At 39.4% G+C, this 57,671-nt stretch carries 48 protein-coding genes (2 of these 48 cut by a window edge); 30 read left to right on the top strand and 18 right to left on the bottom strand.

The features are described from left to right. The 4 genes from IV514_RS14440 to IV514_RS14425 form a co-directional block, all read left to right on the top strand. Positions 1 to 198: the final stretch of an EAL domain-containing protein gene (locus tag IV514_RS14440; protein WP_206485992.1), read on the top strand. The gene continues 2,382 nt to the left of window position 1, outside the view; the window shows 198 of its 2,580 coding nt (coding positions 2,383-2,580); its start codon lies beyond the left edge, outside the window; its stop codon occupies positions 196 to 198. Positions 199 to 265: 67 nt separating this feature from the next. Continuing rightward, positions 266 to 1,543, top strand: coding sequence for a c-type cytochrome biogenesis protein CcmI (gene ccmI / locus IV514_RS14435; RefSeq protein WP_206485991.1), 1,278 nt, complete (start codon positions 266 to 268; stop codon positions 1,541 to 1,543). A 431-nt stretch (positions 1,544 to 1,974) separates the two neighbouring features. Further along, positions 1,975 to 2,199, top strand: coding sequence for a TIGR02922 family protein (locus tag IV514_RS14430; RefSeq protein ID WP_206485990.1), 225 nt, complete (start codon positions 1,975 to 1,977; stop codon positions 2,197 to 2,199). Between the two features lie 359 nt (positions 2,200 to 2,558). Continuing rightward, positions 2,559 to 3,449 (top strand): CHASE domain-containing protein, encoded by an 891-nt coding sequence (locus IV514_RS14425; protein ID WP_206485989.1) that lies wholly within the window; start codon positions 2,559 to 2,561, stop codon positions 3,447 to 3,449. Positions 3,450 to 3,597: 148 nt separating this feature from the next. On the opposite strand, the gene IV514_RS14420 is transcribed toward IV514_RS14425, so the two are convergent. Further along, on the bottom strand, positions 3,598 to 4,527 hold the full coding sequence (locus tag IV514_RS14420) for a hypothetical protein (protein WP_206485988.1): 930 nt from the start codon (positions 4,525 to 4,527) through the stop codon (positions 3,598 to 3,600). A 507-nt stretch (positions 4,528 to 5,034) separates the two neighbouring features. Between IV514_RS14420 and IV514_RS14415 the strand changes: the two genes are divergently transcribed. Further along, positions 5,035 to 6,270, top strand: a complete 1,236-nt coding sequence (locus tag IV514_RS14415; RefSeq protein ID WP_206485987.1) for a hypothetical protein — start codon at positions 5,035 to 5,037, stop codon at positions 6,268 to 6,270. A 265-nt stretch (positions 6,271 to 6,535) separates the two neighbouring features. Beyond that, complete coding sequence (locus tag IV514_RS14410; protein ID WP_206485986.1) at positions 6,536 to 7,609, top strand: DUF1566 domain-containing protein; 1,074 nt, start codon at positions 6,536 to 6,538, stop codon at positions 7,607 to 7,609. Here IV514_RS14410 and IV514_RS14405 read toward each other — a convergent pair. The 4 genes from IV514_RS14405 to IV514_RS14390 form a co-directional block, all read right to left on the bottom strand. Continuing rightward, positions 7,606 to 8,148: a hypothetical protein gene (locus tag IV514_RS14405; RefSeq protein ID WP_206485985.1), complete on the bottom strand. Its 543-nt coding sequence runs from the start codon at positions 8,146 to 8,148 to the stop codon at positions 7,606 to 7,608. The genes IV514_RS14410 and IV514_RS14405 overlap by 4 nt on opposite strands. Before the next feature lie 16 nt (positions 8,149 to 8,164). Further along, complete coding sequence (locus IV514_RS14400) at positions 8,165 to 8,941, bottom strand: cytochrome c3 family protein (RefSeq protein ID WP_206486309.1); 777 nt, start codon at positions 8,939 to 8,941, stop codon at positions 8,165 to 8,167. After that, complete coding sequence (locus IV514_RS14395; RefSeq protein WP_206485984.1) at positions 8,938 to 9,516, bottom strand: hypothetical protein; 579 nt, start codon at positions 9,514 to 9,516, stop codon at positions 8,938 to 8,940. Before IV514_RS14395 ends, IV514_RS14400 begins: the two co-directional genes overlap by 4 nt. Before the next feature lie 121 nt (positions 9,517 to 9,637). Further along, positions 9,638 to 10,777: a hypothetical protein gene (locus IV514_RS14390; RefSeq protein ID WP_206485983.1), complete on the bottom strand. Its 1,140-nt coding sequence runs from the start codon at positions 10,775 to 10,777 to the stop codon at positions 9,638 to 9,640. 258 nt (positions 10,778 to 11,035) lie between these two features. On the opposite strand from IV514_RS14390, the gene IV514_RS14385 reads away from it, so the two are divergent. The 17 genes from IV514_RS14385 to IV514_RS14305 all read left to right on the top strand — a co-directional run bounded on the left by IV514_RS14385 (position 11,036) and on the right by IV514_RS14305 (position 30,004). Further along, positions 11,036 to 12,310, top strand: coding sequence for a c-type cytochrome (locus tag IV514_RS14385; RefSeq protein ID WP_206485982.1), 1,275 nt, complete (start codon positions 11,036 to 11,038; stop codon positions 12,308 to 12,310). Positions 12,311 to 12,312: 2 nt separating this feature from the next. Then, the gene (locus IV514_RS14380; protein WP_206485981.1) at positions 12,313 to 13,281 is read left to right on the top strand and encodes a cytochrome c; all 969 of its coding nucleotides are present in this window, start codon (positions 12,313 to 12,315) and stop codon (positions 13,279 to 13,281) included. 19 nt (positions 13,282 to 13,300) lie between these two features. Next, entirely contained in the window at positions 13,301 to 13,783 is a 483-nt protein-coding gene (locus IV514_RS17645) for a TlpA disulfide reductase family protein (RefSeq protein WP_206485980.1), read from the top strand. Between the two features lie 4 nt (positions 13,784 to 13,787). Further along, entirely contained in the window at positions 13,788 to 15,284 is a 1,497-nt protein-coding gene (locus IV514_RS14370) for a HAMP domain-containing sensor histidine kinase (RefSeq protein WP_206485979.1), read from the top strand. Next, the gene (locus tag IV514_RS14365; protein WP_206485978.1) at positions 15,274 to 16,518 is read left to right on the top strand and encodes an ATP-binding protein; all 1,245 of its coding nucleotides are present in this window, start codon (positions 15,274 to 15,276) and stop codon (positions 16,516 to 16,518) included. The genes IV514_RS14370 and IV514_RS14365 overlap by 11 nt, the downstream gene beginning before the upstream one ends. After that, positions 16,515 to 17,852, top strand: coding sequence for a sigma-54 dependent transcriptional regulator (locus IV514_RS14360; protein ID WP_206485977.1), 1,338 nt, complete (start codon positions 16,515 to 16,517; stop codon positions 17,850 to 17,852). Before IV514_RS14365 ends, IV514_RS14360 begins: the two co-directional genes overlap by 4 nt. Before the next feature lie 61 nt (positions 17,853 to 17,913). Continuing rightward, positions 17,914 to 18,588 carry an SEL1-like repeat protein gene (locus IV514_RS14355; RefSeq protein WP_206485976.1) on the top strand — a complete coding sequence of 225 codons (675 nt, stop codon included), beginning with the start codon at positions 17,914 to 17,916 and terminating at the stop codon, positions 18,586 to 18,588. Between the two features lie 19 nt (positions 18,589 to 18,607). Then, positions 18,608 to 18,919 carry a cytochrome c gene (locus tag IV514_RS14350; protein WP_206485975.1) on the top strand — a complete coding sequence of 104 codons (312 nt, stop codon included), beginning with the start codon at positions 18,608 to 18,610 and terminating at the stop codon, positions 18,917 to 18,919. Then, complete coding sequence (locus tag IV514_RS14345) at positions 18,919 to 20,001, top strand: two-component regulator propeller domain-containing protein (protein WP_206485974.1); 1,083 nt, start codon at positions 18,919 to 18,921, stop codon at positions 19,999 to 20,001. The genes IV514_RS14350 and IV514_RS14345 overlap by 1 nt, the downstream gene beginning before the upstream one ends. Before the next feature lie 8 nt (positions 20,002 to 20,009). Beyond that, positions 20,010 to 21,218, top strand: coding sequence for a two-component regulator propeller domain-containing protein (locus IV514_RS14340; protein WP_206485973.1), 1,209 nt, complete (start codon positions 20,010 to 20,012; stop codon positions 21,216 to 21,218). 404 nt (positions 21,219 to 21,622) lie between these two features. Next, positions 21,623 to 22,453, top strand: a complete 831-nt coding sequence (locus IV514_RS14335; protein WP_206485972.1) for a cytochrome c3 family protein — start codon at positions 21,623 to 21,625, stop codon at positions 22,451 to 22,453. Between the two features lie 134 nt (positions 22,454 to 22,587). Next, positions 22,588 to 23,580 carry a peptidylprolyl isomerase gene (locus IV514_RS14330; RefSeq protein WP_206485971.1) on the top strand — a complete coding sequence of 331 codons (993 nt, stop codon included), beginning with the start codon at positions 22,588 to 22,590 and terminating at the stop codon, positions 23,578 to 23,580. 31 nt (positions 23,581 to 23,611) lie between these two features. Then, entirely contained in the window at positions 23,612 to 25,402 is a 1,791-nt protein-coding gene (locus tag IV514_RS14325) for a hypothetical protein (protein ID WP_206485970.1), read from the top strand. Positions 25,403 to 25,493: 91 nt separating this feature from the next. Next, entirely contained in the window at positions 25,494 to 25,853 is a 360-nt protein-coding gene (locus IV514_RS14320; protein ID WP_206485969.1) for a c(7)-type cytochrome triheme domain-containing protein, read from the top strand. A 9-nt stretch (positions 25,854 to 25,862) separates the two neighbouring features. Beyond that, the gene (locus IV514_RS14315) at positions 25,863 to 26,837 is read left to right on the top strand and encodes a c(7)-type cytochrome triheme domain-containing protein (RefSeq protein WP_206485968.1); all 975 of its coding nucleotides are present in this window, start codon (positions 25,863 to 25,865) and stop codon (positions 26,835 to 26,837) included. Between the two features lie 335 nt (positions 26,838 to 27,172). Continuing rightward, positions 27,173 to 28,090 carry a hypothetical protein gene (locus IV514_RS14310; protein WP_206485967.1) on the top strand — a complete coding sequence of 306 codons (918 nt, stop codon included), beginning with the start codon at positions 27,173 to 27,175 and terminating at the stop codon, positions 28,088 to 28,090. 141 nt (positions 28,091 to 28,231) lie between these two features. After that, the gene (locus IV514_RS14305; RefSeq protein ID WP_206485966.1) at positions 28,232 to 30,004 is read left to right on the top strand and encodes a PAS domain S-box protein; all 1,773 of its coding nucleotides are present in this window, start codon (positions 28,232 to 28,234) and stop codon (positions 30,002 to 30,004) included. A gap of 73 nt (positions 30,005 to 30,077) precedes the next feature. On the opposite strand, the gene IV514_RS14300 is transcribed toward IV514_RS14305, so the two are convergent. Next, positions 30,078 to 30,962 carry a LysR family transcriptional regulator gene (locus IV514_RS14300; RefSeq protein WP_206485965.1) on the bottom strand — a complete coding sequence of 295 codons (885 nt, stop codon included), beginning with the start codon at positions 30,960 to 30,962 and terminating at the stop codon, positions 30,078 to 30,080. Between the two features lie 115 nt (positions 30,963 to 31,077). On the opposite strand from IV514_RS14300, the gene metE reads away from it, so the two are divergent. Next, on the top strand, positions 31,078 to 33,354 hold the full coding sequence (gene metE, locus IV514_RS14295; protein WP_206485964.1) for a 5-methyltetrahydropteroyltriglutamate--homocysteine S-methyltransferase: 2,277 nt from the start codon (positions 31,078 to 31,080) through the stop codon (positions 33,352 to 33,354). 226 nt (positions 33,355 to 33,580) lie between these two features. Here metE and IV514_RS14290 read toward each other — a convergent pair whose 3' ends face one another. The 10 genes from IV514_RS14290 to IV514_RS14245 form a co-directional block, all read right to left on the bottom strand. After that, the gene (locus tag IV514_RS14290; protein ID WP_206485963.1) at positions 33,581 to 34,099 is read right to left on the bottom strand and encodes a hypothetical protein; all 519 of its coding nucleotides are present in this window, start codon (positions 34,097 to 34,099) and stop codon (positions 33,581 to 33,583) included. Between the two features lie 147 nt (positions 34,100 to 34,246). Beyond that, a complete protein-coding gene (locus tag IV514_RS14285) occupies positions 34,247 to 34,579 on the bottom strand; it encodes a TM2 domain-containing protein (protein WP_206485962.1) in 333 nt (110 codons plus the stop codon). 146 nt (positions 34,580 to 34,725) lie between these two features. Further along, positions 34,726 to 35,037, bottom strand: coding sequence for a hypothetical protein (locus tag IV514_RS14280; RefSeq protein ID WP_206485961.1), 312 nt, complete (start codon positions 35,035 to 35,037; stop codon positions 34,726 to 34,728). Positions 35,038 to 35,205: 168 nt separating this feature from the next. Then, complete coding sequence (locus tag IV514_RS14275; RefSeq protein WP_241242390.1) at positions 35,206 to 38,313, bottom strand: TonB-dependent receptor; 3,108 nt, start codon at positions 38,311 to 38,313, stop codon at positions 35,206 to 35,208. An 83-nt stretch (positions 38,314 to 38,396) separates the two neighbouring features. Continuing rightward, on the bottom strand, positions 38,397 to 41,603 hold the full coding sequence (locus IV514_RS14270; RefSeq protein WP_206485960.1) for a glycosyl hydrolase: 3,207 nt from the start codon (positions 41,601 to 41,603) through the stop codon (positions 38,397 to 38,399). 271 nt (positions 41,604 to 41,874) lie between these two features. Continuing rightward, the gene (gene pgi / locus IV514_RS14265) at positions 41,875 to 43,500 is read right to left on the bottom strand and encodes a glucose-6-phosphate isomerase (RefSeq protein WP_206485959.1); all 1,626 of its coding nucleotides are present in this window, start codon (positions 43,498 to 43,500) and stop codon (positions 41,875 to 41,877) included. A 5-nt stretch (positions 43,501 to 43,505) separates the two neighbouring features. Further along, the gene (locus IV514_RS14260) at positions 43,506 to 46,205 is read right to left on the bottom strand and encodes a hypothetical protein (protein WP_206485958.1); all 2,700 of its coding nucleotides are present in this window, start codon (positions 46,203 to 46,205) and stop codon (positions 43,506 to 43,508) included. Next, positions 46,196 to 47,416 (bottom strand): AGE family epimerase/isomerase, encoded by a 1,221-nt coding sequence (locus IV514_RS14255; protein WP_206485957.1) that lies wholly within the window; start codon positions 47,414 to 47,416, stop codon positions 46,196 to 46,198. The genes IV514_RS14260 and IV514_RS14255 overlap by 10 nt, the downstream gene beginning before the upstream one ends. A 23-nt stretch (positions 47,417 to 47,439) precedes the next feature. Continuing rightward, positions 47,440 to 48,606 carry a glycosidase gene (locus IV514_RS14250; protein WP_206485956.1) on the bottom strand — a complete coding sequence of 389 codons (1,167 nt, stop codon included), beginning with the start codon at positions 48,604 to 48,606 and terminating at the stop codon, positions 47,440 to 47,442. Positions 48,607 to 48,644: 38 nt separating this feature from the next. Beyond that, a complete protein-coding gene (locus tag IV514_RS14245) occupies positions 48,645 to 50,063 on the bottom strand; it encodes an MFS transporter (RefSeq protein ID WP_206485955.1) in 1,419 nt (472 codons plus the stop codon). Positions 50,064 to 50,275: 212 nt separating this feature from the next. On the opposite strand from IV514_RS14245, the gene IV514_RS14240 reads away from it, so the two are divergent. The 5 genes from IV514_RS14240 to IV514_RS14220 all read left to right on the top strand — a co-directional run bounded on the left by IV514_RS14240 (position 50,276) and on the right by IV514_RS14220 (position 55,635). Further along, entirely contained in the window at positions 50,276 to 51,271 is a 996-nt protein-coding gene (locus IV514_RS14240; protein WP_206485954.1) for a LacI family DNA-binding transcriptional regulator, read from the top strand. A gap of 88 nt (positions 51,272 to 51,359) precedes the next feature. Next, positions 51,360 to 52,511: an AGE family epimerase/isomerase gene (locus tag IV514_RS14235; RefSeq protein WP_206485953.1), complete on the top strand. Its 1,152-nt coding sequence runs from the start codon at positions 51,360 to 51,362 to the stop codon at positions 52,509 to 52,511. Positions 52,512 to 52,690: 179 nt separating this feature from the next. Next, entirely contained in the window at positions 52,691 to 54,046 is a 1,356-nt protein-coding gene (locus IV514_RS14230; protein ID WP_206485952.1) for a phosphomannomutase, read from the top strand. Between the two features lie 22 nt (positions 54,047 to 54,068). Next, entirely contained in the window at positions 54,069 to 54,584 is a 516-nt protein-coding gene (locus IV514_RS14225) for an NUDIX domain-containing protein (RefSeq protein ID WP_206485951.1), read from the top strand. Continuing rightward, positions 54,571 to 55,635, top strand: a complete 1,065-nt coding sequence (locus tag IV514_RS14220; protein ID WP_206485950.1) for an ABC transporter substrate-binding protein — start codon at positions 54,571 to 54,573, stop codon at positions 55,633 to 55,635. Before IV514_RS14225 ends, IV514_RS14220 begins: the two co-directional genes overlap by 14 nt. A gap of 118 nt (positions 55,636 to 55,753) precedes the next feature. Here the strand turns inward: IV514_RS14220 and IV514_RS14215 are convergent, their stop codons facing one another. Further along, complete coding sequence (locus IV514_RS14215; RefSeq protein WP_206485949.1) at positions 55,754 to 56,422, bottom strand: glutathione S-transferase; 669 nt, start codon at positions 56,420 to 56,422, stop codon at positions 55,754 to 55,756. A gap of 131 nt (positions 56,423 to 56,553) precedes the next feature. Between IV514_RS14215 and IV514_RS14210 the strand changes: the two genes are divergently transcribed. After that, on the top strand, positions 56,554 to 57,387 hold the full coding sequence (locus IV514_RS14210; protein WP_206485948.1) for an AraC family transcriptional regulator: 834 nt from the start codon (positions 56,554 to 56,556) through the stop codon (positions 57,385 to 57,387). Positions 57,388 to 57,535: 148 nt separating this feature from the next. Here IV514_RS14210 and glmS read toward each other — a convergent pair whose 3' ends face one another. Beyond that, positions 57,536 to 57,671, bottom strand: partial view of a glutamine--fructose-6-phosphate transaminase (isomerizing) gene (gene glmS, locus IV514_RS14205; protein WP_206485947.1) — the 3' portion only. 1,697 nt of this gene lie beyond the right edge of the window; the window shows 136 of its 1,833 coding nt (coding positions 1,698-1,833); its start codon lies off the right edge, out of view; it ends in the stop codon at positions 57,536 to 57,538.

Below are 57,671 nucleotides of genomic sequence, written 5' to 3'. Positions count from 1 at the left end.
CCCGAAAGTCACACGATAGTTCGGGCGATTATTGCAATGGCAAAAGGATTGAATTTGAAGGTGGTCGCAGAAGGCGTCGAAACCTTGCTACACAAAGAAATTTTGGCTGATTTAGGCTGTGATGTATTTCAGGGGTACTTTTTTTCAAGACCCGTACCCGCTGAAAAGTTAACCATGTTTTTAACTGAGTCATGTTAACTGCTTTATGAAACAATGACTCAATTGATTAATTTTATTAGATTTACTTACGGAATTTTATAACAGTATGACTAATTTTTGGATCCTAGCGCCGCTCTTAATAGTAGGGGCTTTTAGCATTGTATTTTATGGCTATTTTATTGGAGCCAAAGGTATAAAAAATGTCAAACAAGACGTTCGCCAAGACACAAACATCGAACTCTATCATGAACACCTACAAGAATTAGAGAAGGATTTGAATGGCGGGGAAATAGATCAACAAACTTTTGTCGAGTTAAAAACCGAGCTAGATAAGACGTTATTACACGACGTCAACACCTCTGAGCCTCAGAAACATTCAGGGCAAGTAGGTTATCTGTCCGTCTTATGGCCCGTTAGTATCAGCATGTTTATTGGCGCTGCGAGTTTCTACTTTTATTTACAACTGGGCGCATATGACTTACTGCAACAACCAGCAGTTGTAAGTGCTGAGGATCCTCATGCAAATCTGGATATGAATCAAATGGCTTTGCTTAAAGTTCAACAGTTGCAACAAAAGGTTGCTAATGAACCAACCAACTCGCAAGCTTGGTTCAGTTTAGGTCATGCATTTATCGGCATAGGGCAGTATGACAATGCTGTTGACGCTTTTGATCAGGTAATGACTCTTGTCGGCGAGCATGCTGAATTGATAGGGCCTAAAGCGCAGGCTTTGTATTACAAAAATGGCGAACATATCAATGAGCAAGTTCAGGCGTTAATCGATAAAGCGCTTTCTTTAGATCCTATTGACGCCTCAACCAACATCTTGCTTGGCATGAATAGTTACGCCCAAAACAAATTTTCACTTGCCATCAGTTACTGGGAAAAAGTGCTTAACAGTGGTAGACCTGGGATCAATACCCGAGCGTTAGTTGGGGCAATTACTGAGGCCAAAAATCAACTCTCTACTCGAGGTGAAATCTTAGGTGATGTAGACACTAATCAAGCAAAACAGGATGTTAATCAACCTCGCTTGACCATTGACCTCTCATTTTCGCCGGACATATTAGCACGTTTGCAGCAAGGGGAAGATAAGATCGTCTTTGTTTATGCTGTCCCCACAACTGCCGACTCTCGTATGCCACTAGCAGCAGTAAAAGTTTACGCCAGCGATCTACCAACAACGATAGTGCTTGATAATTCTTTAGCAATGTCCGCGACCATGAATTTGAATAGTGTGGATAAGGTCAACCTCTATGCTTTAGTGTCAATGCAAGGCGTTCCTTCTATTAATCCTGGCGACTTTATCAGTGAGCGATTGGCTGTAGACGTGAACCATAAAGACATTATCAGTATGTCCGTTGATCACATTGTTCCTAACTAGCTCTGTTATCTTAGCAAGATATCAATTGTCATTTTTAAGATTATATTCCCAAAGATGAGAAAAAACGACAGAGCATGAACGCCTTATTGATAAGAGAACACTAAGCTTAGCTTAAATACTCAGCTCGATGTGAACTAGCTGTTGAAATTGTAGTTATAGAACAGCTTTCTCCTATCACTGCCATCGTAACTAACGTATTTTTCTTCTGAAAAAAGATTCAGCCACCTTGATGGAGAAATTCAGCACGATGTAAAGAAAATAGCGACACTTTTCGATGAAACTCTCATTGTTTTACTAGCAAGAAAAACACTTGTAGCAGTTAAGTTTAAAGCAGATCAATAAAACCGAATTTAACACGTTATCAACTGATGCTTGGTGTGCTTTTTGCTGTATTAAAACTGTTATTAGATCATTTTAAAAGTGAGAAGTTTATGAATTTACAGTATAAATCTCAAACAGTGACAGTTATTTTTTATGATGATACATCACTGGAATTAATGCACGAAACTCATTCGTTTATTAAAAGTGAGCGGGGACGAGTGATCATTCCTGATACCTTTAAACGAGGCAAGTCAATTATTGCTGTCTGTGACGGCGAAATAAATATAATTAATAAAGTAGGCGATCGTATTCTGCCCTTGCATCATGTGGCATAAACTGAATCATTATGTTGCAATACCGCTCTCGATAGCATCAGTGCAAATGTGACATTTATCACAAAAACATGTTATTTGGCATGTGATGAGATGCATACAAAGTAATGGGTACTATGGTAAGTCTGACTCAATAGCCCACCGCTGTATACGATATGACTGTTTATAGGTCATTGCGCCGCTAAAAACGCTATAGTGGCGAGACAGAGGCGAGAATGAATGCTTGTCATTAACTAGGTTAAATTAGCTTATTGTGATCTAAATCAATCCCTATTTTTCTATTTGAAATAAACCTACCTCCATTAGTTAGAAATTTGTTAATATAGTTAAGCGCTTATATCTATATTAACGGGTATACACTAATGATAATGTCACAAGCCAAAATCAAATTATACGCCCTTCTTCTGTTTATTATTGCCTTGGTTGTTAGTGTCTTTATCCTCAACGGTATCAATAAAAAATGGCAGCAGCTCAGGCAACACGATATCGAAAACCTGATACACACTCATGCTTTATCAATGGAAGAGTCGGTGAACCGTGCACTAGCGACAGCCAGAGTCCTAGCTGCCTGGCTCAAATCCAACGGTGGAAATACAGAACATTTTGATCTGTTTGCTCAAGAGCTGATTGAGGCAACCGGAGGAATAACAAATCTACAGTTAGCCCCTAAAGGCATTGTTCAATACATCTATCCTCTTGCTGGCCATGAAAAGGCCATGGGTCATAACATTCTGCAAGATGATAACCGACGAAACGAAGCTAAATTAGCCATCTTATCTAACAAGCTAACCTTGGCTGGCCCTTTCGAGCTTAAACAAGGTGGTGTCGCTATCATCGGCAGACAACCAATATTTGTCGATAAAATAGCAGGTAAAGATAGCAAGCAAAATAAGCACTATTTTTGGGGCTTTGCGTCAACACTTATCAGCTTAGAAACACTAATTATGACATCTAGCTTAAATGAACTCGATAATCGAGGAGATTTTTTTCAGCTATGGAGAAACCATCCTGACACTGGTGAAAAAGATATTTTTTATTCCAATGTAGATGGCGAAGTCTCCGAACAGTTTCATGAAACAATTGAGTTACCCAATGCTATCTGGCACTTGAATATAGAAGAAAATCACCAATTTTTTCACAACCCTGAATTGTGGTCATTATCGATTATTTTGTTTCTGCTAGACGTTTTTCTTAGTTATTCTTTTTATCACTATCTAAAAGAACGTTCGTCAAGGAAGGGAACTGACACTTAATTGGTGTTATCTTTGAACAATTGCACGCCTAAATACAATGATAAGACGATATTTCCTCTCAATATCAAGACTAACAATATGTCAAAAAAAAGGTGAATTAAGAACAGATTACTCCCCTAATCCACCAATCAGTTCATTTGAAGGGATTTCAGATAACCGTTATGCCATCAACAAAGATAATCTCTTTAAATACTCGGTCGAGTGAACGACTTTGAAAGTTATGCATGGCTGAGCCATCAGTCCAGCTTATTTTATCTTGTTCTTTAACTGGGTGCTCCGGTGCGGCTAGCCAGAGAGTTTTGCTATTTGAGTTAACCTCGATATATGTGTAGCCTGCTGACGTGATCACTTGCGTCACTAGGCCCGTAGTAGGCATTTGTGGTTGCTGGGAGTTTACGCCTTTATTAAAGCCAGCAACAAAATATATTTCATCAAAGGTTTTGTCCAAAGTACTGCTGGTGAAGTTGAACATTTTTGAACCGCCACTCCAGCTTACCTGTTCTCCTTTTTTTACATCGACCACTGGCCCTGCGGCCCAAACATCTTGCCCATTTATGTTGACCAGCACATATGTGTAACCACCTCCTGTTAAGACATTTTCGACAATACCTCCCATACCTGATGGTGCTTGTGTTTGATGGTTAATGCCAGTACGTGGTGAGCTTGCCACTGTCTCAGCTTTTGTTGGGTCGACAAACTGACTAACAAAATGAATTTCCTTAAAGGTTCGGTTCAATGACTTGCTATTAAAGTTTCTCATTAATGTACTGTTATACCAGCCAACTAATTGGCCATTTTCTACTTGGGTTTGTGGTCCGGCGGCCCACATTTCAACACCATTGGTTTCTACACGTACATAGCTATAGCCTCCACCACTGAGTACTTCTTTAATAACACCACCCGCTAAGTTACCTAGTGCATTTGCCTGCGTAGCCTGATTGATGGCTGGGTGGTTAGCTGGCAAGCTTGCAGTACTATTATGAGAGTTCTGTTCCGCATTAGACTCTTTCACTTGTTCACAAGCGCTTAGAGAAACAAGTAGTAAGGCTGGTAACAGTATTTTAGATGTTCTAAACATGACATTTTCCAATTGTGAGGTGTAGAGGCTGACAACCTATTGATTAAGCCCTTGAAGATTATTGTGAATAAAATTCAACGGGGGGCACTAATCTCTAGGGCTTAATCGATAAGTCACCAGACTATTTACTGAATATGACGATATCTCACTTTGAGCAATAACTATGCCAGAGAAAGTTTAATCAAATGATAAAGTGGTAGCTAAATTGCTAGCTATCACCATTAATATTAGGGCGTGCTGATCTTTCAAGTTTGTTTTTCCAACAAACGCTGCCAGAAAGGTTCGGTTAAAAGCGTTTTACTCTTTGTGGTGAGAAGATTTGCTTAGATGGCTAAGCGTCATTCCTCACGCCGCGTTTAAAACGCTTTTATCTTGAACAAAAATCAAACAGCAAAGATCAGCACGCCCTGGTCGGTAAAAATAGCAGTGATTTTTTAAAGCTGCTTTTTATCGGTTCAACAATCAGTATAATCCTCATATTCTGACAAATAGGCAGTACGATAATTAATGGTAAGCACTCTGAGTAACACAGGCATTAAGTCTACTGAAACCTGGCTAGCATCCGCTTTATTATCGCTTTTATTAGCCAATGTTTTAGCTATTTTACTTATCTTGTTGAAAATCCCTTTTTTCCCTTTTGGCTCAGCGCATACGTTATTTAAGGGGGTTTTGGCATATCATGTAAATCTGGCCATGGTATTTTGGGTACCTATGGCTGCCTGCTGGTACTGGCGAAAGCTGTTTCAGCTTAATAACTTCAAAGGAAAATTGGCCCTCTGTTTATCTGGTTTGGCTTTTATTTTTTTAGCCTTATCATTAATGGATATTCAAAATGACATCTCTTTGAGCAACTACTATCCAATATTACATAGCGATATTTTTATTCTTTCTCTGATTTTACAGGTTGTCTCCGTATCTATTCTTGCCCTGGAAGTGATCTGCTGCAGTGACAACAAGCAGGCAAAACTGTTTTTGGCAAAGTCTGCGGCATTTGTGTGGTTAATATTAGTTTTTTCAATTATTGGCAACTTACTGGTTGTTGATGTTAACTATTCCTCAGACGGTAGCTTTGAAAAACTACTGTGGGCGCCAGGACATATTCAGCAAACCATGAATAGCCTGTTGATTGCAGCGATGTGGTCTTACTTTCTTAATTGTGAGAAAGTTTTGCCAATATTGAGATTATCATCCTGGGTTGCCGGAGGCACTTGTATCATCGCACTATGCATTCAATATTTTAGTGCAGACGAGTTAATCAAACGCCAAGTGTTCACTTGGCAAATGACTTTATTTAGCTGGTGGCCTATGGCTGCAGTGGCATGGCAAGTGTTAAAAGAAAAGCTCAGCAACTTATACCTAGGTTTTTCTTTGTCTGTTGCTGCAATGGGGATGTTAGTGGGTATGATTATTGTGCCTGGTACCTTAAGCATTCCTGGCCATTATCATGGCATGACAGGCGCCTTCAACTTAGCCTTTTTTGCTATCTTGCTCAAAAATAAGCTTAATGCCTACTCCGAGAAACTTACCCTGTTGTATGCGGGTGGCATTATCCTACTGATCATCGGCTTATCATGGGCTGGCAGCCTGGGCATAGGCAGAAAACTGGTGGCTGAACAACAAGGCATACTAACCGTTTGGCAAGGGAGTGCTATCGCCCTCATCGTGCTAGGGGCAGTGATAGCCATCGCCACCTCAATATTAATAGTGAAATCCTTCTTCCCTCGTACCGTACGAAGAATGTAGCACTGTATAAAAACCGTTAAATTTTTCGCGCATCTGTTCATGCATGGTCGGGCATGATAACTTTTTTAATACTGTGCTGATTGCAAACATTATGTACCGATAGCCTTATTTGGTTTAATTATTGCTATTTAGAGTTTATATATTGCTGTCAATAAGTTACCCCACTGACATTAAATACAGTATGCTTACATTTGTGTGGTGTGTTTGGGTGATGGCTTGTTTCATACAGCGTACTTCTAACAAGTTTCATTGAGCGTAATGGCATATGTTTTATCGATACCCAACAGTAGTTGCATTTTTATTATCAATATTTTCATTTTCAGGAGCTACTGAGCAGGTTTGCAATGAAGATGGCGCGAGAACAATGCCATTAGAGCGTTACGTTATCTTTGATAATAATTATTATGTCCGGGACAGAGTAACTGGGCTGGAGTGGACGCGATGCGCCATAGGGCAATCTTGGGATGAAACTAACAAGCAATGTCAGGAAATCACTAAAAAGCAGGTAAAGTCCTGGTTCACTTACCAAGGCGCAATAAAAGAAGTAGCTCGGTTTCGTCAGCTAACCAAAGATAACGAATGGCGACTACCAACAATTAATGAATTGCTGACTATTGTCGAGCATAGATGCCAATCTCCTGCGATAAACACAGCAGTATTTCCCAATACACCTAGTTGGCGTTTTTGGTCAATTAGCCCTATGACAGCCAATGATCAATATGCATGGGTGACTGATTTTGAAGACGGTAGTTCAAAAACAATTTTAAAATCGGTGTCATCACATTATATTCGCTTAGTGCGCGGCAATTCTGTCTTGTTAAATAAACCGAAAACAACGGAGGAGAAACGACAAGAAGATTTGCAACGATGGAATGACGGTGTGCACGCACTAACCAACCCGGATGTAACCAAATTACAGACCTATGAAGACACATTAAGTTTTCTACCAAAAGACAGCTCTGGTCACCCTGACTGGGCCAAAGCTCTCAACCAGCAGCTCATAGAACCCCGAAGCCATAAGTATGCCGATCAAGCAGAGCAAATGATCATCTGGCAACAAGATATTATCTATAAAGATACGGCAACCATGCCATGGGTCGTTTTTCCGCATAAAACCCATACTCAGTGGCTGTCTTGTAAAAATTGCCATGAAAAACTATTTAGCAGCAGCCAAAACAAGGCAAATATTTCAATGGCATCTATCTATATGGGGAATCACTGCGGTGCCTGCCATGGACGAGTAGCATTTAATGTAAATACCTGTGAACGATGTCATTCAATAGCACATGATGGTATGGGTGAAAATGGGCGAAAAATGCTGGAAAAACCACAAAATTAATGCCCTTTAGTAAAGGTTAATTGCTGTTGGAGTTTATCAATCAAGCAGGTAAGAGACTGTTGATCAATTTCTTCTGCTTTGTCAGGTAACTGCTTCACAGTATCGCGAATGGTCTGGGCGCGTACTACTTCATGAGCTTGCCATTGCTTAATTTGAATAGAAAGGTCGTGATTTGGCACATTATCAGCAGGAGTAAAACTGAAGTTTAATTGACCAATATTACGCATAGTATCCGTTAAGTGTTTAATAATTAAGTTTATATGTTTTAGCCAAATGACGTGTGCAATAAACAGTGCAGCAATATTAATCAGACTCATGATAGCCACAACCTTGATCATTTCAACGAGAAACAAACGATAGAATGGCTCGTTAACATCTTTATGTATTTGATAAATTTGTGCGTCATAAATACTGTTAAAGCTAAAATACAGGTAGGCCATAGCAGCAATGATCATGATAACTTCTAAGCCGATGAGCAAAGCCATCAAATAGCCCTGTAAATTTTTATCGATATATTTAATTTTTCTTCTGTTATGCATGTGCACGCTCTATGGGTTAAATATCATGACAACTATTACAAAGCTTGTATTGTGAAGCCCCTGCAAACACACCTTCGCCATGTACCTTTGCGTAGGCTTTATGGCAGGAAATACAACTCACCTTTCCTTCCGGCAAATTAATCCGTTTGTCTATTGATTTTATTGGCCGATAGCCACCATATTTGGCTGCTTCATTATAATCTCGGCCAATGGGGTGACTGACTCTACCATTTGAATGACTGATGCTGTTGTTATTTGTCAACGTTATGGCCAAGTTTCCAGACTCATTACTGTGGCACTCAATACATTTTGCGGAAAACGAGTCTATTTTTTCGCCAAAAGGTTCGTTTTGCGCAACCGTATGCCCTGAAATAAACAGGGAAGTACCTAAGTCTTTCATATTGTCGAAAAAACTTGCTTGGTGACAGTCATGACAAAAGGCTTTTCCCTTTCGATTAGTAACCATTAAGCCCTGTTTATCGCTATGTATATCATGACAAGTGCTACAGGTAAGCTTGTTTTCCCAATTTAGCTGATAAATATCAGGTAATTCTCTGTTTGGAGAAAAGCCTGAAGGATGGCTCGCCTTGATGGCATTTGGATGACAACTTGCACATAAGACCTCTTGCGAGTTAAGCAGCATGTAGGCATTTTTTGGGGTTATTTCATTAGAGGCCAAGTGACAACTTTGACAGTTACTTACCAATAAATGTGGCGACTGACGGCCTATCACTAGGGAGATACCAAAGGCAATAATAGCGATTAGCCCTAACAAGAGCACCATCATCTTCATAAAGTTAATCTGGCCTCCAGCGCTTTGATTTTATTGATGCTGTCTATCATTTTTTTCTTATCTGATGATGCTTGACTGTTTAATTTGGCAAGCCGATCGACTTCAGTCAGTAGCACCTGATAGTGCTCTAACAAGGCATTAATGCTTGTTTCCATCAACACACACTCTTCCTGAAAGTAGTCATAACTACGAATTTTGATAAACGGGAGAGGTGTTTTATGTTGATGTCCAAACTCCAAATTTCTGGCAAATCTAAATAACGGCCCCGCTACGCGAAAACTGCTATATAAGGTGATCACATAGGTAGTTGCTGCGGTGGCACCAATTAACCAAATACCAACGCCCAACAGAATAACTGAAAGATTATTTTGTGAGTTTGTCAAAGACTGCAAGATTGACAAATAATCACCGTCAGGCACATCCATACTAACAATCAAGATGGCCAAGGATAAACACGCTATAACACTTACCCAGAGTGCGACTGTTGCAACACGTTTAAATAAACTCAAGTTCATAGCATGATGAGTAAATCGCTGCTTATGGGTTGATATATATGGGTTGTTAGTAATATTCATCTTGTGTCCGACGGTCTTTTTGACAGCAGGGTTTCATTCAATGAAGCCCTGCTGAACGTTTTAACAACTTTAAACCTAAGCTGGTAACACGCTACAGTTTGAATGTACGTTAATGTCGTTATCAGTTTTTCTTAGCCTTGATTGCTTGGTATTCTTTATCCGTTGGTGGCGACAATACACCTAAGTAGCCTTGGGTTTTATCAAGAGCTGCCGGCCTAAAGATATCAACTTTACGATGAAATTGATCCGCCATTAATATTCTTCCATCTTCATCGACAGCAATACCAGAATTGAGCATGTAATGACCTGGGTATAATTTATCGCTTCGCTCACCGATGAATAATAGTAACTGACCTTGTTTATTAAATATTTGAAAATTACCAAAGGCAGCATCGGAGACATAAATATTCTTATCATTATCGATAGATATTCCTCTGGGACGACTGAAATGACCGGCCTGACGCCCAATAGAACCAAATTTCAACACCAGTTTTTCCGTTGCTAAATCAATAACTTGAACTCGAAAATTACCACTATCAACGACATATAAGAGGTTATTATCAAGAGCGATATCTTTTGGAAGGTTAAATTCAACATCTTTGCTGCCTCGTGTCCCTATAGTGCGCAAAACTTCTCCTGTCGAAGCATCCATTTCTAAAATATGATGTTTTTGTGTTGACACACCACCAGTATCAGATATGTATACACGATTACCATCAGGTGTCACGGCAAGTCCAGTCGGCATAGAGAACAAGCTTTTTTCGCCAATTTTTCTTAAGTACTCTCCGTCTCTATCATAGATTTTGATATCACCTGAGCTCTGGTCCATAACATATAGGTTTCCTTTCTCATCGACATCAATGCCAAAAGGTTTTACCAATACTGAATCGGTAGGAGCTTTTACTTGGCCATAAAAATATTCTTGAGGGTCAAAGATATGCACAGTGCGTTTCGGGGGATCGCTGACAAAAATTCTGCCTTTATGAACCGAAATATCAAAAGGCTTGAGCATGCCTTTACCAACACGATTGGTCCCTGTTAGGTATCTTGATATTTTGCTGTCTTCTGTCTCAAATTCAACATCTAAATTTGATAATAACGTTTTCTCAAAATAGAAGCGGACTTGTTCTGGAGGCTCAGGATAAGGGATCTCTTTGACTTCATTGGTCTGAGGCTCAATATTTGACGAGCACCCTGATATTAATACCATGCCTATGGTAAGGCTAAAAGCAAATGACTTAAATAATTCACGTGTTGGCATCTTGTATTCCTATTAAACGCTGCAATGATTGTAACGTTACTTCTCTTGAAACATGCAAAGTTACTTGGCTTGATAATTGCAGCGGTCAACGCAGAGGTTAATACGGCAGTTATCGAAAGTTGATTAACACAAAGCAAATATTAAGCCGATATTTTTTAAAAAAGCTCTGAAGCTATTTTCGCCAGAGAATAAAATTCAATGCAAAATAGAGAATAAAGATCATCCTAGATCTCAAGAGTAGATAGATTTGAGTGTTTTATGAACATAATTGGAAAAGTTGTTTTTTTTACCCTTTACGCAGTTTCATGCTATTGCGCATACTCAACAGCAGCAACAACAGAAGGGGCACAAATTTGGCGAAATAACTGTGCTACTTGCCATGGTGCAGATGGACGGGGCTCTCCTCAGATAAAAGAGCAGCTCGAAGGTGAAATAGTTGACTTTACTTCTCTCGCATTTGCCGAAACCAATGACAGAAAAAAAATGTTATTAGCCGTACGAGATGGCGTTAGCAACTCAATTATGCCTGGCTTTAGAGATAAATTAAGCTACCAGCAGATGCTGGATGTTGTCGATTATGCCACTGAAAATTTTATGCTTTCACTTGCCATGGGGGAAAACTATCAAGAAGGTAAAAAGATATTCGCAGATAATTGCTCTGTCTGTCATGGTGACCAAGGACAAGGGGCTATTTGGACAGCAGCGGGGCTATTTCCTAAGCCCGCCAACTTTACCAGTCCGGAAAAAATAGCTGAACTGACACGCGTTCGCATGATTTTCTCCGTCACTAATGGGCGTCCTGAAACAGCAATGGTTTCATGGAAAACTCGACTATCAGAGCAGCAAGTCACTGCAGTAGTCGATTACATTAGAGCAGCAATTATGAAGGTATCGGATGATGATACCGCCTTTGGCTCTGTTATGGGCAAATCTCAAGATACACAAGATCCCTTTTTAAGTGCTCAAAGCTATAATGAACAAGATATTGAAACTATCACGCCATCAAATACTGTCACTGATTTGCAAGAAATAGACAAACTCGCTCAATCAGGCAATGATCCCTTTTTAGAAAGTTCAGCTTATCAGGAGAATGAGGATCCCAATATTGGCCAAGACGATATTTATGCTGGAAAAGCCCATGATCATCAAGCTCATATGGGGAAAAAATTAAATATAACCGATCCCTTACCTAATGAACTTATTGGAGACTACATGGCGGGACGAAACTTATACAGAGATACTTGCGCCTCATGTCATGGCGTGAAAGGTAATGGTCAGGGTCCCAGATCTTATTTTATTTTCCCAAAACCGAGAAACTTCACACATAGTGCGGCACGGGCAAGTTTTAGTAGAGCCCACATTTATGAGCGTATTCGCACCGGTGTGGTAAGAACCGAAATGCCCGCATGGGGAACGGTTTTAACCGATCAACAAATGGCAGACATTGCAGAATACGTTTTTATGACCTTTATTAGTCAGAAGAGAGTTGACCCCGACTTTTGGTCTGATCAGGTAAGTAAGCAGGAAAATTAAAGGTGTTGATAAGAGTTATTTTTTACTATTGTTTGTATATTTTTAGTGGCGCAATACTCGCGACAGAAAAAACAACTGGCGATGATGCGTTATCTGAGGGCAGAAAAATATATAACTATCGTTGTTATTATTGCCATGGCTACTCTGGTAATGCGAACACTCTAGCTGCTCGCTTTCTTGAGCCTAAACCGAGGGATTTTGTTAACAGTTCGTTGGAAAACCTGACAAGAGAGCAAATGATTTCGGTGGTGACTCATGGCAAAAAAAATACCGCAATGACTGGCTTCACTAAGTTTTTATCTGACAACGAAATAGCCCTCGTTGTTGATTTTGTGCGACAGGAATTTATGACCAATAAGCGAGAAAACACCCGATACCATACCGCTGAAAATGGTTGGAAAAACCATAACAAATATCAAATTGCATTTCCGTTCGCAACTGGAGAAATAGCACTGGATGTCAAACAGGAAAGTCTAACCGAGCAACAAAAGCTTGGATTGCAATTGTATTTAACCAGCTGCATTACCTGCCATGATAACAGCCGGGTAGAAGAAGCTGGCGATATTTGGCAAACACAGTCAATTTCGTATCCACGAAATAATTATTCATTCACCAATTTTGATGGTATGACCGGCGCCAGTACTTATCAAAAGCACGATACGTTTCCGTTATTAAAAACCGAGTCAGCACAAGTAAAACAAGGTGAAAAGTTATATAGAGATAACTGCGCATTCTGCCATGCCATGGATGGCAGCGGGCAAAATTGGATAGGTAGCTTTTTGGATAACAAACCACAGAACTTAGGGGATGCTACTTTTATGAGTAATATCAACAAAGAAGTCCTTAAAACAATGATCAAAAAAGGGAAAACCAATACTTCAATGCCCGCATGGGAATCAGTTCTGTCTGAACAACAAATAGATGCAATCATCAGCTACATAGACGAGGCATTCCATCATATCAAAAATTAGCTTTTCAATTATTGTCGGTATGCTGCTTTGTTCCCTGTCTTGTAGCGACCAGCCAAGGTATGCTGAGCTCATAGGAAAACAGTGGCCAAATCCGCCGAGCCAACCTCTTTTCTTTACTGGTGCACAAAACAAGCGGCCAGCAGATAATGGCTGGCGTTTGATTAACCTATGGGCCACATGGTGTGAGCCCTGCCGAAAGGAAATGCCTTTGTTGCAAGAGCTTGCTAATCAAGTCAAACCAACAAATCTTTCCATCCAACTCATATCTGTTGATATAGATCTAAATTTAGTAAAAGAGTTTGTTTTACAATACGACATAAGCTTGCCGATATTTATTAGTCCACAGGAGGTGATAGAGCAGTCTCTCGATAATGCAGCATACCCGGCGACTTATTTAGTTAGTCCAAATGGCAAAATTGTCAAAGTCTATTTGGGAGCAAGAGAATGGTCATCCGAGCAAATGGTGACGGAATTACAAAACATTATGAGAAGTGAATCGTAAAAACATGACAAGTCCAGAAAACAAAAAGCTTAGTTTTTATAAAACCATTCGCGGACGAGTGCTTTTGTTTGTTGCCATGTTATCTATATACGCCTGTGCATTATTTATCTACAGTCTTGACCAGAAAGACATTTTACTACAAAAAATTAATGAAATAGATGCACTACAGGAAACGGAAACTGTCTTGGTGGCTGCTGACTTAGCCGTTTTCGATGCCATTACTCAGTTGTTAATCGTACTTGAACCCGTAGAAAAAGGGGAAGTGCTTTTAGGCACTCATGAGCACTTTAATTTACTCACTCAACACTACAACAAACTCTCAAAACTTTACCCAGAAAGAGCCCCGTCGTTTTTTGCTCTGATAAGTAGTTTGGCTAAAGTGGTCATGTCTCCCAGCTTAGATGACTTACGGGTTGTTAAAGATAATTTAAAACAACATAAATTAGCGCTAAATGAATTAATTCAGGCAAACTTAGCGAGTCGACAAAAGTTATTCAAAGAATATAAAAAAATCAGTGATCAGGCGGTGAATCGGCTGATACTGCTCACTTTGGCTGGCATCTTTATTCTGGTTATTATTTCCAACCTTTTCTTTGGCAAAGTGGCTTTTGATATCAAACGCGTACTGGAACAAATTAAAGATATCGTTGCCAGAAAACAATGCCCACCGCTTGCAACAAAGCGCGATGATGAAATAGGAGTGCTGATCCGGGGAATAAACGAACTATCAACCGCGCTGGATGAACGTGACCGACAGTTACATATAGAAAGAATTGATCGTTCTTACTTTGAAAGTGTCGGTGCGATTGAAAAATTAACAACAGGTTTGGTGCATGAACTAGGTAATCCTATCGCGGCCATTGACGGCATCGCCATTGAAATTGAGCGATCACGGGAAGATTTATCCCCCGAGCTGCAAACAAATATCACTTTAATCAAAGACTACTGTGATAAGTTACAGTTAATTAACAATGATTTAGCTTACCTAGCCACACCAACAAGCAAAGAATATCAGCTGATTGATTTTAACAGTATCATTAGAAAAACAGCGAGTCTGCTACATTATGATGAACGCTGGTATGGAGTAGACGTTGAGTTATCACTAGACTCTACATTGCCTGCCTTTTATGCCTGTGACGGTAAATTACGGCTACTATTAAATAGTATATTAGTGAACAGTCTTGAAGCAAAAATTCAAGATAAGCATAAGGTTATTATTGAAACCTCTTATATTGATGACAAGATTTGTCTCATGATCAAGGATAATGGCATAGGGATGAATGACCAAGTTCTTGCTCAGGCTTGTGATGCCTTTTTTACCACAAAAGACCCATCTGAACATAACGGAATGGGATTATTTAGTTGCCTATCCATAGTAAAAGCCCATAAAGGCAATCTATATATTACCTCAACACCGAATCAAGGGACTGAGGTAGGTATTACTTTTGTTGTTACTACCTCAGATGATCAACATGATGAAGGGGAGCAATTTGAACCATAAGCTCTTTTTCTTAGCAATAAACCTTATCTCTATTAAGGCTTTTGCGTCAACGGATTCAGTTAGCATCACTTATGGTCTTACTGCAGCTTTGATCGTGCTTACATTTATAGTTTTATTATATTTGTTACGACTAAGCCATAGAGCAAGCGCCAATTATTTTGAAGTTGTCAAACATTCCAGCCAACCAGTTTTTATTACTGATAAAGCTGGAAAACTAATTTTTGCCAATGATGTCGCCCTCACACTCGTCGGTCAGTCATTGGCGCAATTAAAAGCAAGTTCAATATTTGATTTAATCGACGGCATACCAACATGTCTATCAAATAACATCCCCTGTCAATTAATAGAAATTAGTAAAATTTGCTCGTGCGATAAGTTGTCCAATGACAAAGGACAGTTTTCGGTTATACATAAAAGTGGTGCTAAATACCCAGCCAATATCAGTGTGCTAAAGCAAAGTACAGGAGATTTTGTTTATTTTCTACAAGAGCTGACAACCCAAAAGAAACTTGAGCGGCAATTAGAAAAGCAAAATAAAGTGGCAACTTTAGGGGAGTTTTTAGCTGGGATTTTGCATGAATTAGGTAATCCTATGGCTGCTATTGAAGGTATTGCTACGGAACTATTGTGGCATTTAGAAAACAATAAACAGTCATTATCGATTGATTATGTAAAAGAACAGCTCAATACCATTCAGGTACAAACTAGACGCATTAGTCAGGTGAAAAATGAGTTTAGTTTGATCAGTAGTGATACCGAGCAGCAGGCATGCAATTTACAACTCATTGATATCCAGAGTTTATTAAAACAACTAGTGGATCTAGCACGCTTTGATAAGCGCAGTCGTCATATATCCATTGAATTAGAAACTACCGGCCAACTGCCGGCTGTATATAGTGATATAGGTCAATTAACTCAAATTTTGCTAAATGTACTGTCAAACGCAATGGACGCTCTACAGGAACGAGAATACGGAAACATTAAAATTAGTACAACTGTCGAAGCCGGGGCAGTTAAAGCGACTATTTTGGACAATGGACCAGGTATCGAAGAAAACAAGCTAAAAAAAGTATTTGAGCCATTCTATACAACCAAAAGTGAAGGAACAGGCTTGGGCTTAATGATTTGTAAACGTCTGGCAGACTCATTAGGAATTCAATTAGGTATAACCTCTGAATCAAGTAAGAGTACTGAAGTAGAACTTGTTCTACCAATAAACCGTGGTGTTTCATGAAAAATTTAAAAATACTTATTGTAGATGATGAACCTGCAATCAGGCATATTCTATCCAATGTGATTGAACGAGAAGGGTGTGAAATTGATGTTGCCGAAGACGGCACATCAGCGTTACAGGCATTAAGCAAAAAAGAGTTTGATGTCGTCTTTAGTGACGTTCGTATGCCTGATTTTACCGGTATTGAGTTACTCAAACGCGCGCGAGAAAAAGGCATCGAGAGTCAGTTCATTATTATGACAGCATTTGCTTCAGTTAATACCGCAATTGAGGCGATGCGCAATGGCGCATATGATTATTTAACCAAACCGCTACGACCTGAAGATATAGTACATCGATTAAATCAAATTTCTGATTTTATTGGTTTACGTTCAGAGAACAAAGTACTGAGAGAGTTAGTAATGGGCATTGGCGATAGTCAATGTCAAATGGTATCCGATGCCATGAACGTTGTTGACCGATTAATACTCAAGGTCGCTAAAACCGACTCAACAGTATTAGTGACTGGTGAAAGCGGAACGGGTAAAGGGATAACAGCAAGGACAATTCATCAAAACAGTCATCGAAGTTCAGGCACTTTTATTCCTGTGAACTGTGGTGCAATCCCCGAAGCTTTAATGGAAAGTGAATTATTTGGCCACGCCAAAGGTGCTTTTACCGGCGCGAATAAAGCCAAAAAAGGACTGTTCGAGGAAGCCAATGGCGGCACCATCTTTCTCGATGAAATAGGAGAATTACCATTACACCTACAAGTAAAACTGCTCCATGTACTTGAAGATAAAAGGGCACGTCCGGTTGGCAGTGAACGCTTTGTTGATATTGATGCTAGGATAATTGCTGCAACCAACCGTGATTTACAACAAATGGTCAAAGAAGGAAAGTTTAGAGAGGATTTATATTTTCGCTTAAACATATTCAATATCGATTTACCGCCAATAAGAGAGAGAAAGGAAGATATTCAGTTATTGGTCAAATTTTTCATTCAATCAGAAAGAAAAAAAATGGGCCTTAATCAAGCTTATGAAATTGAACAAGAAGCCCTGGAACTCATTGAAAATTACTCTTATCCTGGCAATATCAGGGAGTTAGAAAATACCATTGCTCGGGCCATGATCCTTGCCGATGACAATATGATCAGGACAACAGACTTACCTAATCAATTATTAAATCAAAAGAATATTCAAACAGGTGTCAAAACGTTACGTGAACAAGTACAGGACTTTGAGCAGGAAGTGATCAAAAAAGCCCTGAATGTTGCAAATGGTGATAGACGAATAGCGGCAGAGCGTTTGGGGTTGGGCTTATCTAGTTTATACCGAAAACTTGATGAGTAGCACGATTTTTGCTTAGACAATATTTAATTCTCGTGAAAATCTTCACTAATAGGAGTAAATAATGAAACTTTGCAAAATGATGTTCTGCTTCTTAATTGGGGCAAGTAACTTTTCATTAGCACAGACAACTGTCGAACATGAAGCCTCATTAAAGGAAACTGATCAGGTACAAATTTGGGTAAGTAAAGGTTTAACTGCTCACCGAAAAGATGACTTGATGGACGCTATAACCTGGCTTTCAAAAGCCGCAAAAGAAGGGCATGCCCATGCTAAGGCAATGTTAGGTTATATATATATTCGTTCAGGTGAAAATGAATTGGCTCTGCCTTTATTAACAGCCGCTGCTGACCTTAACGAAGGATTAGCCCAATATGAATTAGCGACTATATATGGGCAAGGCACTTTAGTGGAAAAAAATGATGGCAAAGCTGTAGAGTTACTTGAAAAGTCCATTGCCCAAGATTACTTTCCTGCTTTTGTTACGTTGGCTAAAGCCCATGAAGAAGGCTCTCTTGGCTTGAAAAAAAATAATGCTAAAGCACTCGAATATTATCAGCAAGCGAGTGACAAGGGTTACTCTACCGCAACATACCGGCTTATTAGCGCATATAAAAATGGTGAACTAGGTTTGGCGATCAACCAACAAAAAGTAAAAGATCTAAAAGCAATGTTAGACAAAGCTTCTAAGCAACGAAAAGAAGATAGTGTCGCAAAAATGAATGTAGACCAATATTAACCGATTAAAGAAATCATAAATGATGAAAATTTTAATAACATACTTCCTAGTTTTGCTGCTTAGCCTGATAGCTTCGACGTCTGTGTATGCCGGCAATGCCAAAACGGGAAAAAAATATTACCAAGAAAATTGTGCCCAGTGCCATGGCCTTAATGGCAAACCAACGTTACCAAGAGCAGCAAATTTTTCAAAAAAAGAAGGACTACGTGTCAGTGATAGCGCTTTAGTTCAACGCATCAAACATGGTGGTAAAACATGTCCAGCATACAGCGGTTTGCTTCGTGATGCTGAGATCATTGATTTGATCGCCTACTTAAGGGTGCTGAGATAATGAAATCCTACTACCAATTCCTCACCTTATCTTTCATCATCTTGTTGCTTGGGGCTTGTAAAGAGCCTGTTCAGGATGTTGTCATCTACGAGGTAAAAAACAGCTTTAATGTTGGTGATAATGCATTTGTACGTTCTTTAGCCGTTGAACCGAAAAAGCAATCATTATGGGTGGGAACATCCATGGGGGTTCATCAAGTTGATTATATCAGTGGTGATTTAAAATCAACCTTTACCCGTGAGCATGGCTTAGCTAATGAGTATGTTTTTGCTATCACAGTCGACAAAGATGGTTATAAATGGTTTGGCACAAATGCTGGCGGCATGTCTCGCTATAAAGATGGAGAATGGAAGACATTCTTTCCTTTACATGGATTAGCGGACTATTGGGTATATGCGTTTGCCAATCACCCGGATGGTAGTTTATGGGTAGGAACATGGGCCGGTGTTAATCATGTTAATCGACAAACGCTTGAGTTTAAAACGTATGTCAAAGAGCTTATCAATGAATGGGTCTATGGTATCGATATTGAAGAAAATGGCACTATTTGGTTTGGCACAGAAGGTGGCGTTACCCGTTTCGATGGTCAGCACTGGCAATCATGGAACCATGATGATGGTTTAGGTATAGCGAATGAAAATGGTCTTCCTTTCAGTAAAAATACCGGTCTAGGTACGCGTTCAAGACATGATCTTGGTATCCTTGCTGGAGGAAAAGCGACCTATAACCCAAGTTATGTTTTTTCCATTAAAATCGATAGCCGTGATAATGCCGTATGGGCAGGCACCTGGGGAGCTGGCGTTGGACGATTTCAACAAGGTAAATGGTCAAACCTGAGTGTTAAAGATGGTTTAGCAGGTAACATCGTCTATTCAATTATGCAGGCATCAGACGGTGCTATGTGGTTCGGCACTAATGGCGGAGTGTCTCGCTACGATGGGATAAACTGGCAAACTTTTAATGTCCGCAATGGGCTACTTAATAATGATGTCTATTCCATTGTTGAATCACCAGATGGTGCTGTTTGGGTAGGCACCCGAAGCGGTGTGAGCCAGCTTACTCCCCTCATGATTAAACAATAAGGTTCATTATGAATAGATTACTTCTAATTATTGCCTTGTCTGTGGCCGCATTAACTTTTTATCTCTGGCAGGATAACGCGGCAAAGTCCGATGAAGCTAAATCCTCACAACCAGCAGTTGTTGATACCGATAGTTCACCAGCCAATGACACTACACAAGTTGAGAATAAAAATCAGCTAAAACCAAAAAGCAAATTTGTTCACTTTAATGTGGGTAATCGTAATGTAAAATCAATATTTGCTGATGGTAAATTGATGTGGGTTGGCACATCGGGTGGGCTGGTTCGTTATAACCTTGAAACGGAAGATTACCAACACTTTAATGTCCGTAATGGCTTACTTGCCAATGGGGTTTTTCATGTAAGTAGGCTTGATGACAATAGGATTGCGGTTGGCACCTATGGCGGAGGACTGTCTGTTCTCAATGAAACAACTGGAGCATGGTCTCGCTATAATGTACCAAACGGACTAGGCGATGCTTTTGTTTATGACTTGTTAACAGCCAAAAATGGTGATATCTGGATTGCAACATGGACCGGTGTCAATAGAATCATCGACGGACAATTAGACAACCCTAAAGCATGGCAATTGTTTACTGTAAAAAATACTGATGGTGGAGTACCTAATGACTGGATATACGGGTTAGCAGAAGGCAATAATGGTGATATTTGGTTAGCAACCGAAGGTGGACTAGCCCGATACCAAGATAAACAATGGACAAATTGGCAACATGAAGATGGTTTAGGTGCCAAATATGAGTTAGTCAAAGACTTTAACCCATTTAAGCGTGATCCGGCAAAATATTCTAGCCACCATGCAAAACAAAAAGTAGAACAAGGGTTAACCGGAGTGAATACAGCTTATAACCCTAATTACATTGTATCTATGGCTGTCACTGACAATGGCGCTGTATGGGTTGGCACTTGGGGTGGTGGATTAAATTACTTTGATGGTGAGAACTGGCAGGTTTATACCCACCTCGATGGTTTACCCTCAAACCATATATTCATGTTAACCATGGATGATAATGGCACTTTATGGATAGGCACAAGTAAAGGGTTAGCGAAAAAATCTCCCAATAGTAACCAGTTCACTTTATATACCACAGAGGACGGCTTGTTTGCCGATGCGATTTTCTCTATGGATATACAAGACGATGGTACCTTGTGGATTGGCAGTTTTGGCGGCGTTGCCCGTATCAAAGGCTTTGATCATTAATCTGATACCCTTCTGCGCCCATCCATAGATGTTACGTGTGATTCATCAACCCCTTATGATGAATCACACAATTGTAATTCATCGCCAGCTCGGCATTTATTAGGCCATCAAAAGCTTTTCACATTTCTCAGAATTGAGAACCTAGTCTTATTTTTAAGACTAGCGCTTTATCAATTTAATCTTATCTCTTTTGATAACATGAGTTAATGCTAATCAATACTATTTAACATCAAACCACAAAAACATAACACATTGTTATATAAGGAATTTTTAATATCTCTTACTTTTTTTGTGGTTTTTATTATCTTGGCACACTAGCTGCAAAGTTAAGGCAGAACAAAAACAACAACACAAGTTTATCAATGGTGATGGATTATTAAGTAGAAAAAGAGAAGGGCAACGACATGAAATCTACTAGTAAAGCAATATTACTCGCCGGTATTATCGCCGGAAGTTTACTCACTGGCAGCGGAGCAATTGCAGGTGTAAAAAATACCAAACATAACCTAGGCTCAACAGGCACAGGTGCAAACAATATGGATGGTACAGGTGAAGTATGTGTGTTTTGTCACACGCCACATGGTTCTGATACGGCCGCAGCTGTTCCTCTATGGAATAAAAAGATTGACGATACCGGTTTTACAACCTACGACACGTTGGGAACCTCAACACTAGACGGCGGCATCGCTAAAGTTGGTTCCGTATCTGTTGCTTGCTTATCATGTCATGATGGTACACAAGCAATGGACGTTATGATCAACCAACCTGGTTCAGGGGGTTATAACGCAGCAGGAGCAAGATTAGCTGGCACATGGACAGGAGCTGGAGTTGACGGCTTGATGCCTGCAGGTATTGCTAACCTAGCAAAAGATTTAACCAATGATCACCCTATTGGTATTCAATATGCAGGTGGTGGTTACACAAATGCAGGGGGTACTCCTTCAACCGCAGCTGACAAGGACTTTAAAGCTCCGACTAAAGTCACGATTAACTCAACCCCAGTATGGTATGTCGAAACTGGTAAAAATGCCGGCCGTGAAAAAACAGATTTACCGCTGTATACCCGTAATACCACGGATTGGCAAGGCGGCGCACTTGCCGGAGAAAACGAACCCTTTGTTGAGTGTGCAAGTTGTCATGATCCTCACGTAGAAGATGTTGCAGGTTCAAACCCTACCTTCTTACGCATTGCAAATACCAACAGTGATGTTTGTTTAGCATGCCATACGAAGTAACTAGACGGTTTAACGCATAAATCATCATGATGATTTATGCGTTTTTACTTTAATTTCTAGAAGCTATGTGAATGTATCATTGCTGTTTATGTAATTGTTAAGTCGAACATAGTAGCTAATGAGAGATGTAATAAATGAAGAAATTCTCTGTATCTTTTCCTTTGATAATGGTTATGCTGTTTTCCTTACCATTATCAGCAAAATCAGACGATGGCGCTGAACAGTATTCGGCACTTTATGAACAAGAGTTTGCTCAAGTAAACAACAGCCGCATAGTTGAAGCCCAACTAAGAGAGTTTATTTACCAGCAAAAACGAGCCCGCTTTTATCATGGTAAACCACCAGAAGGCGAAGAAACATCATTTCAACAAGAAGCTGGCGAGCTATTAATAGAACGTTTTTTAATCGCCCAAGCTGCAAAAGCTGAAGGCCTTAAAAGTGACAGTCAGGCAATTGAACGCAAGCTATCAGCATATGATGAACAGTTTAAAGATTCAGAGCAATGGCAAACAGCCAGACTTAAGTTTCTTCCTTTATACCGAGAGTTGCTTGAAGTCGCAGACTTGTCTGCAAAATATCAAGACTTTATAAAAGACTCCGTTGCCTTATCAAACGCGCAAATCCAAGACTATTACCGCAACAACTTAGAGCAATTCACCCAACCACCACAAAATCATGTTGCCGTTATTTTAATTAATGTATCTCCAAGTGCCGGTGGTTTTGTTTGGCAAGCAGTAGAAGAGCAAGCGAATAATATTTATGACAAGTTAGAAGCAGGCGCAAATTTTGCTGAACTAGCCCAATTACATTCAACAGATGTCACCGCTGATCAAGGAGGGGACATGGGATATGTACATAAAGGGATGATTGCTAACAAAGTGGAAGAGTCACTTGCCAACATAAATATCGGCGAGTTTACCAAACCGATAGTGCTACTTGAAGGTGTTGGGATTTTTAAGCTTGTCGATCGCAAGCCCGCCATTGTCCATGAATTCAGTGAAGTAGAAAAAAGAGCCGGGACATTAGCGCTTAACAATGCAAGGCAGAATGCTTGGCAATCTAAGCTTAATCAATTGAAAGAAAGTGCGGTCATCACACGGAATGAGCTTAAGTCAGGCCAGGGATGATAATTAGGTAAATATAACTAGAGTTGTTCTTTTGAAAACCTTTTCACCGTTAAGTCACACCAAAATATTTTGTTGCTTGATGGTGTGTTGTTTCCATCAGCCTTTGTCGGCTGAGCAATGGCTATTTTTAGGGGAAGGCTTTCAAAGTGTAACGGGATGGCTTGGTATTAAAACTTCATATATTAAAGATGACACAATTTCGTCTACCGGAGACAGTCTGAATGAAAATTCTGCCACAGGAAGACTTGTACAGAAAAATAGCTGGCAAGGGTTTATTTATCGCCCCTGGGTGAGTACAACCATGATAAATACGATATTACAGGCCGATCATAACCAATATGATTTAGTTGATAATGCGAACCAATCATCGCTTGATGGTCTCTTTTCAACAAAGGTTACTTTGTACCCTAATTCAGAGCTGAGCACTGATTTTGACTTTAGCCAAAGGCTGAGAAAAACCTTAAGCTCCGAAGAAGGAGGAGATAACCTGCTAGTTGATACGCAATTTAGCGTAGGCAGCCGTTTTCAGCCAGAAAATGAAACTTACTCTGCAAATGCCGAGTATTTTTTCAACTACAATGATGAATCTCAAGATCAGCGCAGCTTTATACAAAATGCGTTGGATTTACGCTATACCGATGAATTACAGGAAAGTAATTATACTTTTATTGCTCGGTTAAATGATGAAAAAAGAACATATCGGGCATTAGAAAATGAACATGACGATTTATCGCTGCAATATCAACATTATTGGGCACCCAATATCAGTGATTCCATCATATTTTCCGCAAACTATACAAATGAGAATGACAGTGAGCGGGACAATAATATCACCAGAAAATCACAGTCGAAGCGTTTTCAGGCAACATTAACCTCGTTTGTTCGCTCAAGTTCAGATGATCGCCTCACCTATACTGTGAATGGCTTTGTCAATCAAAGTAGCCGAGATTTTAACCAAAAAAACACCACATACAGCAATGCCAATTTATCTGCTGGCGGGTTTTATGACTACTCTGAAAACATTCAATTTAGTGCGTCACTTGACGGAAATTTTATTAAACAGGTTGGCAATAAGAAAAAACTGGTAACAGGTTATGCCAGTGCCGCCTATCAAGATGAAATGGATATCTCTGACTCATTACTTTTTTCTTGGTTTCTCCGTGATGCCGTTACAGCCTTTCGTGGCGATGAATCAGAAGAGCGTAACCTGCTAAGTTTTGGTGATGGGATCGTCAAGCGCTTTTATCCTTTCGGTCAACCTTTATCGGTTTCTTTTGAGCAGCGTATTGATCATGCCGTCAGCTCTGATGACCAAGATCTCCTACAAGACAAATGGAAATTGACGAATGACTTAGCCATCAACTGGTCGTCAAGCTCACAAAATGGCATTTCAACCTTATATATGTTGCTAACAGATTCTCGCCATTTAACTGATGATAAAAGACAATTTCAACATGTGTATGTCAGCCTGCAACGGAACCAGTCTTTAGGCGCTAATGATAACTGGGGCGGCGATTTGGTTTATGAATGGGATAAGACGGTCAATATATTTGGTAATGAGTTTGTGACCCAAAATGCGTTTGGCACCTTATGGTATAGAAATTATGAAGTATGGCAAATACCAAATTTGCGCTTTACCTCTACCTTAGATTTTCCGTTAGATAAGCTATTACCTGATGAAGAATTAAGAGAACCACAGCCAGCATCTTGGCAGAACAATATAGATTATAGAATTGGCTTTTTAGAGTTTCGTTTGCACAGTGTGAATACAACCGAAAGCTATTATGTAGGTCTTGAAGTAAAACGAAATTTTGATTTTTAACTTTTATTTTTTGGAGAATGTAGTGAAGAAGAATAATGTGCTGCTTGCACCCTTTCGGACTATATGTTTATTCATTTGTCTAGTAATTACCTTGGGACTCATTTCTCCCAAAGTTGTTCATGCTGAGTACGGGGATGTAGTAATTAATAACTACTCCGAAGAAGCTGGTATGCGCCCCGTAGTTTTCCCCCATTGGTTTCACCGCATTCGTTTTCGTTGCAAAGTATGTCACGCTGATTTGGGTTTCAAATTTGAAGCGGGTGGCAACAAAATCGACATGTTAAAGATAATAGACGGTGAATACTGTGGTGCTTGTCATAATGGTGAAGTTGCCTGGTCAGTTGAAAATTGTAACTTATGCCACTCAGGAAAACCCGGCACCACCACACAAGTACACGGTAGTACAGTGCAACAGTTAGTTTCGCCAGAAAAAGACAAACAGAATAAATAAGAGGTTGTTGTGAAAAGAACATATATTATAGCGGTCCTGTTATTGCTGTCTAAGTCGCTATCTGTACAAGCTGCTGACGTAGTGAATGGCAAAAAGGTAGTTGATCTCAATTGTGTTGCTTGTCATCAAACCGGCGTTATGGGCGCACCAAAAATAGGCGATACTGCACAGTGGACGAAACGAACGGAAAAAGGACTTACTCAACTAACTAAGAATGCGATTGATGGTATTAAGAGTATGCCTGCTAAAGGCGGTAACAGTTTACTTTCTGATCAAGATATTAAAGACTCTATTGCTTATTTCCTCAGTGCTGCAAATGTAAAAACTGAGAGTGCTTCCCAAAAAACTAAGGATAGCCCAATCTCCTCTGCTAAAAGCACCAAAGAAATAACGCCACAGAAAAAAAAGGCAGTACCCCAAAAAGCCTCGGTTGCTAGTACTCCCTCTAAAAAGCCAATAAAGACGGTTAAATCTGGTGCAATGAAGTTCAACCGATTAATGAAACCGCCTTCAGAGTGGAACCCAGCACCTTTTGAAGATGGTATACACGATCCCGATGGTGAAGGCGCTTATACATTGCAAGCTCCGAAAGAAGCTTTTTCACAGTTAAATAAGGCTTCATCGGGCAATCGTGTCGACTGGATGAAATCGCTAGATAACAAGAAAATCATGCCTCGATATGATCGCCTAGACGAGACGAAAAAGCCATTTGTTATGGACTTGAATATTGTTAGGGAAGTCAAAGGTTCAATGCCAGATGTTGTTTACCCTCACAAACAACACACCGAATGGTTAGATTGCTCAAACTGTCATCCAGATATCTTTATTCCCAAAAAAGGTGCGAACCAGATAAGCATGGCCTCCATCTTGATGGGAGAAAAATGCGGTGTTTGTCATGGCAAGGTGGCATTCCCAGTATCTGATTGCCGTAAGTGCCATTCGAAGAAAAAGAAGACCCCTTTTGTTGCCAGCAAAAACAACTAACTTAAAGGGTTAACAATTGATGATGAAGGCTTTTCGAAACACACGACCTAGTCAAAGGTTACAGCAGAAAAGTGTACATTTTGGCCGAACAATTGCTTCTAAATAGAGGGGTTATTCTGTGCTAGTTGAGTTTACAAGTGCATATGAAGCTTTACTGAGTATTTTGATTCGATTATGACCTACAGACACTCTTAGTAAGAGTTAATCACAAGATGAGATGGTATAAACGGCAGAAGATCAGGTATAGCCTCAAGCAATAACACTGCTTGAGGTTGCCAATGAAAACTTGAAACATGCTTTATAAATAAGCGGTTTAATAATGCTTTAGGAATGAAATGAATAAGTTAGTTTACTTTGTCATGGTACTAAATTTGGTTGTTTGCTTTACTGCATTGGCTAAGCAGGGCGAAACTGAGCCCTTCAATACCACTTTGCAAGTGAAACTTGAACAGTATCCGTTTCCTGAAGATATTTCTGGAAAGCCATCAAGATTTACTTTTTTACGTAAACTTTTAGAAGTTTCATCTGGCGCTAAAAAGGTGCTGGGGAGTGATAATATTGAATCTCACAATGCTTATATAGCAGCTCGAAAAACTTACTTACTCGCAGCTCAAGAGCCTGACAATGATAAAGTTAACTCTCTGTTAGATAAAACCGTGAAGTTAATGTATGAAGCCATAAGAAAAGCCTCATCTAAACAATTACTGGATAGAAAAAAAGAGCGAGACTATAAACGTAAGCTGCTGAGTGTGAAAGCATTACTAGAAGCGCTTGAGAGAATAGCTGTCGAGAAAAAAAATATCGAAGATACAAATAAGTTAAAAACCAATATCTTAGAAATCATTACTGTTGCAGATGATTTAATTAAAAAGCATAACGTTGATAAAGCACGAGAACTCCTTGATGAAGCTTACTTATTAACTAAAACAGGCATTGAGAATATGCGTAGTGGCGATGTTTTGGTTAGGGAACTTACCTTTGAATTTATCGAAGAAGAATATGCTTATGAACTGGATCGCAATGACACGCATCAAATGTTAGTTAAACTATTAATTGAAAAGAAACTGGCCAGTAAAACAGATTCATATAAGAAGAAAATTAACGATAGGGTGAAAAAAGCAAAGACGATACGCAAACAAGCTGAAAATTTCGCATCTAATGAAGACTACAGTAAAGCAATTAGCGAGCTGGAAAAATCAACGAAAGAACTTGTTAGGGCAATAAGAATGGGCGGTGTATTTATTCCAGGTTAAATATGTCGAATATCTACCGGTTAAGAATTTCTACTTTATTAAAAGATAGGTGAATAATTGAACGAACAACAAGACAACGTAATCAAAGAGATCATTTCAGCAAATGAAATGCACTCGCTAAAAAAGAAAATGTTAACGCGTTTGGGAAAAATCATTGCCTTACTTGTTCCGGCTTTCTTTTTATTGGCATGGTTTAGTTTTGAATATGTCGAAATAAGTGCGATGAATAAAGCCGTAAAAGAAGTACAAAGGCGGCACAAAACAGTTTCATCTCTTGAGAAAAGCAATCTTCAATTTTTGAAAAACATCATCATTCAGTTGAGCACTGATTCAGAACTCCAACGTTATGTGATGGATAGAAATGAGTTGTCAAAGGGCTTTGTGTTAGACAACTGGGTAAGAGTAAGTGAACAAACAAAATGGATTTATCAAATTCGCTTTATTGCTAATTCAGGCTTAGAGTTGTTACGCGTTGAATACGACAAAGAGAAAGATTTTTCCAGTCATTCAGATACCGTACAAAATAACAAAAATGATGTTTATTTTATTGAGGCGCAAAATTTAAAATTTAATCAAGTTTATATTTCTCCTATCGATTTAAACCGAGAGTATGGCGAATTAAGTTACCCCCTTACTCCAGTAATTCGTTTTTCCACGCCTGTTTTTCATCCATCAGAGCAAATCGCGGGTGTATTTGTGGTGAACTTTCTCGCAGACAAACTGATTGATTCGGCTAATAATATATTGGCTAATTTATCAGGTAATGGCGTGATACTTGATAGCAATGGCGATTATATTCAAGGCTTTGATAACAGCACAAATTGGTCGCATAAACTTTCAACTTCGACCGTGGATAATTTTAAACAAACCAACCCTAAGGTGTGGAAAAAGATTGTTGAAGATAAAACAGGTGTGGTTGGCAATAACGATGAGAAATTTGTTTTTCACACGCTTGAAATCAATGGGAATACAACAGTAAACCCATACTATTTTGTGCAACGGGTGAAACAAGCAGATCTATCACCTGAATATGCTGCCCAGAAAACCAAACTGTACCTACTCTTTTCATCTCTATTGCTTCTACTCACAATCAGCCTTTGGGGACTTTATAAAAGGAGATTGGTACAAGAGGTTGAGCATCACTCTTTGGCCCTTATTTCCGCATTATTTTACTGTGAAGAAGCCATTTTTATCACTGATTCCAAATGGCGGATTTCAGTAGTGAATAAGAGTTTTTGTAAAACCACTGGCTACGAAACGAACGAAGTGCTTGGCATGCTTTGTAGCGACTTATACTTTATGGAAAACACGGATTTACATGCTGCCATTCAGTCTTCAATAAAACATACGGGTCAATGGATTGGCGAAGTAATCAGTCTACGTAAAGACGGCACAAAAGTGATCAACATCATGTTTGCCAGCGCAGTAACAAATAAACAAGGTGAGGTGAGTCACTATGTTTTACAAATGATTGATATATCTGAGCGGAAACAAATGGAGAATGAGCTTAAGGTTGCCGCAGCCGCCTTTAATACCCGAAGTGCTATTTCGATCACTGATGGTGATGGAAACATCATCAAAGTTAACAAGGCTTTCACCGAAATTACTGGCTATGAAGAATCAGAAGTTTTAGGAAAAAATCCAAGAATATTATCGTCAGGAGTGCATGATAAAAAGTTTTACCAACAACTTTGGCAAAGCATTATTGAAACAGGAACTTGGCAAGGAGAAATCATTAATAAACACAAGGATGGCAAGCATTTTCCAGAGTGGATTTCAATTTCAGCTATTGAAGATGATACAGGAGCTGTGAAATTTTATGTTGCAACTTTCGAAGATATCACTGAAAGAAAACTATTAGAAGCACAAGTGGAAAAATTTTCAACTGCACAAGATACTCACTTGAGTGATTAATCAATTAAGCGCTCAAGCAACATAGCGATAGTGTGATAAATAAAGTAGAACAGATATGGCTTAATAGTGGTATTTAATCTCTAGTTTTGGCAAGCTCTATCAGTTGTTCCAAGTAGACGGGCTGTTGTTCTCCTGATCTGAGTCCAACATATATTTTCTTATGCATGCCTGATTTTCCTAGTTGCACAGTTTGAATAGACATATGCTGCTGAAACTCCTTTATCAACCAAGAAGGTAAAGCGGCAACCCCTCGATTTGCGTTGATCATTTGTAACAATATCTCTGTGCTTTCAATACATTTATGTTTTTTTATACCTATGCCAGCCGGGGTAATGAATTGACTGAAGATATCCAGCCTGCTGATTTCAATCGGGTAGGTCAGTAGTACCTCATCAGCCAAATCATTTGGAGTGATAAAGGCTTTTGAAGCTAAATGATGTTGGTTTGATACCACGAGCACCTGCTCATATTCAAACACAGGAATATATTCTAGCCCTTTTTTAGATAGTGGATCGGGGGTGATCAAAATATCTATATCATACGACAACAAAGCGCCAAGACCACCGAATTGAAATTCTTTGCGAATATCTATATCAACATCTGGAAATTGTTTTAAAAAAGGCGCGACAATTTTAAGTAACCACTGAAAACAAGGATAACATTCCATACCAATTCGTAAGGTACCTTGTTGTCCGGCGCTAATATCTTGAATGGCTAATTCTGTGTGCTCAAACTGAGGTAGTAATCGATTAGCTAAATTTAAGATTCGATTGCCAGATTCCGACAACCGAAGTTTTCGACCTTCCTTTTGCCAAAGTTGTATCCCTAACTGGTGTTCTAATTTTTTTATTGAATGACTGAGCGCAGATTGTGTTAAGCATAGTTGGTTAGCTGCTTCTGTTAATGTGCCCTGTTGATTAACGGCTCGTACAATTTCTAGGTGATGTCGTTCAATCATTATCGAAAGCCAATCTTATTATGAATAATTTTCATAAATACATGAATTAATACCAATTTTATTAATTGGTTTGGATGCCTATTATAACCACAACTTTAATCAAATGGATAGATAGATGGCTAAACTACATAATCTTGGCTTTCCTCGGATAGGGGAACAAAGACAATTAAAATTTTCACTTGAGCAATATTGGCGCGGCGAAATTGGGCAGCAAAGCTTACTAGCAAGTGCTAAAAATATTCGTACCAACAATTTAACTTACACCCAAGGGCTTGATTTCGCACAAGTAGGGGATTTTTCGCTTTATGATCATGTGCTTGATACCAGCTTTTTACTGGGTAATGTACCTGAAAGAGCTAATCACAAAGATGAAAACCTCTTGGATAGCTACTTTCGCATTGCCCGTGGCAGAGCGTCCAAACAAGACTGTTGTGGGGTTAGCGCTGGAGAAATGACTAAGTGGTTTGATACCAATTACCATTATATTGTGCCTGAATTTACAGCTGATACTGAGTTTTCTCTCAATGCGGAGCGCTTTCTAGAGCAAGTTAAAGAAGCGCATTCAAACGCATCAACCGTAAAACCTATTTTGTTGGGACCAGTGACTTACCTGTGGTTAGGAAAGGCAAAAGATGGGGTAAATCGTCTTCAGCTGCTTGATCAACTATTGCCTGTGTATCAACAGTTGCTACAACAACTGGCCGAATTAGGTATCGAATGGCTGCAAATAGATGAGCCTGCTTTAGTCACTGATTTAGAAGATGAATGGCAAAATGCCTTTAGCAAAGCGTACCATTTTTTACAGCAGCGACAACTGAAACTGTTACTGGCAACCTATTTTGGTGGCTTGGAAGCTAATTTAACACTAGTGAGTCAATTGGCTGTTGATGGTATTCATATTGATGCCATTAGAGCAAAATCAGATATCGAAGCTATTTTATCTCTGTTAAAGCCCCACCAGGTGCTCTCTATTGGCATTATTGATGGCCGTAATATTTGGAAAACAGATTTAAATAACGCACTGAATTTTATTGAGCCAATAGCGGATAAACTTGGTGATAAACTCTGGTTAGCACCGTCTTGCTCCTTGCTACACGTGCCGGTTGATTTAGCACTAGAGCAAAATATCCCCGAAGAAATCAGACAATGGTTAGCATTTGCCAAACAAAAGTTAACTGAACTGACTATTTTAGGTAAGGCGATTAATTGTGGCCGTGCTGCTGTGGCAACAGAACTTGAGCAAAATGCTCAGTGTATAGCGTCTCGTCAGGCCTCTTGTTTAGTACACAATCAAACAGTAGCTGATGCTATCAGCAAAATAACCAGTACAGATAGCCAACGCCAATCTCCATATAAGGAACGGGCAATAATACAACAGCGTAAGTTTAATTTACCCAAGTTTCCAACCACAACCATAGGCTCGTTTCCGCAAACCAGTCAGATCAGAAAACTGCGCAAAGCGTTTAAACAAGGCGAACTGACTAACGCTAATTATCAAGAAAAAATTAAACATGAGATAAAACAATGCATTGAAGTTCAGGAACAACTGAATCTAGATGTGTTAGTGCATGGCGAAGCTGAACGTAATGACATGGTGGAGTATTTTGGTGAACAGCTCTCTGGCTTTACTTTCAGCCAGTTTGGTTGGGTACAAAGCTATGGTTCACGCTGTGTTAAGCCACCGATTATTTATGGTGATGTTAGCAGAACAAACAGTTTAACGCTTGATTGGACTCGATATGCACAATCGTTAACGACAAAACCACTAAAAGGCATGCTTACAGGCCCTGTAACCATATTAAATTGGTCGTTTGTTAGGGATGATCAAGCGCGAAGTGACACCTGCACTCAAATTGCTTTAGCAATAAGGGAAGAAGTAAAAGCACTTGAATCTGCGGGTATTGATATTATTCAAATTGATGAAGCGGCGTTAAGAGAAGGGTTACCTTTGCGAAAAAGCCAGTGGCAGGAATATTTACACTGGTCTATTGATGCCTTTAAGCTTTGCGCTAATGGTGTACAAGACAGCACTCAAATACACACCCATATGTGTTATTCGGAATTTAACGATATTATTGAGTTTATTGCCGACATGGATGCCGATGTGATCACCATCGAAACCTCGCGTTCAAATATGGAGCTATTGGATGTGTTTGATAAATTTGCTTATCCCAACCAAATCGGCCCAGGTGTGTATGATATTCATAGCCCCAATATTCCTTCGGTTGATGACATTGTTGCGTTAATTAAGTCAGCAAGTGAAAAAATACCTACCGAGCAGCTATGGTTAAACCCTGACTGTGGCTTAAAAACGAGGAGCTGGGAAGAAGTTACTCCCGCACTTGATAATATGGTAGCAGCTGCAAAAGTCTTGCGCCAAGAAATGTATTAAGTATTAAGCATAGTGAGCAAGAGCATTAAATGACACCTCACTCATGTTATTAATGCTTCCTTAGAAATATGCTGGCTTTGACCTATTTAAATCGACAAGCCAGCATAGATAATTAAGATGAAAGACTTGAAATAGCAAATTCAAGCAAACCAGACAGTCTCAAATATGCTGTAAAATCAATTAGTAACGCCACATCCTCACTTGATTTTCTTGTTGGCTACTTTTTTCAACCTCTAGCAATTGAAAAATTAACCGCATTAATTTTCCAGCCATTACCTGAGTTTATAAGTTGCCAGTTCTCTTTGCCTGAGTTTACTTTTCTCTTGCCATCATAAAAAATATAATCAAAATAGATGATAGCTACCTCGCCATCACTAACAATTTTAACATTTGATATTTCTTCTTTTGGTTGTTTAGTATTATCTATAATAGAATCTATAAATACTTCAGGCGAGCTATGTCTATATTTAGCAGGCTCACGAAATTTATCTCCAATTTTTTTCTTTAATTCTATTCCTGCCTCTGAATTTGCCCATTTTAATTCATTTTCATAATCAGTTTTTGTATGGACACCGACCCAAGACACGGTACCTTCAACAAATAACTCCATAAATTTACTTTTATCTTTATTGATTATTGAGGTTTCGAATGATTTAACAATTTCATTGAGGGCTTGCTCATCATTGTCAGCAAACACAGGTTTTGAAATTAACAATATAAACGTAAACAATAAAAATTTATTCATCACATCTCCATGTTGATTGAAGTATCAAACACCCAAATAATAGGAAAATATCAGTTGGTTAAAATAAGCGACGCTGGAGCAAAAAACAACTGTTAAAAGTCCCGCACTGCAGTGGCTTGTCAGGTATACCTCACACCAAACAAGCTTTTAATGATTATGTATAAGACTTAAATGGTTACCTTTAGAATCGGTGAAATGACCTATAGCAATACGGATTAAATCGATAAGCCACCAAATACCAAAACCACCTAAGGTTACCAACATTAAAATACCTGTTCCTATTTTGCCGTAAATAAATCGATGTACACCAAACACCCCGAAGAAGAAACACACAATGAATGCAACAACACCTTCAGAGTTCTTGCGAGAATTAGCATTAGAAACCGCAGTGGAGTTTTGCTTCGAATTACAATGCGGGCAAACTAAATCCATATCTGAAATTTGTTGACCACAATAACGACAAAAAACATTAATACTCAATTTATCATCCTTTATTTAATTTTTGATTAGTATACCGAACGCCTCTACATGGACGTTTAGGTGCTTAGCTAAAATAAGCGACACGGGAGTAAAAACCAACCGTTATTTATATTAACTTAATCGTCATCTTATATTAACCACTACAATTAACCCTTATTTTCCTTTGAAAATAAACAGTGCCATATTTCAGCAAAACTCGCTTTTACTAACCAATAAGTGAGTGAGTGGTGATGCTTGTTTCGAATGTCACGTTTTTGATTTTTCTGTTGTTGGTGAATGTCTTTTAACTCTTCTTGAAAGGCTAATTCTTTTTCTTGCTTTATTTTATGTTCCATCACCTTGTTAGCGCATTTGGCATAAGCCTTTCTTGTTTTGGCATCAAGATTGGCCAAAATACTACCAGTTCCTTTGATTATTTTTCCTTTAACTAACTCATGAGAACGCAACATGCTCATCATCAAACCCTCTCCAATCCTACATTAATTAAGACCAGATAAGTGCTGTATTAGTTTCATATAAGTGGTAAAGAACCAACAGCAAAACACCATTTAGGGGATACCCCAATAAAAAACGGGCAACAGCTAAAAATAACCGTTACCCGCTTGTGCTAGTTAAAATCAGAGAGATTACATTCTAACTTGCACATTTAGTGAGACTCTACGCTCATTGATATAGCGTTTATCAACTAAGTCATCCCACTGCAAGTATTGTTCTTGCTCTTCTTCTGTAAGGTTTGTGCCTTGTAATGAAACTGTAACGTTTTCATTGAAGTCATAACTTACCGATGCATCAATGTAATTTGTCGGTGATTGAAAGCGCGCAAAATGATATGGGTCTTTATTCACTAACCACATAAACTTCTCACTACGATAGTTATGAGCGATACGCGCCTGTAAGCCATCATTTTCATACCAAATGGCTAAGTTCGATTGGTGTTCTGAATTATCAATCATAGGTGTATCGTCACCATAATAATCCTTTGAACCACTCTCACTTGGCGAATAGGTATAGTTAGCTGTGATACCAAATCCACTCCAAAATCCAACTAAGAAATCAAGTCCTTGATGATAACTCACTTCCATACCTTTAATACTACCACCAGCACCATTAGCCACCGATTGTATAGGGGTTTTACCAGTGAATGCACCTGTATTTAAGTCGTAACCTCGTACTTCTCCATCACTATCAGGCACCTCTAGCATCACAGTTTCTCTGGTAATGAACGACTCAATATCCATATAGAAAGCACCTAAACTAAACATCCCTGATTCACTGAAATACCACTCGTAAGAAGCTTCAAAATTATCTGAGCGCCAAGGATCTAAATAAGGGCTCCCTTGCTGATTACCTCCCGTTGCACAAAACACCGAAGAACCATCAGTTTTTTGAACCCCACATGACAAGGTACGGTTTACAGTAATACCACCAGCTAAGTTATTGGTGTCGTGAACCGTCAGGGTTTTGCTATAGGCAAAACGCATGATCATGTCATCGTTTAACTCAACCTTTGCATTAAATGCTGGTAACACATCATCATAATCTCGTTTAGTACGAAGCGTACCTGCAGCAGGAGCAGGAGTGCCCAAAGCACCATCTACAATATATTCAACACCACCAAATGTCGCTGTTGAACCAGAACCTGACTCAGTCTGTTCAATGTCATATTCAGTTTTAACATAACGCACACCTAAGTTTGCAGAGTACTTATAGCCACTAATTTCACCTGCAAAGTTCGCCTGTGCATATAACGTTGATGTGATCTCTTCTAAGTTGTAAGTTCCTTCTGACTGCGGAGCTTGCACAATAGTGCCATACAACTCTTGATGATAGGCCAATGGATTTTTCATTGCTTTTGGATCAACAAAGTACAAGGCACCTAAACCTGAAGCCCCTTGAAAATCACTGATTTGAGTGATCTTTCCTGCCAAGGCTGGGTCATTAAATGAAATCAAGTCAATATAAGACTCTAAAGTGTCTGGTGCCTGACTTGCAGAATCTTTCCAATGAGCTAAAAACGGATCACCATATGCATTTGTTCTTGCTACTACACCGCGCCATGCCTGTTGTTCCACTTCGCGAACAGCATATCTAGCACCAAAATCAACCGAAATCAAATGCTCAAAATCAAACAACCAGTTTCCATCAAAACGAATAACATCAAGTTCCGCATTGCGATTAGTACCATCTAAGAAACCCGATGTATGGCTGTAGCGATCGATATTGCTGCCAAAAAGTTCACTGGTAACCGTTCCATCTTCATTCATCACCGACATAGTCGGTAAGGTCCACATTTGGTTATTGCCATAAGCAATACCTATTGGAATTTGAGTATACGCCCCCTCAACAGGAGTACCATCAGGCAAGGTTGCTAATTCACCGTCATAGCCCCAAGGGTTTACATCACCGGTAGGTTCACCACCAGGTCCTTTGTGTGTCGCTCCGACTTGAGCACCACTGTTGACATAAGCATCAACATAGCTGGATGCTTGATCATTTTTTGCTTCACCATGAACCCAGCGTAGTTTGCCCGTAAACGCACCTTCACCTTCATAAGAAAGCACTAAGTTAGTATTTAATGCTTCTTTTTCTACCGCATGGGTTTCAGAATGAACCATAGTACGTCGAGCCTGAAGTACCCCTGAATTAAAGGAGTTATAACTGCCACCAATGTCACTGCCATCAACAATATTCTCATGAGCAGTAAAACCATCTGCATTAGGGGTAAACCAACCAGTTTCACCTTGCCAAGCTTGGCTGGCAATAAAGCCCGCTTGATATTGGTGCTCATCTAGCTTGGTATAGAAAACATCACCCGTAATTTGAAATTCATCATTGATCTGATGTTGTACCGTGATGTTTAGGCCTGTACGCTCTCTTTCTATAAATCGGTTCGATGCTTGATGCCCTTGAAACGCATAATACATATCGTCAAAGTCGCCATCGCCGTTAGCATCAACATTCTCGGTAACAAAATTAGACGCTTCTGTCGCATTAAAGCCCCAATCCTCGCCCGAAGAACCAACTAAGTAGTCAGCTAGATTGACATCGTCGTAACTGAGGTTTAATGATACCGCGGTATTACTATCTAAATTGTATGCCGCAAAAGTTGAAAACTTTTTATCGGTATCTTTGCCCATCGAGCCATCAACAACTTCAGCTTTACCTACTAATGTATATCCTTCCTCTAAATAAATCGGCCTTACCGTTTGTAGGTCAATAGTACCTGCTAATCCGCTGACAACATTTTTTGCCTGAGCAGATTTGATCACATCAATACCAGAAACCATGGTAGATGGAACATCAGCAAAATTAGGCTGCACGGTTGTCACCGAGCCAGCAGATAACATTTGTTCACCATTTAATGTAGTAGCAACTTGAGGTACACCACGCACATTGACTTGGGCACCTTCACCACCAGAACGAGAAATTTGAACACCAGTAACACGTTGCAATGAGTCTGCAATAGTCACATCGGGTAACTTACCAATATCGGTTGCTGTAATTGAGTCAACAACAGAATCTGCAAAGCGTTTATTATTAATCGATTTTACAATTGAACTCCTAATCCCACGAACATAGATCACTTCTATATCATCTACGTTTGCTTGCTCTACCTTTGACACCTCTTTTTCATTTGCCACTTCTTCTGCAAACACCATCGTTGGTGCAAACAACCCTAAAAGTATGCTTGATGCCAACACACTTTGTTTGAAAGTATTCTTTTGAAAATTCATATTATCCCCTTATCTCTATGCTTTTTAGTTTGTTGGTGGGGCCTTTAACCCCACCTTTATTAGCAATAAATCTTGTGAACTGTTTATTCGAACTCAACTTTGTCTATAAAGAACTGAGCCGGTGTTTCAACGTTGTTTGCCCCCATAAAGCGAACTCCGAAACCACTCATTTCACTAAGATCCGAGATATCTAAAGAAAGCTCAACGCCACCGTCAGTCATTATGACTGCGCCACCGTCACGCCAGTTGTAGTCTTTATCTTTAGCAAATAATTGCACCTGAACGCCTTCACCTGCATTGGCAACACTTGCTGTGACTTTTAATGTATTCACTTCACCAACTAATAAGCCACCTTCAGGGTAAACTTGCAAAATGATATTATCATCGCCATCAGCTAACTGAGTAATACCTGATAAAGATTGAGCACCATCGATTGCCCACCCATTAGAAAGTTGAATACCTGAAGCAGGGGACCAATTGGTTTGGAATTCCCAAGCACCTGTACCTTCAAAATCCATAATGGTGGAACCATCTATTGCGACATTATCAATAAAGAACTTAGCATTAGCAGAATCTGCATCAACGCCATTAAAACGTACACCTAATCCATTGAGCGTACTCACTTGTGAGACATCAATAGTCAATTCAGTACCTTCGGCGCCAATATCAACGGCCGCAGGCCAGCTTTCAACTCCATCAGGTGCTTTAAAGAATATGTGTGCATTAACTGCATCGCCGGCATTCATTGCATTTACGCTAATGGTCAATGTTGATTTATCGGTAACATCTATGCCACCTTCTGGGTAGGTTTGGAATACCACATCATTAGCTGCACCATGACTGACTAGATCTTTATAAAAAGCTAACGATCTTGCCCCACTTGTTGCCCAAACATCTGAGGTAGTCGTGCCAGAAGTTGTAGACCAAGCAACTTGGTTGTGCCAATCACCAACATCAGGCTCAAAATCGTAGGTGGTATTATCATCTAATCTGACATTATCAATAAAGAACTGTGCATTTGTCGCTAAAGCATCAAAACCTTGCACACGAACACCAAAGCCCGCTAACCACTGGTATGCTGACAAATCGACCTCTAATTCGACACCACCGTCAGCAAGATAAACAGCTCCACTGTCGACCCACTCCCAATCATCACCATGCTTAACAAATAAACTGAAATACGTACCATCTCCTGCACCAATTGCATGTGCATTCAGCTTAATAGAGTTTATTTCACTAACATCAATGCCACCTTCTGGGTAAGTTTGGAAAATAACATCAGTTGGATCGGTTTCTGCTGACATATCTTTAACAATAGCCAATGAACGTGAGCCACTGGTTGCCCAAACACCAGAGTTTGTTAGACCTGAGGTCGCTCCCCAGTTAACTTGTGCCTCAAATCCAGCGGTAGAGAATTCAAAGCTTTCATAAATACCAGCTTGAATTTTAGAACGACCACCGGGGACATCTAATAGATTAATTACCCCATCAAAGGCATAGTTTGTATCTACTGTGACAGGATCTGCACCTTGAGGTCCTATAACTGAACCTGAATCCCAGTACTCTGAGTTCCAAGTAATAAAGAATGACCACCAAGCGTTTTGTTCATGCATCGTTGCAACATTTGGAATCGTGCCAGTCTCAGTGAGTGCAACTAACTTCTTACCGTTATGACGATTTTTAAGTGTTGAATACTGACCTTTGAACGTCGCTTCGGCGTCATTTTCAGGTGAAGCGTAGCCATCATACCCAACGATATCAACGTAGTTATCCCCTGGATACCAGTCTTCACTCAATCCTTGTGTATGGGTGAATACCCAAATTAAGTTGTTTAAGCCATGATGGTTAGTCATACGATCATACATTAACACCCACAGTTCTTTTAGCGCAGAAGAGCCATGAGCACCCCACCAGAACCATCCACCTTCAGCTTCATGTAAAGGTCGCCAAAGCACGGGAATTTCTTTATCGGCTAACTTTTTAAGTTCCATTGAAACGGTATCAATATCAGCAATAAGCTCAGCGTATTCAGTGCTTGAGTCGTCTGCTAATGCCGCAGCTAGATCAAACGTAGTGCAATCACTATAAAAACAACCTTCACTATCTGTATTTCCACTAGGCGCACGCCAGTGATATAACGCAGAAAGAATAACATTTTTCTCTTCATGCGCTGCAATCATTGCTTCAGTTAAGCCCGATGCATCACCACCAGTGTATGAAGCTGAATAATTCATATAGTCATAGGCGACGATAGCTGGAGCGTCATCATTTGTTGCTTCAACAATTGCATTAAAGTTATTTAATGGGAATGAGCCATCAACTTTTTGAGGAAACTCAGTTTGACCAGAAAGCGTTGCTGTTCCGTAATGAGAGGCGATAAATTCCATCAAAGATTTTGCCGAATCAATGGCATTTTCATTCACTAAATTTGGTTCTACTTTGAGTGGAGCTGCAGGAGCCGCGGCAGGTAAAAGCTGAATACTATCTACACGGTAATAATTCCAACCACCGCCTACTTCAATCGTATTACTTCCTTGGTTCAAGTTAAAAACATCAACGCGAATTTGTTCAAATTGGCCTGTTTCTGATAATGATACATCAGTGGTAACACCATTCACGCTCACTTGACCAACTTTACCACCATAACCTGTCCCTATGGTGTAGTTAAGATAAACGGTATAGTATCCCGCACTTTCTAGCTCTACATTGAAAGTAACTAAATCGCCAGGAGTAATATCTGATGTATGTCCTGTGCCAGAATGACCTGCAACATATTGTTCATGACTAGAATCAATAATCTCTACTGCACCACTTAAAGCAGCAACAGTCTCATCTTCTGCTTCAAGCGTTATTAATTTTTCTGGATCAAAAACAGTAATTTTTACGTCATCAATGAGCTGGTTACCATTTTCATCTTCAATGATTACACCATCACCACCAATGGCAGCAATTTCAAAAGTGTACGATTCGATTGACTCAACTTGTGGCGCAGTAAATGTTAGCTGAGGCACATTCCAATCATCGATAGCAATCGAACTACCTTCGGTTTGTGTCCAACGAACTGTTTGATCAGTGACTGTTCCGGTTAAGCGGCCTTCTAATACCACTGTTGCTCCAGGTGCATATTCAGCATCTTTACCTGCAATTACACCTAAAGGTCGTGTCTCTGGCGTGTACTCGACTTTATCGTTATTTAGACTACCTTCATCGACACAACCAGACAGACCACCAATCAGCAATGACGCTATCAGTAGCGTATTAGCTGAATATGTTCCTGCTGTTTTACTCATTTCTCGCCCCTATTTCTATTTTATTATAGCTAACCGGAATAAACTCAAAACAAAAGTGAACCGGTTCATTCTTTATTTATAAAAAAACCGGCAAAATCTTTACGCACAAATAATGAACCGGTACTATTTTTAACCTAAACGATTAAAATTTAATTTGCAATATTATTTTTTAATAATCGTCACTTTTTTTGTACTAATGTTTAGATCTGAAATTAAATCAAATTAACTTCCTATCATTTCTCACTCATAAACAGGTTGAACGTTTTATCAGCTAACAATTTCGGTAAATATCGATCAAACCGTCAGTAGATGAATCCATCTCCACCGATAAGCTAGCATCAATTATCTTATTTAACACCTGCCTTCCTAGTGTTTTTCCAAGCTCAACACCCCATTGATCAAAGGAGTTTATCTGCCAAATCACACCTTGCACAAAGACTTTATGCTCATAAAGTGCAATCAAGCTGCCTAATGTTTTGGGCGTTAAGCGTTCAAACAATAAGGTATTGCTTGGCTTGCTACCTTTCATCACTTTATGGCTAGCCAGCTTTTCTATCTCTTGTGTGGCACATTTTGCTTTAGTCATGGCCGCAATGACCTCCTCCTCAGTTTGCCCTTGCATTAACGCCTGACTTTGACCAAAACAATTGGCTGCCAACATGTCATGATGTTCAGCTTTATCATGATGAGGTTTAAGTGGCATCATAAAATCGACAGGTATCGGAGTTTTACTTTGGTGGATCAATTGATGAAAAGAATGCTGCCCGTTAGTTCCTTCGCTGCCCCAAATAATAGGGCCAGTATCATAATCCGTTTCTAAATTATCCCTAGTGACCGACTTACCATTACTTTCCATATCCAACTGTTGAATATACGCTGGCAGTCCTCGAAGATAGTGATAATAAGGTAATATAACTTGTGATTGAGCACCATAGAAATTACGGTACAGCACTCCTAAAAGCCCCATAATTACGGGCATATTTTCCATTAAAGGAGCTTCTTGAAAATGGCAATCCATGTCATAAGCCCCCCTTAGAAACTGCTCAAAGTTTTCATAACCTATGGATAATGCCAGCGGCAGTCCAATGGCTGACCACACGGAATAGCGTCCACCAACCCAATCCCACATTGGAAATATATTGGCTTTATCAATGCCAAACTTTTGAGCGGCTTCTATATTTGTTGATACACATACAAAATGAAGCGACACATCCTGTTGAGTCGCGGATGCTAAGAACCAGTCTTTGGCTGTCTGTATATTTCTTAATGTTTCTTGTGTAGTTAGTGTCTTCGATAAAGCAATAACTAACGTAGTTTCAGGATCAAGCCCTGTTAACACGTCATTAATATGACAACCATCAACATTGGCAACAAAGTGCACTTTTAAATGTTTCTGTTGATAGGGCTTTAATGCTTCTGACATTATCTTAGGCCCTAAAAAGGAGCCGCCAATACCGATACTTACAACATCGGTAAAATCTTTACCGGTATAGCCTTTTTTTTCACCCGTTGAAACTTGCTCAACAAAGTCTCGAATCTGTTTCAAGGTGCTGTAAACTTGTGGCATCACATCAATGCCATCCACATAAACCGGCTGATTTGAGAAATTTCTCAATGCCGTATGCAGCACAGCACGTTTTTCCGTGCTATTAATTGCCTGACCAGCAAACATAGCTTCTCGAAGCTTCTCAAGTTGCACATCTTGCGCAAGCTGTGTTAGCAGTGACATGGTTTCTTCATTGATCAGGTTTTTCGAATAATCTAACGTTATTCCAGCCGCCGAAAAAGAATAGCGTTTAAAGCGTTCACTATCTGCTTCAAATAACGCTTTCATTTGAATGTTCGCTATTTGGCAGTGATTTTTTAATGTATTCCAGCTTAATAATTCAGTTAACATATTTCTTACTTTATGATTGGGTTTAACACTTGATTCACTTGTTTGATAATCGATAACGTTGACGCATCACTGGCAAAAACGGTATTTAAACCTTGTGGCTCTTGAGCCGGATCTCCTAAAAAGTCATCACCTTGCTGCCACTGGTAGTTGTTATCTGGATTTGCCTGTCCATATCCACCATAAGCCCAAAAATTAAAGCCCGCTAGCACTCCTTGTTGCTGGTAACTTTGAGTGATGTTTTCAAACATCGCTTGATAAAACTTATCTCGGTAATCAGTACTAGCATTTGGTGATAAACTTTCATTATTGCGAGGAAAACCAAACTCTGACATCACTATCGGCCTATTCATCTCTTTAGCTACAGCGATATGCTCGCCCATATACTGATTTGCTTTATCGATCGCTATGCGCAACGAAGCCGCCTCATCATCTTTATTGTACCAAGACCAGTTTTTTGGCCACATATGCATCGTTAGGTAGTCAATATTAGTGTTATGGTGGTTTACTTGATAAATCCTCAGGTTATTTGTGCTGCCCGCTATGCCTTCGCTCCCCGTCGAAATAAGCTGATTTGGCGCTAGCGAATGGATTAAATTAACCGACTCATCAACCCATAACTTAAACATATTAAAGTTATCTAAAGAAAACACTCGAGGTTCATTTGCTAACTGCCAGCTCATTATCGTTGGATCTTGATTATAAGGTACACCAGTGATGGAGTTCTCTCGTTCAATAATAAATTTTACATGGCGATAATAACTGTTTTTACATGCCAAACAGCGATGAAACTGCTCGGTATAACTCATATAATCAGGCCAGTCGTATTGAGCTGAAAAGGGATTAGGAATATCACCAAAGCCATGCCAGGCAAGATACTGTGACATCCCCCCAGACCAAATCCAGTTATTATTGAGGTAAAGTACCGCTTCCATATTGCGCTTTGCCATTTCAGCAAGCAGAAAATCTAAACCTAGCAATAAGTCTTGGTTATAGATACCCGGTTTTATTTGTAAAGCCGGCTTAATTGATGAATCCGTATTTCCACCGTCACCACCAACAAGAATACGCAGGTTATTTATGCCATGAGCCTGTAAATTATCCAGCTCTTTTATCAGGCGTTGACGATCACCATTGGGCGCTCCTAATAATGGCCCATACCAATAATTAGTACCAACAAAATAGTAAGGTTTACCACGCTTAACAAACTGCCCATTCTTCACCTGAATAAAGGCATTAGGCTGACCTATCGTTGTTGATACCACATTACTTGGTAAGGACTTTCCAGATTCATTCACGGCAATGATGCGATAGCTAACCTGTCCAGACTTATTCAACATTTGTGTGTCTTGATAGAGCACATCAACATCGGGGTTAAACCGGTTTTTGCCATCAGAGACGTTACTAGCGATAACTTGCCATTGCGCCTTACCGACTTTTCGCTCAATGATATAGCTTTCTCCAACAGGGGCTCCGAGCCATGCTAATTTCAAATCTGGGGTAACATTTCGCAAAATAGGGGCTTCTGGTACGGGTAATTTTGGCGTTGATGAATAACCATCCATTTTCGCCTGTACATCGCGAAGTAATTTAGTGACGTGTCTTTCCTGGTTAAAATCTCCTTCTTTAAATCCAGGTAAGTGATAACTGTAATAAGCACCACCACTTTCAGGATGCCAATAAAAGCCACCATTATGACGTCGTCCCCTAAAACCCCAAATCATTGCGCCAGCAGCCTGATGCCCTTGATGTTCAAAACTACGCACCGTATCCATGATTTCAGTTAAACCCTCTATCGGCTTTAAACCAAACTCCCCCACCAAATACACTTTGTTACCATCAATAGCCGCTAAGTTTTCTTTGACTGTTTCGGGGTTATTATTACCATTGACGGTATAAAAATGATTACTAATGATGTCGACATTAGGATCAGTGAGTGAACTGGGTAAAATTGACAGATAATTACCATCTACGACGAGCTGATTTGGCGCTAACGACTTAATATGTTTCGCCGTTTCAGCAACAAATGCTGGTGTACTTAATTTGAGTTCATTACCAGTTTCCCATGCCATGACCGACTTTTCTTGGTAATAATATCGTCCGGTGATAGTGTTCTTACGACTGATAACCTGCTCAATAATATGTAAATAGGCAGCATAGGTTTTTGAATTTGTACGATAAAAGTCATCTTCCGTTTCATCGTAAAAGGCTGCGAGCTGTTTTCTTCCACCCCACCACTCCCAGTGATCGATAAAGGGTACAATTAAGCGCAGGCCATACTTATCAGCATGAGCAATAAGCTGATCAAAAACTACCATGGCTTTTTCATTTAGCAGCGGCATACCATTTGGCAAATCAGGCTTTAAAATATGTGTTTCTCTACCACACTTGGCATCATCTTCATGCTCAACTGACAACACATAAATGCGCGTAGCTTTATGACCCGTTCTTACTAGCGACTTTACCCAATTTTCCTGTTCGTCAGAAGTAGGCCACTTAAAGTGTTGCCCCCAGCCTCTGCGATCATTGGCACACACACCTTTAATGTCATCTTCTATTCGATGAAGCTCAGGCGCATTTAACCCTACAAATCGAAACGTTTTATCACCATCTTTAAGCTGACTGCCATCTCGGGTAATAAAGTGCTCAAAGCTACTAGCAACTGTTTGATTCGAGCATAGTAATAATAAAAATAATACTAAGCGCATGCCCCCCCCTTAGCTTCAATAATTTTAAATAATCGACACAGTTCCATCATGGCTCGTCCGTTATGATAAGGCGCCTTCCAAAAACCGACTTTATATCCTGACGACAAACTAGAGGTATCATTGCTTGATAGCCAATGCCACTCACCGTTTTCTTTATCAAGGTGATAGTGATTAATGAATTGCCAAATAGGCTTACAGACATCTAAATACTGAGTGTTTGCTGTAAGGTAATATGCATTCATAAAACCCACTAATGCTTCTGCTTGTACCCACCACTCGCTACTTTGATGACGACGTTGAGTTGTAAAATCAAACTCATCACACACTTGCCCTTGATCACCAATCGCTTCGGCTAAACAAGCTGAAGCAAGTTGTAATACTATCGGCTTGACCGTGATTTTTACCGCTTCGTCTCCAAGTAATTCGACAGCTTCCCACAACAACCAACTGGCTTCAATATCATGGCCATAAGAAAAAGCAGACGATTTATCTTTCCATGTCATATCAAAAAACAATTTTTGATGACCACTTTGTTGATCAACAATATTTTCAACAAAAATCTCAATAACATGGCGTAATGCTTCTTCTGTCTTTTCTGTGGGATTGATCTGATAAAAAGAAGCATAGGCTTCAAGCACATGAAGATGAGTATTCATTGACTTAGGAACATTGAGATCTTTTTCACTTAACCTGAAATCTTCTATGCTCAGCCAGTCACGAGTACTGGCTTCGACATAGCCACCGTTAACACGATCTCGAGCATGTTTTTCTATCAGTTCAAAATACTCATTCGCTTTCACTAATGCTTTTACAGATTGAGTAAGTTTGTAATAGGCAGACAAGGCGTAAATAGAAAAGCACTGCGCATAAGTTTGTTTTTTACCATGAACAAACTCCCCCTCAGCAGAGAGCTCCCATAAAGCGCCACCATAAACTCGGTCATCAAAATATGTCATAAAATATTCAAAAGCTCGTTCAGCCACTTTTTTGTGGTCTTCTTGTCCTGAAAAAATAGCTAGTTCACTGAAAAACCATAGAATACGACTATTTAAAATAATCCCTTTATTAGCGCCTTTGACAATGTTTCCGAGATGATCCATCTCGCCAATAAAGCCACCATGCTGACGATCTAATGTATTGTCCATCCACCAATTGGCGATGTTATCAAGCTCTTCGCGAACCGATTGATAGCTAAAAACTGTTGCTTTCATAGTTAATTCAATATCCGTTTAATTTATTGCGAAGCATTACTTTCAATTAACTGATTAATTGCCATCACTGATGTAGCTGAACGTAATCCGTCTTCAGGCGAGTGAATACAGTGATCAATCAATCGTTCAACAGTCGTTGTTGCAACATGCATACGGGTATCAGATGACGCGTAATAAATGAATAGATCACCGTTGTCATCGGCTATCCAACCATTACTAAACACAACATTTGAAACATCACCAACACGTTCTGCTCCTTCTGGCGCAATCAAGTGACCAGCAGGTTTATGGGTGATCATCCAAGGCTTATTAAGATCGGTGAGAAAGGTATATAAAACATAACGCAAACCTGCTGCGGTGTTACGGACACCATGTGCTAAATGCAACCAACCTTTATTAGTTTTAATCGGAGCAGGGCCTTGCCCATTCTTAATTTCAGTAATGGTGTGATAGACCTTCTCATCAATAATGGTTTCTTCTTTTATCTCTGGATATTCCATAGATTCACAATAGCCAAAACCAATACCACCTCCGCCGCCAACACTAATAAAACCATCTTGTGGACGGGTATATAAAGCATATTTTCCTTCAATAAATTCTGGGTGTAAGACAACATTTCGTTGTTGTCCCGAATAAGTGATCAAATCAGGCAGACGCTCCCAATTAATTAAATCTTTCGTCCGAGCAATTCCACACTGTGCTTCAGCTGCACTGGTGTTATCAGGTTGAGATTCATCCTTTCTTTCTGTACAAAATAAACCATAGATATAGCCGTCTTGATGTCGAGTTAAACGCATATCATAGATATTTGTATCGGGTCTGTCGGTTTCAGGCATAGTGATCGGCTTGTCCCAAAACTTAAAGTTATCAATACCATTATCACTTTCTGCAACCGCAAAATATGATTTACGATCTACCCCTTCAACACGAACCACGATGACATATTTATCATTGAACTTGATCGCACCAGAATTCAAAGTTGCATTAACACCTATGCGCTCCATGCAAAATGGATTATTGGATTTATTAAAGTCATAACGCCAATTTAAAGGAACATGTTCTCGTGTGATAATTGGATTTGTGTAACGCTGATAAATCCCATTAGTAGTTCCTATTGGGGTATTTTTTTTCCCGAGTAACGTAGTTTGTGCATGTTTTAGTGCACTTAACCTGTCATTAAAATTACTCATGAGTTCCTCTTAGAAATTTATATATAATTACTTAATAATTAAGATGGCGTATTGGTAGCTCGCTTCACATTTAGCTGCTTGTTTATATCAAAAACAACGTCATCCGTTAGCTTGTAGAAAATAATAAAAAGACCTGAAATTAACGCGCCAATAGCAGGTAAGAAGCTGATCATTAACCTCAAACCTTCTTTAGCTTGCTCACTTTGCTCAACATTCGCTTCATAACCGAATAGCGCTAAAGACCAACCGGTAATAGCACCGCCAAGTGTCCAGCCCATTTTTTGTGAGAATGAAGATGATGAAAAAATAAGCCCTGTCGCTCGTCTTCCTGTGGTGTGTTCTGAGTAATCAGCAATATCTGCGTACATCGACCATAGCAATGGAAAAATAATGCCGGCACACATACTGACAATAACTTGTAGCGCCAATATGATCAGGAACTGCTGCTCACTTATAAAATACAGTCCACAACTAAAAATAGCCGCTAAGAACATGGCATACATAAAGGTTTGCTTTTTACCTATTACAGATGAGATAGGTTTTGCTAACACTACGCCAACAATATTTGCCGCCTGCCCAACCACAAGATAAGTCGTGGTAATTCCTAAGCTCACCCCTAAAAAGTCAAACGACTGTATTTCAAAATAATATTTAAAATAATAAACCGCAGAGCCATCACGCATACTATTAAATATCAATGTAGATAGCGCAGCACCTAATAAGATAAACCAAGGTTTATTATGTAAAAGATTGGTAAAGTCTTGCTTAATCGACTTACTTTGCTCTTTAGGTGGTGAAATACGTTCGCGAGTTAACAAAAATGTAAAATAAAACAAGGTCGCCGCAATTATGCCGTAAACAACCATGGTATAAGTCCAGCCTTGCTGTAAATCAGGGCTATCTCCCGCCAAATTACTAAAAAATCCGATCAAAGGATCTATCAGTAAAAAAGCAAAAATACTGCCCGCAAAAGCAAATACCATGCGGTAGGAAGCCAATGAGGTTCTATCCTCTGAATATGGCGATATCACACCTAATAATGACGCATAGGGTACATTCACCGAAGTGTAAGCCATCATCATTAAAGTGTAAGTTACATAGGCATAAACCAATTTACCCGTTGTTGAAAGATCGGGGGTAATAAAGGTGATCACTCCAATCACAGCAAACGGTATCGCGCCAAAAAGTAGAAACGGACGGAATTTCCCCCACCTTGACTCAGCTCTGTCGGATAACACTCCCATAATAGGATCATTCACTGTGTCCCAAATACGCGTGACCAAAAACATGGTGCCTACCGCAGCAGCGCTAATACCGAATACATCGGTATAGAAAACCATTAGATACACGGAAAATATTTTCCAGTACATGGAAGAGGCGAAGTCTCCTAAGCCATAACCCACTTTTTCTTTAAAATCAGGTCTATTCGTCGTTGTTGTTATCTTTGTGTTTGTCATACCCGACACTCATTTAAAATTCAGTTACATTGATTGTGGCAATTTATTTTTTTTATGTTAATCTATTTTCGAACCAAAATGAACCGGTTCACTTTTATTCAAGATAACGCTAAAAAATAAATATTGCTAGTGTTATCTGAAAATTCCTGTGAAAATAGTATCAATATGATTCATATATCAGGTAATTATTGTAATAGCTAAGGGAAAAATAAATGGCTACGATTCGTGATGTTGCAAAAGAAGCAGGTTTAAGTACCGGTACTATTTCTAAAGCGTTAAGTACGCCAGATAAAGTATCACCAAAAAACCTAGCTAAAGTTGAAGCCGCGATAAAAAAGCTAAATTATAAACCGAATATGCTGTCACAAAAATTTCGTAGTAAAACATCTAATACCATTGTTGTTTTAGTACCAGATATAGCGAACTTATTCTTTGCTAGAGTTATTTCAGGAATTGAGACGGTTGCCCAAAAAGAGGGGTTTAGCGTACTGCTTGGTGACACCAAGGACTCTATAGAGCGAGAAAAAGAGTTCGTTGCTATGGTAGAAACTAAACTTGCTGATGGCATTATTAACTTAAGACCTTACAAAGCTGGCGATGCACTATTACCCAGAAAAGATATTATCTCGGTTAGTGCAGGTAGCTGTGAAAATACGCCTGGTCCTGTGGTACGAATTGACAACGTAGAGGCCGCACAAAAAGTAGTAAGTTACTTGATTGGCTTAGGCCATAAAAAAATTGGCGTGATCAGTGGCTTAGAGGATAATCCTCACACCAAAGATCGTTTAAAAGGTTATAAGTTGGCATTGGAAAAAGCAGGAATTAAATTCGACCCGAGTATCGTTGTTGAAGGTGATTTTAATTATTGGTCAGGTTTAAATGCGACAGAAGTATTTGCGCGCATGGCTGAGCCACCTACTGCTATTTTTTGCATGAATGACCAAATGGCTATCGCTGCAATGAAAGGCTTGAAAGATAAAGGATTTAACGTTCCAGAAGACATTTCCATCACAGGTTTTGATGATATGAATGTCTCTCGTTACTGCTCTCCGACTCTGACAACGATTGCGCAACCTGCTCAAAAAATAGGTGAAAAATCTGCAGAGTTATTATTCGAACTATTAACGGATAAAAACCCTGCGGTAACAGACTACGTGCTACCTTATGAATTTGTTATACGTGAAAGTAGCGCAATACCTAAAAATTAAAAAAATTTCGAATAAAAGTAAACCGGTTCAGTAAGATTTAATCTGTATTGGAGTGATACTCCAATAAACTTTAAGGATAACTGAGCCCATGGCTAATAACTTAACTTTCTTTGTGAGTTGGCTTAAAGAACAAGCAATACCGTTCTGGAGCACCCAAGGATTAGATGAGCACGGTGCTAGCTACGAAAAATTCAACGCTGATGGTCTGCCCGATTTAACGGCCAATAGGCGCGTACGAGTGCAAGCTAGACAAATGCTGGTATTTTCCGCTGCACATAAAGCAGGTTGGATCAACAATGGCATTAAGCTAGTTGCAGGACTTGAGCAGTACATTAATCAATTTGCCCGCAATGAAGCTAATAACCATTACGTTCACTTACTTGATTGTAACCACCAAATTACTAATGACCATCAAGACCTTTACGACGTTGCTTTTTTATTGCTTGCCTACGGTTGGCGCTATCACGTATTCAATGACTTAAACGCCTTAAATGCAGCCAATGAATTACTGACACAAATCGATTCTCGATTAAAAGAGTACCCTGGTGGTTGGTGTGAGGGCGATTATAGTAGCAACTTTCGTCGACAAAACCCTCACATGCACTTATTTGAAGCTTTTCTCACACTATATAAATTTACTAAAAACGGTAAATGGCTTGCTAAAGCAGGTGAGATGTACTGCCTTTTTGAAACGCGATTCATCGATCATAAAAACGGAGTTCTTATTGAATACTTTACCGATGATTGGCAACCCGCGCCTTGCGATAAAGGGAAAGTAGTTGAACCTGGGCATATGATGGAATGGGTTTGGTTATTAAGGCAATACCAAAAATACACACAAGCACCTGTCGATAAAATTTGTGACACTCTTTATCACAACGCAATCAAACTTGGACTAGATATCTCAGGTGAATTATTAGTGGACGAAATCAACATCGTAAATCATTCAACAACGGGTAAAAAACGCTGCTGGCCAATGACAGAATGGCTCAAGGCAAGCTTAGAACAGGCAAGAGTAAAAGGAAGCTCAGAATATGATTACTTCGCCGATGCTGAAAAAGCAACGACTGGGTTACTTAAACACTTTATTAGAGAGCCTAAACAAGGCCGTTATATTGATCAACTAGACTCAACAAACACCATCATCAATCACTGTGCTCCAGCAAGTACGCTTTATCATTTAATGATGGCAGGACTGGTCATTATCGAGAACCAAAAGGTACTAGCTTATGCTTCTTAGAATGTCGGTAATGCTGCAAGCTAGCTTTGAAATGTCTGCACAAGCCAACTATCACTTAATTAGTTTAATTGTTTTACGCCTCAAACTGAGATCACTAGTTTTAAACGACTGATTCTCATACCTAAGGCGCTTCAATCACTCATGATAACCTGAAATGCCACGTTAAAATGGAGACCCAAATGTATTCACTTGATTGCTTTAAAGCCTATGATATTCGTGGCATCGTGCCAGATCAGCTTAACTCAACACTCGCTTATGAAATAGGTCGAGCATTTGCGTCATCACTTCGATGCAAACAGGTTGTAATTGGCCATGATATTAGGCTGTCTGGGCCAGAAATTGCTAAAGCACTTGCCAATGGGCTGATGGATTCAGGTGTTGATGTTATTCATATTGGACAATGTGGTACTGAAGAAATTTATTTTGCTGTGCCACATTTTGATGCCGATGGGGGTATCTGTATAACGGCTAGTCATAACCCTGCCAATTATAATGGTATGAAAATGGTCAGTAAAAACTCTGTCCCCATTAGTGGGGATACCGGCTTAAACGACATCAAACACCGCATCGAGCAACAAAAGTATTCACCTCGACAAGGAGCAAAGGGCACGTTAACGTGGCAATCACCGAAGCAAGCATATGTAGAAAAACTGCTTTCTTTCATTAATCAAAAAAACTTGCAGCCGCTTAAGATTGTAGTTAACCCCGGTAACGGTGGGGCGGGAGAAATAATTAATGCACTAGAAAGTCACCTTCCTTTTGAATTTATCAAAATTAACTTTGAACCTGATGGTCATTTTCCTAATGGTGTTCCTAACCCATTGCTAAAAGAAAACCGTTCATCCACTCAACGCGCCATTAAACAACACAATGCTGATTTAGGTGTAGCTTGGGATGGTGACTTCGATCGATGTTTCTTCTTCGACGAGCAAGGTGAATTTATCGAAGGCTACTACTTAGTCGGCTTGCTTGCTAAAGAATTGCTAAAAAATACCCCTGGCGGTAACATCGTTTACGATCCACGCCTATACTGGAATACCGCACAAACAATTCAAACTCATGGTGGCAACGGTATTAAAAGTAAAACAGGGCATGCTTTTATTAAAGAACGAATGCGAGCAGAAAACGCCATTTATGGTGGAGAAATGAGTGCCCATCACTATTTCAAAGACTTTTATTACTGCGATAACGGCAATATACCTTGGTTGTTAATTTGTCAGATACTGTCGCAATCTAAAGCCCCTTTGTCATCATTAGTCTGTGAAAGTCAAAACGCGTACCCATGTAGTGGCGAGATAAATTTGAAAGTAGACAACACTGATAAAGTACTGTTAGCTCTCCATCGAGAATATGCCAAAAGCGCTGAGTCCATCGACGAAATAGATGGCTTAGGTATTAATTATATTGACTGGCGCTTTAACGTTCGATGCTCTAATACTGAGCCATTACTTAGGGTCAATGTTGAGAGCCGAGGTGATATCGAACTACTGCAGAAAAAAACGGGTGAATTGCTTAGCTTTATTAACAGAGTTTAATAAAAGCTATTACGGAGGAAATATGTTTCAATTTTGTCCAAATTGCAAAAGCGACAAACTTACATTCAACAACAATCATTATTGGACATGCAGCAATTGTGACTTTCTCTATTATCATAATATTGCTGCTTCAGTTGCGGGTATTATAGCGTGTGACAATAAAATTCTTTTAACCAAGCGGGCGAAAGCACCAAGCCGTGGTTTACTTGATCTACCTGGAGGTTTTGTTGATCCAAACGAGACCTTAGAACAAGCCCTATCGAGAGAAGTTTATGAAGAACTGGGCATACAAATACAAGATTGGCACTACTTAGCTTCGTTCCCAAATATCTATACATACAAAAACACCAGATACAACACAATAGATACTTTCTTTTATACTCAAATAAAATTAGCTCCTGCTATTACATTAGAGACCTCAGAAGTAAGTAGCGCTCATTGGCTTTCGATAACTGATTTCCAAATTGAAGAACTGTCCTTTCTCTCTATTCAACAAGCTATTCAACACTATAAAAAGAGTGTATATGACCAAAAATAATAACGTAAAAGCCATAGTGTTTTTACTGGCTACCCTTTTTTACATCAAAGCCTTTGCGATCAATATTGTGCTAGTAAACCCAGACAAAATTGGTCGACCATTCTGGGATTTTACCACCATGATAGCAACTAAAGCTGCTGATGAACTTAATGTAAACCTTGATGTGCGATATGGCGGCGGTAACCGCTTTGAAAACTTAAAAATAATTGAAGAAATATCAAAGAGCAAAGATAAACCTGATTATGTTATTTTCTTACCTCATAAAGGAAAAGCAGAACAATACTTTAATCTACTAGAACGCGCTAACATTCATTTTATTTCTCTTGAACGTAGTATGGGCTTTGACGAAATATCTAGACTGAAACATCCAGGCGAAAAATATAAATACTGGCTAAGCGAAGTATTTTTTGATGATAAACAAGCAGGAAGGTTATTAGCAACAAAATTATTAGACAGAGCCCCTAATGAAGCAGAAAAACACAACTTCATCATTGGCATAAGTGGTGCTCATAGCGCTTTATCATCAAACAGAGAACAAGGCCTTCACGAGGTAATAACTAAAAATGATGTGTTCTTACAAACGGTCAAAACAATGTGGGATCCAACAGTAGCGTCTCAAAAGCTTGCTGGCTTAATTAAACGTTACCCAGAAACTAACGTTATCTGGACTGCATCAGATGAGTTAGCATTAGCTGCCCAAAAGAAAATCAAAGAACTCTCTCACAATCACTTTGATATTGGTGGCATTGGTGGCATACCCGAAGCCGTGATTTCAGTCAAAAATAAACAATTAACTGCAACCGTCGCAGGACATTATATGCAGGCTGCTTGGGCTGTTATTATGGCTTATGATCATAGTTTAAATGTGGACATAGAAATACTCGCTAAACCACTTTCCTACAATATAATCACCGCAGATAACGTTGATACTTATATCAAAACAATCAATCCACAAAATTGGAACAAAGTAAATTTTCGACAATTCAGCTTAGCTGAAACCAATAAAAATAATTATAATTTTGATCTTAATAAACTAGTAGGGGAGTTTTAAAACAGGCTTAGTGACTTATTTGATATCCAAGGCTGCTAACCTACATTTTTGTTTATTTGTTTTTTAATTTATTTAGTAAATAACAGATGGTTTAGTTTATTGATAAGAAGTTCCTGTTTTAGGCATAGTCGTAACTACCGCCAACTTCCAACGCTCGCTTGTACGCCGAGCGAGCATGAATTTTCTTTACATAGGCATAGATGTGAGGATACATCGTTGAATCTAATCCCTTAGCAACACACGCTTCAAGAGGAAAACTCATCTGTATATCAGCGCCGCTTAGTTGATCACCTGCAAACCATTCGTGTGCTTTTAGGTGTTCTTCGATAAATTTCATATTTGATTCGATATTAGGGCCGACATATCCGTCCATCACTTTCTTTGTTAAACCTTTGGCTATGGAGCGCACGAAAAATGGCATCGGTTTTTTGGAAACTTTCTCGAAAGCAAGCTTTAATAGCAACTGAGGCATTAATGAGCCCTCAGCAAAATGCAACCAGTAAAGATATTGTTGATGGGCTTCAGTTCCCAGTTCCGGTTTTAATCCTGCCGCCGGGTATTGTGACACCAGATACTCAATAATAGCACCCGATTCAGCGATAGTTTTATCTTGGTCTGTGATAACAGGTGACTTACCAAGTGGATGAATAGCTTTCAAACTAGTGGGAGCCAAATTAGATCCAGGTTCACGCTCATACCGCTGAACTTCATAGTTCACTCCTAGTTCCTCTAGTGCCCACAATATACGCTGTGATCTTGAATTATTTAAGTGATGAACGGTTAGCATAAAAAGTACCCTCTATTCTATAATGCTCTTACTCTGTTTATTATAAACCCAGTATTAACAGTGGTACGTGTACATGAACACTTAATATATGTACTATTGTGCTTAGTAAAAATAAAAACAGGGATTCTAGTATGCTGTGGAGCGCAGAAGTCCAACTTAAGCAGAATATAGCGTTGCACGCACACAACTTGCATGAATTTGTGATTTGTCTAGATGGTACAATTAAGGTTTCAGTAGGTGAGGTTGAAGTCAATTGCCTTAAAGGCGATTCATTCTTTTTACCCGCCAATCTACCACATAAAATCTCACTCAATCGACAACATGGGGAGCCTATTGACGCTAACCTATTTTTTGTATGTATAGATCAAAAGACGTTTAGCGAATTATTAACACCTAACAATACTGAAATTTTGGTTCCATTAACTGAGTTTAAAGAGTTGAAAGTAGCTCGATGTCAATCTAATGCTGAAACGGGTGTTGATTCTCTAACGAAGCTTACGGAACAACTCCAAACAGTTACTTGCCTCAATGACCGCTATAGCGCATCTATTCAAGAAAGTATATTTGTCCAAATGCTGTTAACACACAGAAGTAGACTGGAAATAAGCGACATTCATCAAGATGGCAAACAGCTAAGGCTTGTTAATGCAATGCAATGGATGAAAAGAAATCTCAGTGAAAACATTACCATTGACCACATTGCTGAGCAGGCTAATATGTCTCGCAGCCACCTTTCAAGACAGTTCAAAAAGTATTATTGCTACAGTGTAATTGATTACTTGTTAAAGATAAGGTGCGAAGCCGCAGCAAAGAAGCTTGCTTCAAGTTCTGATGATGTATCAGTTATAGCGTTTGATACAGGATTTTCTAACCTTAGTCATTTTCATCGTCACTTCAAACGAATATTCGGCTTACCACCAAATGCTTACCGTAAAATGTTGCTTGATCAAGGGGTAAAACACTAAAGCTAGGCTTTTGATGACTAGCAATAAAATACCCATTCATGGCGCATCGAAATTAACAAAACGACTTAAAGACGATGTGTAGTTGCGCACATTAAACAATGTTTCGAACATTATTTAACGTGCACAGCAACAAAAGCTTAAGAGTGACTTATTCGACCGTCACTGATTTGGCAAGATTTCGCGGTTGATCAACATCAGTACCTTTAATAATAGCAACATAGTATGAAAGTAGTTGCAACGGCAGGGTATAAACGATTGGTGCGATAATATCATCGCAATGTGGC

The organism is Thalassotalea sp. G2M2-11 (genome assembly GCF_017168195.1).
GTDB lineage: Bacteria > Pseudomonadota > Gammaproteobacteria > Enterobacterales > Alteromonadaceae > Thalassotalea_E.
Note: the sequence above shows the minus strand (reverse complement) of the source record. Positions and strands in the feature narration are given on the sequence as shown.

Bases quoted from the DNA above. Each gene is read 5' to 3' on its own strand.
- ccmI (WP_206485991.1), top strand. From the start codon at position 266: ATGACTAATTTTTGGATCCTAGCGCCGCTCTTAATAGTAGGGGCTTTT.
- IV514_RS14430 (WP_206485990.1), top strand. From the start codon at position 1,975: ATGAATTTACAGTATAAATCTCAAACAGTGACAGTTATTTTTTATGAT.
- IV514_RS14425 (WP_206485989.1), top strand. From the start codon at position 2,559: ATGATAATGTCACAAGCCAAAATCAAATTATACGCCCTTCTTCTGTTT.
- IV514_RS14420 (WP_206485988.1), bottom strand. From the start codon at position 4,527: ATGTTTAGAACATCTAAAATACTGTTACCAGCCTTACTACTTGTTTCT.
- IV514_RS14415 (WP_206485987.1), top strand. From the start codon at position 5,035: ATGGTAAGCACTCTGAGTAACACAGGCATTAAGTCTACTGAAACCTGG.
- IV514_RS14410 (WP_206485986.1), top strand. From the start codon at position 6,536: ATGTTTTATCGATACCCAACAGTAGTTGCATTTTTATTATCAATATTT.
- IV514_RS14405 (WP_206485985.1), bottom strand. From the start codon at position 8,148: ATGCATAACAGAAGAAAAATTAAATATATCGATAAAAATTTACAGGGC.
- IV514_RS14400 (WP_206486309.1), bottom strand. From the start codon at position 8,941: ATGAAGATGATGGTGCTCTTGTTAGGGCTAATCGCTATTATTGCCTTT.
- IV514_RS14395 (WP_206485984.1), bottom strand. From the start codon at position 9,516: ATGAATATTACTAACAACCCATATATATCAACCCATAAGCAGCGATTT.
- IV514_RS14390 (WP_206485983.1), bottom strand. From the start codon at position 10,777: ATGCCAACACGTGAATTATTTAAGTCATTTGCTTTTAGCCTTACCATA.
- IV514_RS14385 (WP_206485982.1), top strand. From the start codon at position 11,036: ATGAACATAATTGGAAAAGTTGTTTTTTTTACCCTTTACGCAGTTTCA.
- IV514_RS17645 (WP_206485980.1), top strand. From the start codon at position 13,301: ATGCTGCTTTGTTCCCTGTCTTGTAGCGACCAGCCAAGGTATGCTGAG.
- IV514_RS14370 (WP_206485979.1), top strand. From the start codon at position 13,788: ATGACAAGTCCAGAAAACAAAAAGCTTAGTTTTTATAAAACCATTCGC.
- IV514_RS14360 (WP_206485977.1), top strand. From the start codon at position 16,515: ATGAAAAATTTAAAAATACTTATTGTAGATGATGAACCTGCAATCAGG.
- IV514_RS14355 (WP_206485976.1), top strand. From the start codon at position 17,914: ATGAAACTTTGCAAAATGATGTTCTGCTTCTTAATTGGGGCAAGTAAC.
- IV514_RS14350 (WP_206485975.1), top strand. From the start codon at position 18,608: ATGATGAAAATTTTAATAACATACTTCCTAGTTTTGCTGCTTAGCCTG.
- IV514_RS14345 (WP_206485974.1), top strand. From the start codon at position 18,919: ATGAAATCCTACTACCAATTCCTCACCTTATCTTTCATCATCTTGTTG.
- IV514_RS14340 (WP_206485973.1), top strand. From the start codon at position 20,010: ATGAATAGATTACTTCTAATTATTGCCTTGTCTGTGGCCGCATTAACT.
- IV514_RS14335 (WP_206485972.1), top strand. From the start codon at position 21,623: ATGAAATCTACTAGTAAAGCAATATTACTCGCCGGTATTATCGCCGGA.
- IV514_RS14330 (WP_206485971.1), top strand. From the start codon at position 22,588: ATGAAGAAATTCTCTGTATCTTTTCCTTTGATAATGGTTATGCTGTTT.
- IV514_RS14310 (WP_206485967.1), top strand. From the start codon at position 27,173: ATGAATAAGTTAGTTTACTTTGTCATGGTACTAAATTTGGTTGTTTGC.
- IV514_RS14300 (WP_206485965.1), bottom strand. From the start codon at position 30,962: ATGATTGAACGACATCACCTAGAAATTGTACGAGCCGTTAATCAACAG.
- metE (WP_206485964.1), top strand. From the start codon at position 31,078: ATGGCTAAACTACATAATCTTGGCTTTCCTCGGATAGGGGAACAAAGA.
- IV514_RS14290 (WP_206485963.1), bottom strand. From the start codon at position 34,099: ATGAATAAATTTTTATTGTTTACGTTTATATTGTTAATTTCAAAACCT.
- IV514_RS14280 (WP_206485961.1), bottom strand. From the start codon at position 35,037: ATGATGAGCATGTTGCGTTCTCATGAGTTAGTTAAAGGAAAAATAATC.
- IV514_RS14275 (WP_241242390.1), bottom strand. From the start codon at position 38,313: ATGAATTTTCAAAAGAATACTTTCAAACAAAGTGTGTTGGCATCAAGC.
- IV514_RS14270 (WP_206485960.1), bottom strand. From the start codon at position 41,603: ATGAGTAAAACAGCAGGAACATATTCAGCTAATACGCTACTGATAGCG.
- pgi (WP_206485959.1), bottom strand. From the start codon at position 43,500: ATGTTAACTGAATTATTAAGCTGGAATACATTAAAAAATCACTGCCAA.
- IV514_RS14260 (WP_206485958.1), bottom strand. From the start codon at position 46,205: ATGCGCTTAGTATTATTTTTATTATTACTATGCTCGAATCAAACAGTT.
- IV514_RS14255 (WP_206485957.1), bottom strand. From the start codon at position 47,416: ATGAAAGCAACAGTTTTTAGCTATCAATCGGTTCGCGAAGAGCTTGAT.
- IV514_RS14250 (WP_206485956.1), bottom strand. From the start codon at position 48,606: ATGAGTAATTTTAATGACAGGTTAAGTGCACTAAAACATGCACAAACT.
- IV514_RS14245 (WP_206485955.1), bottom strand. From the start codon at position 50,063: ATGACAAACACAAAGATAACAACAACGACGAATAGACCTGATTTTAAA.
- IV514_RS14240 (WP_206485954.1), top strand. From the start codon at position 50,276: ATGGCTACGATTCGTGATGTTGCAAAAGAAGCAGGTTTAAGTACCGGT.
- IV514_RS14235 (WP_206485953.1), top strand. From the start codon at position 51,360: ATGGCTAATAACTTAACTTTCTTTGTGAGTTGGCTTAAAGAACAAGCA.
- IV514_RS14230 (WP_206485952.1), top strand. From the start codon at position 52,691: ATGTATTCACTTGATTGCTTTAAAGCCTATGATATTCGTGGCATCGTG.
- IV514_RS14225 (WP_206485951.1), top strand. From the start codon at position 54,069: ATGTTTCAATTTTGTCCAAATTGCAAAAGCGACAAACTTACATTCAAC.
- IV514_RS14220 (WP_206485950.1), top strand. From the start codon at position 54,571: ATGACCAAAAATAATAACGTAAAAGCCATAGTGTTTTTACTGGCTACC.
- IV514_RS14215 (WP_206485949.1), bottom strand. From the start codon at position 56,422: ATGCTAACCGTTCATCACTTAAATAATTCAAGATCACAGCGTATATTG.
- IV514_RS14210 (WP_206485948.1), top strand. From the start codon at position 56,554: ATGCTGTGGAGCGCAGAAGTCCAACTTAAGCAGAATATAGCGTTGCAC.